Genomic DNA, 41636 nt, shown 5'->3' with positions numbered 1-41636 from the left:
ATTACACAACAGGAGATTGATCACGCCATGAATAGACTGAATAATCGACCAAGAAAAAGGTTAGGATACCTTACACCCAATCAGGTATTCTTCAAAAATACGCTTGCACTTCAAAATTGAACTCGCGGAACATCAAATAAGGCCCCACGTTAATAACATAACGTGGGGCTTTTGATTTTGGGATGTATTGCGGGTGTTAGACGGCAAGAAGATGATCGATTCAGCATGATATTGATTTGGATCACGCCATCAATATGTGAGGAGAATAAGATAGAGACAGCAGGAATTTTCCTCATCTATTCAGGAGTTAATATGCAAGTTGAACATCACCCATTAGCTGTCGATTTCCCAGAATTTAAAGAGCAAATCCATCTGTTAAAAGCCAATGACGCCCATTTTGCAAAATTATTTGACGAATACGGCAACACGGATAAAGCAGTGAACCGCGCGGAAAATGGAGTCGAACATTTGAGCGATGCTGCGCTTGAGGCATTGAAAAAAGTTCGGATTCACTTAAAAGATCAATTATTCCAATTATTGCAGGCAACTACCAAGGCTTAAATTCGACGATAAAACATGTCGGATAGTCTATTGCCTATTCATATAGACAAGATAGCAGTACAGTAAAAATAGCGGTTCGTGTGATCGCTATTTTTTTATTCGCGGTGGCCTGAATACCGTCTGATCTGAATAGAATGCTGCATCTTGATGTTGCCACCACCCGGGGATGCCCAGTACGGGCAAGGGTGTGTAATCGGCAGTGCTCAACTGCTGCGTCATCAACTGGCGCGACACTTGGATGTCTATTTGTTGCAGACATACTTCTTCCGGATGGGTGAAATGTTCCGGATCGACTCTCACAACCCAAGTATGGGCCGTGATTGCTTTATACGGCGACACGAGTTTTTCCATCAGCGCATGGCCAAAACTCCAGACCTGAGCTCGGATCTCAAATTGTTTGCGCTGCTGCAAAAATACAGTATCCCATTGATGCTGCCGAAGTCCTGTAATGAGTTGATCCCCGACCGGAGAGTTTTCAACCACAAGCAAAGCTGCATTTTCATCAAATATAGTCGCTGCATCACGCGCTGGGCCGCGCGACTTGCCAATGCCCAAAGTGGCAATTTGTGCGGACTGAAGAGCGTTTAACTGGCGTTTAATGCGTGGAAAACGTAACCAAACCAGTGCATTGAAAAAATCATGCAGATTCTCCCGGGTTGGCACTTTACCGGTTGCACTAATGTGCGCCTCATAGGCAACACCGTCGGGCAATTCTTCTTGTGGAATAAATTGCAATGGCATTGCCTGGTGATTTTCCAATTGCATGTCTTGCGCAATCTGGTTTAGACACCCTCGCCAATCTGGCGCAGCGACTAAGCGCTGCGCGGCAGGACGCACTGTATCAAACCAGCGGGCTGGCCAATCTATTTGGTCAAAAAAGCGTTCTGACATCGTACTCTTAAGTTCAGGCAGACTGTAGTTTCCAATGCAGTGTTTCGCCACTGTTCAGTGGCACAATGCTGGCATCTGCGAAAGGTAATTCCTCTGGCATAGTCCAGTCTTCGCGTATCAACGTTACTTTGTCGCTATTACGTGGCAAATGATAGAAATCAGGGCCATTGAAGCTGGCAAAAGCTTCTAGTTTGTTGAGCGCCCCTGCCTGATCAAACGCTTGCGCATACAATTCCATCGCATGCAGGGCGGTATAACAACCAGCACAGCCACACGCATGTTCTTTCGCGCCTTTGGCGTGTGGTGCAGAATCGGTACCGAGGAAGAAACGGGTGCTATCGGATGTTGCTGCTTTCATTAAAGCCAAACGATGTGTTTCACGTTTTAAGACAGGTAAACAATAGTAATGCGGACGAATCCCACCTTTAAAAATTTCATTCCGGTTGTACAACAAATGGTGGGCCGTAATTGTCGCGGCAATAGGTCCAGCGGCTTCGGCGACGTAAGCAGCAGCATCGCTGGTGGTGATGTGTTCAAACACGACTTTCAATTCGGGCATATCCTGGCGCAGCGGCTGCATGACGCGTTCAATGAATACGGCTTCGCGATCGAACAGATCAATCTCTGGATCAGTGACTTCGCCGTGAACTAAAAACGGTAAGCCGAGTTCTTGCATGACTTCTAATGTTTTGTAGCATTTTTTTAAATCAGTCACACCAGCATCCGAATTCGTTGTTGCCCCCGCCGGATAGAGTTTTACAGCGTGAATAAAGCCGCTATCTTTAGCGCGGCGAATTTCGTCTGGTGGAGTGTTATTAGTCAGGTATAAAGTCATTAGTGGCTCGAACTTCATCCCTACTGGTAACGCCGATAAAATCCGTTGGCGATAAGCGGCAGCTTGTTCTGTTGTCGTCACAGGTGGCTTGAGGTTTGGCATTACGATCGCGCGCGCAAATTGGGCCGCAGTGTGTGGCAATACGCTGGCAAGCGCTGCGCCATCGCGCAGGTGCAGGTGCCAGTCGTCAGGGCGGGTGATCGTCAGAGAGTGCAGGGATGATGTGGACATGATGGCTTTCGGAGTCAAATTCTCGATAGACATCATTTTACCTTTCCACATCGCAGGCTCAAAGCATAAAAAAATACTCCCCTTCAGTATTTAATTTTTATCCATATTTAATAATGATAAATAAGGTGAAAATTAAAATTGGCAGGGGAGTATATTTAAAAATTCAAAAAACTTAAAAATTACCTTCTTCAGCAATTTATAAAGTTGAGCGACAAATATGAGCTAAATGCCTGAAGCACTCAATGCGAAATGATCTTTGCCAGGAAATCACGCGCTCGGTCTGAACGGGCATTAGTAAAGAAATCGTCTTTCGCGCAATCTTCCACGATCACACCTTTATCCATGAAGACGATACGATTGGCGACCTTCTTGGCGAAGCCCATTTCATGTGTCACCACCATCATAGTCATGCCTTCCTGTGCCAGACCAACCATAACGTCCAGCACTTCATTGATCATTTCCGGATCAAGTGCGGAAGTGGGCTCATCAAATAACATAGCGATCGGATCCATCGATAACGCACGTGCGATGGCAACGCGTTGTTGCTGGCCGCCAGACAATTGGCCAGGAAACTTATCTTTTTGAGTCAACAAGCCAACCCGATCCAAGTATTTCAAGCCACGTTCGCTTGCCTCATCTTCCGAGCGACCCAATACTTTGACCTGCCCCAAAGTCAGATTTTGACGGATCGTCAAATGCGGGAAAAGCTCAAAGTTTTGGAACACCATACCAATACGGGCGCGTAGCTTGGAAAGATTCGTTTTTGGATCGCCGACAGAAATACCATCGACAATAATCTCGCCTTTCTGAATCGGTTCTAGTCCATTCACTGTTTTGATCAAGGTTGATTTGCCTGAGCCTGAGGGGCCGCAGACCACCACCACTTCGCCTTTAGCAACTTGTGTGCTGCAATCGGTCAAAACTTGAAACTGACCATACCATTTGCTGACGTTATTTAATGTAATCATGTAATCTCCAAATTCTTTCAGGGAAACGGTGGTGCTTAACGCCACCATTCCTAGCGAATAATCGCTACCTTTTGCTGTAATTTTTTAACCAGACTCGACAAGCTAAAACATAAAATGAAATAGACTACGGCGACGAACGTGTACATTTCTACCAATCGTCCATCACGGTGAGCGATCGCGTTAGCTGAACCGACAAAGTCGGGAATTCCAAGAACTGACACGAGCGACACGTCTTGAAACAGCACAATCGTCTGGGTCAGCAAAATTGGAATCATATTTCTGAATGCTTGCGGCAAGACGACATAGGCCATCGTTTGCCAGTAGTTCATACCAATTGCATAGCCAGCAGAAATCTGTCCACGTGGAATCGACTGAATACCTGAACGCATGATTTCGCAGTAGTAAGCCGCCTCAAACATGATGAACGTAATTAAGCATGAAGAAAATGCACCAACTTGCACGGGTTCATGCGCGCCGATAATCCATGCGCCAATATAAGGTGCCAAAAAATAAAACCAGAAAATCACCAGCAGCAAGGGTACTGAGCGTATCAAATTAACGTAACTCGTCGCGACAAAAGAGATGAAGCGATTGCTCGATAAACGCATCATCGCTAAAACTGTACCAAGAATGATACCGCCTATCATGGCAACCAAAGTTAATTTTACAGTGAAGAGCAAACCTTCAAAAATCAGGTGTTGCCATGTGCGCTGAATGACATCAAAGTCGAAAGAGCCTAACATATTAATTCCCCTTCACTTTCGCTGAGCCAGAAGTGATAAATCCTGGCACTGCCGTGACGCGTTCTAAGACGTTCGACAACAAAATCGCTATCACAGAGATGCACAGATAAATGATCGTCACTGCAGAAAAAGCTTCAAATACTTGTGAAGAAAATTCTTGCATAGAGCGTGCACTTTGCATCAGTTCTACGACGAAAATACTCGACGCTACAGAGCTATTTTTAATGATCGCCGCCACCTCATTGGTGAGTGACGGAATGATGATTCGGAATGCCATCGGCAGCAGCACATAGCGATAGGTTTGCGGTAAGGTTAATCCGAGTGCAGTTCCCGCCATTAGCTGACCACGTGGAAGCGCGTTGATCCCGGCTGACACCTGCACGGCAACCCTTGCAGAGGTGAAGAAACCAAGACTCATAGCGGCAGTGACGAAGGCCATGTTCGGTAATGATTTAAGCCAATCTCCAACTGGTGTCGGCACTACTTCAGGCAGAACGAAGTACCACAAAAACATTTGTACTAACAAAGGAATATTGCGGAAAAGTTCGACATAAGCATTGGCAGATTTGGCCATCCATTTATTCGGTGCAGTGCGCATGGTGCCGATAATCGCCCCCAGCACTAATGCAATAACCCAACCAACCCCAGCGGTTGCTAACGTCCATTCCATACCAGAAATCAGGGAGTCAAAGTATGTGCCGCCGCCATCAGGGGCATCCTCCCAGAAAATCTTCCAGTTCCAGTTGTAATTCATGCGATCTCCTAAACCAACATTTTTGACAAACTACCGTCCTCATAATTGCTACGGGACGTGTCCCAGGCCTGCATCCGAAGATGCGGACTGCTTGCTATTTCTATGTCAAAAAATAGTATTTTTTTCTTATACCAAATAAAAGGGGAGGTGAATTCACCCCCCGTTTCAGCAATTGATTATCGATCAATTAATATTTTAAATATTAAATATTAAATATTAAATATTAAATATCAAAAAACAGTCTGCTTGTGCCCAGAAAAAAGTTCTTATTTTTTCTTTTTTAACACCGCTTTTTGTGCTTCAGGTACGGCGGCATAGGCTGATGGTTCGCCTGAATCAGTCGGCTTTGCAATCACTGCTTTGAATTGGTCAGAAATTGGCCAGTTTAAAGTAATGTCTTTTGGTGGAATTGGTTTTAAAAACCATTTATCGTAGATGCGATTGATGTCACCGGAAGTCAGAATATTACTGATCGCCGTATCGACCGCCTTTTTAAACGCAGGATCATCTTTGCGCAACATGATGCCATATGGCTCCACCGACAAGGCTTCTTTGCTGATTTCATAATCGGCAGGTGCTTTGGAGTTTGCTGCTAACGATGCCAACAAAATATCATCCATCACAAACGCTGCGGCACGGCCTGTTTCTACCATCAAAAATGCTTCCGCATGGTCTTTGGCTGGCAAAATATTGATGCCAAGATTTTGATCCGCATTCAAGGTGGTTAATTGCTTCAGGTTAGAAGTACCTGATGTAGAAACCACAACCTTGCCACGCAAATCAGCTAAGGATTTGATGTGAGCAGATTTTTTGGACAAAATGCGATTTGCCGTTACGAACGTTGTTGGTGCAAAAGAAACTTGCTTTTGACGTTCAACATTATTGGTGGTTGAACCGCATTCCAGGTCAATTGTGCCGTTTGCCATCAAAGGAATGCGCGTCGCGGAAGTGACTGGATTAAGTTTGACATTCAGTGTGCTGAGACCAAGTTGGCGTTGTACTGAAGTTACAATCTTCATACACAGATCAACGGAATAGCCTTGATAGGATTGTTTGTCGTCAAGGTAAGAAAACGGAATTGAAGAATCACGTACACCCAGCGTAATCGTGCCGCTGTCTTTGATTTTTTTTAGAGTCCCGGTTTCTTGCGCTTGTACTGGACTAAGGATAATACCGGTTGTTGCTAAAAAAGCTAAAGTTTTCAATAATTTCATACAGTCTCCCAAATTAAACGACAAAGCTCGTATGCCACAGTGTATCAAAACATACGCACTAAACATTTATTTTTTAAAACTAAGTTACACCTGCCGTTTGTACTGTTGGAAAGGTGACAAAATTTACACGGAAAGTGTCATTTAAGAAGATGTTAAAAAGGAATTGATTGTGATATTCAGAACATCAGTCTGCTACTTTGTCACTTGGGAACCGCAGGTTGTCGCGTAATAAAAACCCCATGGGCATATTGAGATTCGCATTGTTCGGCGGAATCGATTTTTTAAACCATTTATCATACAATCTTGTCACTTCACCATCACTCATCATACGAGCCATTTCCCGATCTAAGAAGTCTTTAAACGCGGGGTCATCTTTACGCAGCATGATGGCATAGGGTTCGGTGGATAGGGCGTCGCCTAAGACTGAAAATTTTTCAGGTGTATTGCTGTTGGCGCGCAAACCAAACAGCAAAACATCATCCATCGAAAAAGCATCGGCCTGATTATTTTCTATCATAGCAAACGATTCTTTATGATCGCTGCCCTCTAGCAAGCGCAAATTGAGGCCGCGAACTTTATCCCGGTCATTTAATAATTTGACGGTGGTTGTTCCTTTGGTGGTGACGACCTTTTTGTCTTTTAAATCGGGCCAGTTTTTGATGCCTGAATCGGTGCGTACTAACATGCGCGTCGATGCAAAAAAATGGGGAATAGTAAAGCTCACTTGTTTGCGCCGTTCTGCATTGTTGGTGGTGGAACCACATTCGATGTCGGCTTTGCCATCGACAATAGACTGAATCCGGTTAGAGGACGTCACCGCCAGGTAATTGACTTTAAGTTGGGGTAACTTCAGCTCTTTTTTTAAGGCGTCGACAAATTTATGACAAATATCCATCGAGTAACCAATCGGTGTTTTGCCATCTGTAGTGTAGGAAAAAGGTACTGATGAATCTCTATGAGCGATTGTAATCGTTTGTGTTTCTTTGATGTGACTGAGGGTATCGCTGGCGTATGAAGGGGTAATTCCTGACACTAACAATAAGCAAGGAATACCTGTTTTTAACCATTTTTCTACTGCCTTCATAAAACCTCCGTTTGACTAGCTCAGGATGGTAATGACAAACAAGGGTGTTGTTCAAGAGAAATAGATAAATATTGCAAAATTTTGTGAGGCGTTTGTGGTATTTATCTTCTTGATATAAAGACAAATTTTTATTTTGATTATTTTTTTATAAGAAATAAGGCACTTAAATCACAATTCATAATTCAGATTCTGGATTGCTCTAGCAGGCAAAATTGACGTGCATTTTATTGTGCATTTTATTGTGCATTTTATTGTTCAAAAAGTACGTGAACCAGGAACGGGCTCACGCAGAAGGACCCACGACTTCTGGTGCGATAAAAAAACGCCCATCCACCCGCCACTGAGCTTCAGCTTAGGTCATGAGCGTTCTCTTTTCTACAGTGTATCGACTATTTATATGTACATTTATATCTACATTTATTTAGTTTTCGAAACAACTTCAATGCGCGTAGTCCCGTGGGGAGGAGCATCCCGCCAATTTTGCCATTGGCGGTGCAGCGCGAGTTGCATTCGCCCTACTTTGGATGTAGAGAAAGCGCGTCGTTTATGGGTACAACCCGCGCACTTCACGCGCTTGTAAGACGCGGGAACAGCCAATGATAAAGGCGGCTGTACGCAGAGAAACCTGTTTGTCCTCCGTCACTTGCCATACCGAGTTAAAGGCTTCTTTCATAATACGGGTCAGGCGTTGGTTAATTTCATCTTCTGACCAGAAGTAACTAGAGAAATCTTGCACCCATTCAAAGTACGATACCGTAACGCCGCCTGCATTGGCGATGACGTCTGGCACGACTAAAACACCTTTGTCGCGGAGAATATCATCGGCTTCTGGTGTGGTTGGGCCGTTTGCACCTTCCAGAATAATTTTTGCTTTGATTTGATCGGCATTCTTGGTTGTAATTTGCTGTTCAAGTGCAGCAGGAATCATGATGTCGCAATTGACTGCCCAGAATTCATGGTCTGGTAAAACAGCTTCAATGCCTTCAAAACCGGCGACACTACCCTTAGCCGCAACGTGTGCTAAAAGCTTGTTCACATCAAGTCCATTTGAGTGGAAAATCGTACCACCGTGGTCTTGTACCGCCACGACTTTAGCGCCTGCTTCAGCGAACAAGCGAGCAGCGATACCGCCGACGTTACCAAAGCCTTGTACCGCGATTTTTGCACCATTAATAGTCAAGCCACGTTTTGCTGCAGCTTCAGAACCAACAACAAATACACCGCGACCTGTCGCTTCACGACGGCCTAAACTACCACCGAGAGAAATCGGCTTACCAGTCACAACGCCGGTCGCAGTGCGGCCTTCATTCATGGAATAGGTATCCATCATCCATGCCATGGTTTGTTCATTGGTATTAACGTCTGGAGCAGGAATGTCTTTGTCTGGGCCAATGATGAGGCCGATTTCCGAGGTGTAACGACGTGTCATACGCATCAATTCGCCTTGTGACAGTGTTTTAGGATCAACGCGAATACCACCTTTGGCGCCACCGTATGGCACATTGACCGCGGAGTTCTTGATTGTCATCCATGCTGATAATGCCATCACTTCGGACAGTGTTACGTCTTGATGAAAGCGAACGCCACCTTTACCAGGACCGCGAGAGGTATTGTGTTGGACGCGGTAGCCCTCAAAGTGAGCAATGCTGCCGTCATCGCGCTCAATAGGCACATCCACCACCAAAATACGTTTAGGACGCTTCAGGGTTTCGACCCACCGTGACAAGTTGCCAAGATATGGGGTGACACGATCAATTTGCTCGAGGTAAACGGACCAAGGACCGGTCTCTGTCGGGGTAAGATAGGACGGGATTTGGTGTTGGCTGGACATGGTATCTCCGATGGTTTAAACAGTTTCGACAAATAAAAAACTAAAAATGATCTTTTTTGGTGCGTTTATTTTAAAAATGCACTAAAAAGGTGAGGCATAGTAGTCGTTCTGGCGATTGTTCAGCCAATGCTTTGTTTGCATTAATCTATGCAAAACTTGCATAACAATGGGGTGGACTGGTGAGGTATGGCATCATGGAGCGGGGGCAAATCGCCAAATTTGCGCACCACGTAAAACGGAAACTTGTTGAAAATACGTGTCGTATCACAACGATCAGTGAAGTTCGCCTCTACCGCAGCGGCAGAGGGTTTTTTTCGGGGGGAGGGTGGTTGCAAATGCTGATGCCTTGGACGAGAAACATCAGGGCGAGCACTCTAAACGCGCTTCGCTGCTTTTTGTGCTTTTTTATTTTCCGTCGCCTGTAGCTGCGATAGATAATCCCATAAACGGGAGACGATCATTTTGCCGGGGCGTTGCAGCGATGGACGCTCTCGATACAAGCGGATTTCCATGTTGACTTCCCATGCGCCAGTACCATCATCAGCGCGCGCCAACTGCTTTTGTTTGATCTCGCGAGTGACGGCAGACTCTGGCAAGAACGCAATGCCACGACCTTCTAATGCCATCATTTTCAACCCTTCTGCCATATCCGTTTCATAGCATTTTTCGAGGTGCAGCGGCGTATCTGCATCGTTCAAAATCAGATCAACCATGCGCCCCAGATAGGCATTATTGGCGTAGGCCAAAAATGGTAACGGTACCTCTTCGCTTCCTGGTAAGCGTAAATCAGGATGCCCATGTTTGTCGCAACGGGTGTAGGCGCGTAGCGCTTCCTTACCCATGCTGATCATGTCGTATTGACTGCTATCGAGCAGTAAGGGTTGACGCGGATGGTGATAACACAGTAATAAATCACAGCCCCCTTCAACCAAAGTCATGACGGCATCATGCACATTCAACGCTAACAGGCGGCTGTGAATTTCACCGAACGCGGATTCCAGATCTGTGAGCCAGCGTGGAACATAAGTCAGCGATAAAGTATGAGGTACCGCAAAATCGATGGTGGTCTGGGTGCTGGTGCGTTTGCCACGTAACAAAGCGCGCGCGTTATTGATTTGCCCCAACATCGCAATCGCTTGTTCATAAAATACTTCGCCGGCGTGCGTTAAGCGTGTTGGATACGATGTACGGTCAATCAAATCACTACCCAACCAAGCTTCTAAGGATTGGATGCGGCGTGAAAACGCAGGCTGTGTCACGTGTCGCAATTCAGCAGATCGGCTGAAGCTATTGGTTTCAGCTAAAGAGACAAAATCTTCTAACCACTTGGTTTCCATTTACACCTCTGCGACCTGTAATTCGCTATCGTCCGATGCCTCACCCGCCTCAGATTCAGATGCGCCTGTTTGCTGGCGTTCCCACATCTGTGCATAAGCGCCTTGCTGGTTGAGTAATTCCTGATGGGTACCGCGTTCAATAATCTGACCTTTGTCCATGACCAAAATTTGATGCGCGTCGACGATCGTTGATAAGCGATGGGCAATCACAAGACTAGTCCGACTGCGGGCAATCTCTTTCAATTGTGCTTGTATCATTTGTTCTGAACGTGAATCCAACGCAGAAGTCGCTTCATCAAAAATGAGGATCGATGGATTTTTGAGTAAAGTACGCGCAATAGCCACACGCTGTTTTTCACCACCGGATAATTTTAAGCCACGTTCGCCGACCATGGATTGATAACCGTCAGGCAGCGATTCAATAAATTCATGGATATACGCTGCCTTGGCAACGGCGATAATTTCATCCTTTGTCGCACCAGGCTTGCCATAACCGATATTGTATTCAATCGTGTCGTTAAACAGCACGGTATCTTGTGGCACGATGCCTATAGCTGCACGCACAGAGGCTTGGGTTACGTGGCGTAAATCCTGGCCATCAATGCTGATCGTTCCACCTTGAATATCATAAAAACGGAACAGTAAACGCGACAAGGTTGACTTGCCAGAACCGCTATGTCCGACCACCGCCGTCGTGGTTCCTGCGGCAATCGTAAAGTCGACATCAAACAAAATCTGTCGCTTGCTTTCGTAGCTAAAATCAACATGCTTAAAAACGATTTCGCCGCCCGCTTGATGTTTTATATTGAGTGGTTGCGCATCGCTTGGATCAGCAATCTCCTGATTCTGATCGAGTAAGGAAAAAAGTTTTTCCATATCGGCAAAACTCTGTTTAATTTCGCGATATAACACACCAAGAAAATTCAACGGTACGTACAATTGCAGCATGAAAGAATTGACCAGCACCAGATCACCAATCGTCATAGTTCCATCGATCACGCCCTGCGTTGCACGCCATAAAATCAGTGTCACCGCCGTTGCAATGATCATTGATTGCCCGGTGTTTAACATCGACAAACTGCTTTGCGATTTGACTGCTGCCGTTTCGTAATTTTTCAGACCTTGATCATAGCGTTGTGCTTCGTATTCCTCGTTGCCAAAATATTTGACGGTCTCGTAATTCAGTAAAGAGTCAATGGCTTTGGTACTGGCTTTGGAATCAAGATCATTCATGGTGCGGCGAAAATGCGTACGCCATTCCGTGACAGAAATAGTGAATGCAATATACGTCGTCAGCGCGACAAAGGTAATGATGCTGAACCATTTGTCGTAATGTGTACTCAGGTAAATTAAGACCAGCGTGATTTCTAATAAAGTCGGGACGATACTAAACAAGGCATACGATACTAACGAGGATACGGCGCGCGTTCCACGTTCGATGTCACGTGTTACGCCACCGGTTTGGCGATTCAGATGAAAACGTAAAGACAAAGCATGTAAATGGCGGAATACCTGAAGCGCGATCGTGCGCACTGCTCTTTGTGTCACTTTGGCAAAAACGAATTCACGTAATTCGGTAAATACCGTGGTCGATAAGCGTAAGGCACCATAGGCAATAATCAGACTGACCGGCAACACCACCATCACCGCAGGATGACTGGCGCTGACGGTCATGCTATCGACTAATTTTTTTAAAACCAATGGCACGCCAACCAAGGCAAGTTTTGCACCAACTAAGAGCGAAAGTGCTAATAAAACCCGTAACTTATATGCCCACAAATAGGGCAGTAGCGTTTTGATTGTTGCCCAATCACTACGTTGCGGATTTGCTGGTGAAGCGGGGGGAACAGTGCCAGCGGCAGTATCTCTGCGATTGCGCATCCTGAGAGTCTTTCGTCTAAGTAGTTTATGATGTCAGATCTGCTGGTGATCGCTGTCGTTTCATATCCAAGGTTCTACTTATACTCAAGCTGGTATCGATTGGTGTAAGGTGATGGATATCTTGGGATGCAACGATATCGAATATCGAATATCACATAACGCTAATGAGTAACGCTTAATGAGTAACGCTTAATGAGAAACGATTAATAAGTAACGAGTAGCGAGCTCAGCCATGATTTATCTGTAGATTGTAACTCTTCGCCGGAACACCTGCGCGCAGTCTGTGCACAGCATGTTTCTTTTGGTGCTCAGCGGGAACAGTTTTTGCAGTATTTACCTATTTTATGATTTTGAAAGATGACGATGTCTAACCTATCCCAATCCACTTTGCCTCCCCACATGCCAACTTTGCGCGTGATGCCGATGCCTTCAGATGCGAATGTCCATGGCGACGTGTTTGGTGGTTGGATTATGGCGCAGGTCGATATCGCGGGGGCGATTCCGGCGGCGCGGCGCGCCAATGGTCGGGTGGCAACCATTGCGGTCAATTCCTTTTTATTTAAACAACCAGTGTTTGTCGGTGATTTGTTGTCTTTTTATGCAGAAGTGGTGAAGGTCGGTAATACGTCGATCACCATCGCGGTTGAAGTCTATGCGGAGCGTAACCGTTTGCAAGCCGACACCGTCAAAGTCACCGAGGCCACATTAACCTATGTTGCAACGGGAGATGACCGCAAGCCACGTCAAATACCGCCTTTAGAGGCAATCTCGTCGGCAATTTGATATGGGGTCTCGTCGTCAATTTTTGCAGCGTACTCTGCAACTGGGTTCGTTGGCGGCACTCGCGCAGGCGTTTCCCGCTTATGCCGCGGACAAACTGCCTGCCGGCACGTCTGCGTATCCATTTACGCTGGGCGTTGCATCCGGTTCTCCACGACAAGACAGTGTGGTGCTGTGGACGCGCTTGTTACCGGGTGCGTTAAATTCTTTATTGTTGCCGCCCGTTGCCTATAAAGTCCGCTGGGAAATTGCTGAAGACGACGCGTTTAAACGCATTGTAGGAAAAGGGGACGCGTTTGCTTTGCCTGAATTGGCGCATAGCGTGCATGTCGATGTGACTGATTTGCGCCCGGATCGTTGGTATTGGTATCGCTTTATATTTGGCGATGCAGTCAGCCCACAGGGGCGCACGCGCACCGCGCCGGCGATTGATGCCCAAGGCAGTAATTTAAAACTAGCAGTCGCGTCTTGTCAGCATTGGGAGTTTGGGGAATATGCCGCGCATCATCACATTGCCCAGGCAGCCCCCGATTTGGTGGCATTTCTCGGCGATTATATTTACGAATGGGGACCGTACGATACCAAGCATCCGCTACGACCCAGGCATCGGGATATAGAAAGTTTTACGCTTGATGAGTATCGCGCCCGTTATGCGCAATACAAGACCGATCCTTTGTTGCAAGAGGCACATCACGCCGCACCATGGATCGTTACCTGGGACGATCACGAGGTAAGCAATGATTATGGAAACGACCGTGATGAGCGCTTAGATCCGAACTTCTTGCAGCGCAGGGCGGCGGCATACCAGGCTTTCTATGAACATATGCCGGTACGTTTGCAACAAGTCACTACCACACCAGAACAGTTTGCCCGCATGCGTATTTATGATCGCTACGATTGGGGACGGCTTGCACGTTTTCATGTCGTTGACGACCGTCAATACCGTTCTTACCAGCCTTGCGTCAAAGCCGGGCAGGGTGGTTCCAGCATCGTTAGTCGCGCTGAATGCAGCGATTTAAGAGATCCGACTCGAACCTTATTGGGTGTTGAGCAAGAGCAATGGTTAGCACGCGGTTTTGCCACGTCGCAAGCAAAATGGAATATTCTGACCCAACAAACCTTGATGGCGCAATGTGACCTTGGTGCAGACAGCAATTCTCCACAAGCCAAATTCTGGACAGATGGGTGGGATGGTTGCCCAGCGGGACGCCGCCGTTTATTTGATGATATCCAGAAGCATCAACCGGCAAATCCTGTCGTTATCTCAGGGGATGTACATACTTTTTATGCAACGAATCTGAAGCGCGATTTTGATGCTAAAGCTTCGCCTGGTAATCCGATATTGGCGACCGAATTCTGCGGTACGTCGCTGACTTCTGATTCACGCCCGCAAAGTAGTACGGAGCAAATCCTCGCACGAAATCACCACATTAAATATGGCCGCAGCGACAAGCGTGGCTTTATGTTGATGGAAATTTCTGAGAAAAAAATGTTGACCCATTTTGTTGCGTTGGATGACGTGTTGAAGGCCGATTCAGGTATCACAACCTTGCAAAGTTTTATCGTCGAAGATGGTAAAACAGGCGTTGTGACTGCTTGATGTTTGCAGATTAATCTTGCTGCATGTGTGATTTTTTGTAGGTATTGCTTTCCGAGTCTATCCCAGGTTATCCCAAGCTATCCCAAGCTATCCCAAGCTATCCCAAGCTATCCCAAGCTATCCCAAGCTATCCCAGGCTATCCAAATAATCTCCTTATTGGACATTGTTTTATGATCCCAACAATGAAAATGGAAGGCATATAGCCTTCCATTTTTATCACCGCTTTTAATATACTCCTGCCTGGTATATAAAATCACCACTTAATTCATGTTGATAAATAGGTGATTTTTATAAAAAAGAGGGGGAGTATATTTTTAATCGCTTAAGCTACTTTTTTCTCATCGCGCAATTCGCGGCGTAAAATTTTGCCCACATTGGTTTTTGGCAATTCCATGCGGAATTCAATGTACTTCGGTTTTTTGTAGGCAGTAAATTGCTCTTTGCAATAATCCATGAGCTGATCAACGGTCAGGTTAGGGTCTTTGCGTACCACAAACAATTTTACGGCTTCACCGGAATTGGCATCAGGTACGCCAATGCACGCACATTCCAACACGCCAGGATGCAAGGCCACCACGCCCTCGATTTCATTCGGGTAAACATTGAAACCAGAAACCAGAATCATGTCTTTTTTGCGATCTACAATCGTTGTGTAACCACGGAAATCCATAATCCCAATGTCACCTGTTTTGAAGAAGCCATCGGGTGTCATGGATTTCGCCGTTTCGTCGGGGCGATTCCAATAGCCGACCATCACTTGTGGCCCGCGAATGGCGATTTCGCCCGGATGGCCGAGTGGTACAGGATTGCCATCATCGTCCAGAATCAGAATTTCTGTGGAAGGAATTGGCATACCGATGGTGCCGGAAAATTCCTTCGTATTGGCCAGATTGGCGGTTGCCACCGGTGAAGTTTCAGACAAACCATAACCCTCTGCGATCGCACAACCCGTCACTTTAAGCCATCTGTCGGCAACCGCTTTCTGTACCGCCATACCGCCGCCACTACAAATTTGCAGCGCAGAAAAATCCAATTTAGCAAAATCAGGATTGTTTAACAGTCCGTTATATAAAGTATTAACGGCTGGAAAAACATTGATTTTGTAGTTGCTCAGCTCTTTGACAAAACCCGGGATATCGCGCGGATTCGGAATCAGCAAATTTGTCGCGCCAATACGGGTACCCAACAAGCTACAGACCGTTAAGGCAAAGATGTGATACAGCGGCAACGCACACACGATTACCTTCGATTCATCTTCATGACCCGCCATACTTGGCGACAACCACGCATCGTTTTGTAAAACGTTCGCGACGACATTACGGTGCGTCAGCGTTGCACCCTTAGACACGCCGGTTGTCCCGCCGGTGTATTGCAGAAAAGCGACATCGCTGTGCTTGGTCTCAACCGGCTTCAGGGTCAATTGACGTGCCGCAGACAACACCTGATTGAAACGTAAGGCAGTCGGCAAATGAAATGCCGGTACCATTTTTTTGATTTTACGAACGACCAGATTGACCAGCGTCCCTTTGAGCGCGCCCAGCAAATCACCCATGCTTGCCACCACCACATGTTTTACTGCAGTTTTGGCGATCACATGTTCTAAGGTGGTTGCGAAATTCTCCAGGATAAAAATCGCTTCAGCGCCAGAATCTGTTAATTGATGTTCCAACTCGCGCGGCGTGTACAAGGGATTTACGTTCACCACTGCGTAGCCAGCACGCAAAATGCCCGCCATGACGACAGGGTATTGCAGTATATTCGGTAGCATGATGGCAACACGCGCGCCTTGTTTTAAACCGCGGCTTTGTAACCAGGTCGCAATTTGCGCAGACATTGCATCTAGTTGTGCATACGTCAGCGTCTTACCCATACAAGCATAGGCATCGCGAGCGGCATATTTTTTGAATGCTTCATCTAATAACTGCACCAGCGATTGATATTGTGTCACATCAATTTCTGCAGGCATTCCTTCTGGGTAGGATTTAAGCCAAAACTTATCCATAGTTTTCCTCGTCTCTGATTGTTGTTCTGTATTTCTGTATATATGTGCTATTTTTTGCCCGAACGAATCGTAAAAAAGCATGGTCGTTCTTTTTAATGATGACAGTGTTCCAGCAGTCGATGCTATCGTCTAAATGTTTTCAAGGCAAGCTTTTTGACGCTGAGTGTCGAAAATGTATTTGTCTACAGGGAGGAATTCCTGTTGGAGCGTTGGCCAACCCCACATCCATATTATTTTGATGCAAGATCAACATTCAAGATGCTAAAGTCGTATTAGTCCTAAATTGGCCTGAAATTAGCCAGTTGAATGACAAAAGCTAGTAAAATTTCACTAGATTAGTTTGATTGCTCGTTCTTGCCTTCTTTGCTTGGCAAATAGAGGTCATTTTATATTTGTCAGGTTGAACAGGAAAAAATGACACAAATGATCTTGTCCTGAATAGTTGGTTATGGTTTTACCATGCAAAATTTGAATGGTGAGAATGGTGATTCTGACCTTGTTTATTGGTGTGCGGATCTGACCATGCACGCGTCGTTGCGGAAGTTTGAATAAGACCATCAAATCCCCCAATATGTGTCTTACTTAAGAAGACAATAAGAAGACAAATTTAGATCGGCTTCGCTAGAGCTCAAGCCGCTCATAATTTTATTTATTTTATAAAATTTTCACTATTAAAGTTGGAAAGAAACAAATGATTCATGAGACAGCCATCGTATCTCCTTTGGCGGATATTGCAGATAATGTAACGATAGGCCCGTATTCTATTGTCCATGAGAATGTCATTTTGAAGGCAGGTACATCGATCGGTTCGCACTGTGAAATCGGATTCCCATCGCGTCTTGCTGAGGGTAGGCCATTGATTATTGGGACGGATAGCTTAATCAGATCGCATAGTATTTTTTATGAAGGTTCGGAATTTGGTGATCGGTTGGTGACAGGGCACCGCGTCACCGTAAGGGAAAAAACGAAGGCAGGTGAAAATCTCCAAATTGGCACGCTCAGCGATATACAGGGACATTGCACTATTGGCGATTACGTAAGGTTTCACAGCAATGTACACATAGGTCAACACTCGACAATTGGTAACTTTGTCTGGATTTTTCCGTATGTTGTGCTGACTAACGATCCTCATCCCCCTAGTGAAACAATGCTTGGTGCGAACATCGAAGATTTTGCAGCGATCGCGACCATGTCTATTATATTGCCTGGCGTCACGGTCAAAACAGGTGCGCTGGTCGCAGCGCACAGTTCGGTATCTCGCGATGTGGATGCTGATACTGTCGTTGGCGGCTCACCGGCTAAATATATTTGTGAAACTTCAAAAGTGAAATTAAAAGATGGATCTGGTGCCAGCGCATATCCTTGGCGCAAGCATTTTCACCGCGGTTACCCTGAGGATGTTGTGACCCAATGGCTAAAGGATTTGAGCTAATCCCATAGTTGCTGTGTAAATAAACAAGCATCATTGTACATATTCGTATTTATATAAATATATTGACCGATCTGCCTTCGTGAGGCGATAACTCCAGCGCCATTTAATAGAATGTACAGATTGTAGTAAAGAACGGAAAAAAATGCCTCAAAGTAAATTCACACTCGACACTTGTAACGTCATTACATTGCCTAAAATTTCCGATCCACGTGGCAATTTGACCTTTATTGAAGGGAATAATCATATTCCTTTTGATATCAAAAGGGTCTATTACCTTTATGACGTCCCTGGTGGGGCGGAACGTGGTGGGCATGCACATAAAGATTTATATCAATTGATTATCGCTATGTCAGGCAGTTTTGATGTTTTATTAGACGATGGATATCACAAAAAGCGCGTGCATTTAAGTCGGTCTTACAATGGTTTATACGTCTGTCCTATGATTTGGCGCGAGCTAGACAATTTTTCTTCTGGCTCGGTTTGTATGGTTCTCGCTTCAAATTGCTACGATGAAAATGACTATTACAGGGATTACGATGAATATCTCGCAGCACGCGGAGTGACTAAATGAGCGTTACTTTTTTGGATTTGAAAGCAGCTTACACAGAATTAAAATCAGATATCGATCTTGCCGTTGAACGAGTACTGGCGAGTGGGTACTATATTCACGGTCCTGAGGTCGAGGCATTTGAGGAAGAGTTTGCACGCTATTGCGATGCGAAAGAATGTGTTGGTGTGGCAAATGGTTTGGATGCATTGAATTTGGCTCTCAGAGCGATGGACGTCGGTCCTGGTGATGAGGTCATTGTTCCAAGCAATACTTTTGTTGCCACCTGGCTTGCCGTGAGCCAATGTGGGGCTACCCCGGTACCGGTAGAACCAGATCCGCGAACATATAATATCGACGTATCGAAAATCGAAGCAGCGATTACCTCCCGTACCCGTGTAATTTTGCCCGTTCATTTGTATGGACAGCCAGCCGATTTAGATCCGATTCTTGCATTAGCTAAAAAGTACGGATTACGTGTTTTAGAAGATGCCGCACAAGCGCACGGAGCTCGTTATAAAGATCGTCGCATCGGCGCACACGGCGATGTAGTTACCTGGAGTTTTTACCCTGGTAAAAATCTGGGGGCAATCGGTGATGGCGGCGCAGTAACCACGAATGACCCAGAACTGGCTGACCGTATCAGAGTGTTGCGTAACTATGGTTCTCGGGTGAAATATGTCAATGAAGTCCAAGGGGTTAATAGCCGCTTAGATCCGATACAAGCAGCTATCTTGCGCGTTAAATTATTGCATTTAGATGCCTGGAATTTACGCCGTACAACAATCGCGCAGCGCTACATGGCTGAGCTGACCCCAAAAGGATTTTCACTGCCATTCGTTCCTGAATGGGCGAATCCGTCATGGCATTTATTTGTTGTTGCCTGCAAAGACCGGGACGCCATGCAGCAATGCTGGTCAAATGCTGGAGTGCCAACATTGATCCATTATCCGATACCGCCGCATTTGCAACAAGCATACGCATCGCTAAACATAGGCGCTGGTCGTTTGCCGCTTGCTGAGAAGATGGCAAAAGAAGTATTAAGTATTCCCATCGGCCCACATATGAGTACAAGTCAAATTGATTTTGTGATTACCAAGATAAATCAATGAGTCTAGTTAAAACAAGTCTGTTAAACGGTGTCGCGGTTGCTGTAAAGGTCGGCTCCGCAGTATTACTTAATAAAATATTAGCGGTGTATGTAGGACCTGCCGGTTATGCCGCCATCGGACAGTTTCAAAATGTTCTTGCCATTATTTCCAACTTGGCCGGGGGTATCGTAGCGCCAGGTGTCACCAAAGGAACTGCAGAAAATTTTGACGACACAGTTCGTCAGCATTGGATATGGCAGACAGCTTTCCAACTAACGCTGATCGTAACCGCATTTATTGCAACGGTCTTGCTTGTCGGTGGTGATTGGTTGTCTGTGCATTTATTGCAAAGACAAGAACTGGGGAACGGTTTCATTTGGGCGATCATCGCGTTGCCAGGGATTGCCGCAAACAATATTTTACTGGCTATCATCAATGGTAAGAAAGAAGTTGGTATTTATGTCGCTTCCAACATTCTTGGCAGTATTATCAGTTTGTGTTCGATTGGGTTTCTGACTTATCTGTGGGGATTAAAGGGTGCCTTAATTGCCTTAGCAATCAGCCCCGCTGTCTTGCTGATAGGGACTGCCGCCATCGTCGTTAGGCGGCCATGGTTTCGGTTGCAATACTTGTTTGGAAAAATACAAAAGCCCGTGTTAAATGAACTCATGGGATTTGGACTGATGGGGCTCACGTCAGCACTTGCGGCACCATTCACTTATATATTTGTGCGTGATTTTCTCTCGGTTTCGCTGAGTCCAGAAAACGCTGGTTATTGGCAGGCATCATGGAAAATCAGTGAAATATATTTGATGCTGGTAACCACAACCTTATCGATTTATTACCTGCCAAGGTTAGCAGAAATCGTTTCTGCAAAAGAGTTGAAAACGGAAATCTTAAAAGTATATAAATTTGCTTTGCCGGTTGTTATCTGCGGTGCTTGCACAATGTATTTTTTACGCGATTTCATTATTGATAGTCTATTTTCAAATGCATTTCGCCCTATGCGTGATTTATTTTTTTGGCAGCTCTCAGGTGATGTTATTAAAATCGGTTCATGGATTTTAAGTTATGTGATGTTGGGTCGGGCAATGGTGAAAGCGTTTGTTATTACTGAATGCGTCTTTGCATTGTCGTTTTATCTATTGACCAGAATACTTGTCGCTCAGTATGGTCTGGTTGGCGTGTCAATTGCCTACGCCGTGAACTATTGTTTTTATTGGTGTGCTATGTTTTTCCTGGTAAGAAATTTAGCCAGAAATTTTCAAGTGAGTGCGAGTCGTGTTTAATACAGAAACCAGCCCCCTGATATCGATACTTGTTCCACTTTATAATCATGAACATTATGTTGAAGAATGTTTAGACAGTATCCTTGTTCAAGGTAATCTACGACTAGAGTTACTTTTGATTGATGACGGATCGGTCGATCATGGATTTGAAATTGCTTCGGAATGGAAAAAAAAGCACGGCGATAAATTCGTCAATATTTTTTTTGAAAAACAAACAAACGCTGGAATTGTAAAGACATTTGATAAACTCATCCGTCGTAGTCAGGGCGAATTTATATTGATACTTGCCAGTGATGATGTACTTTTAGAAGGCGCCGTTTCTGCACGTTTAAAAGTATTTTCTGATCCTCAAGTGATGGCTGTTTTTGGTGATGCAATTCCTATTGATAGCGAGGGCATACCATTTGGTAAGAGTGCTATTTCCGAGCTCGGTGCACGTAGTAGTACAGCTGCATTAGCGGATCAGCGCACACTGCTTGGTGAGTTGATATTCCGTTGGAATATTTATGGTTCTGTTCTGATGAGTCGACGTCAGGCATTGCTTAATCCCGACGGTACGTCCGTCCTCAATTTGAGTATCTACTGTGAGGATATGCAACTTTACTACAAGCTTGCATCGGAGCAATCCTTAAAGTTCATCAACGTTCCTGTTGCTAAATACCGAGTGCATGAAAGCAGTGCATCCGCAGTTAATAATTTGAAAAAAATTGTGGAAAGCTCATACCGCGCCAGGTTATTAGCTATGCACGATATTCAGGGCGTTTATCATTTCATTTTGAGAATGCAGGCATTCACATTTCATCGTTGGGATAGCGGCCTAAAGCGATGGCTATTGCTACCATTGGTTGCTACTGCCTATGCCGGTGTAGGCATAACACGCTTCACCTTCGATTGTTACCGAAAATTCTTTCTAAAGCAGCGCCATTGATACGCTAGATCTACTGATCATACGATAATCAAGGGTATGTTTTTGTTGGATAAACACAAGGTCATTTTATATTTTAATCATGCCTACGATCGATATTGCACTGGCTTCATATAACGGTGAAAAATTTATTCGCGACCAAATCGGATCCATACTTTCTAATCGTATCGAGCTTGCAGGTTTTGCTCTGGGATCTATTATTGTTTCGGATAATATGTCGACTGACCAAACGGCGACGATCGTTTCTGAGATTGCATCAGAGCACCCGAATGTTAAGTTGTATTTAAATAGCCTACGCGGCGTCGTCAAAAACTTTGGTAACGCATTAGCTCACACAACGGCAGATTATGTAATGCTTTCAGACCAAGACGACATTTGGCTAGATGAGAAAATACAAATGTCGTTACAAAAGTTATTGGAATTAGAGCGTGACTCAGGATCTGATGTGCCATTGCTCGTTTTTTCAGATTTAGCAGTCACCAATAGTGAACTTGAGATTACACATCCGTCGTTTTTCAAGTCGCAAAATATTAATCCTAAGAATTTTCAATCCATACCCAATATTTTTCTTTCCAATGTTGCAGCTGGCTGCACGATGATCGTCAATCGGAAATTGTTAGAGATTGCGCTGCCGTTGCCTGCAGAAGCCATTGTTCACGATTGGTGGTTGATACTGATCGCTAGTGTAATCGGGAGGGTCGCCTATATTGAGACACCAACTATTTTGTATCGGCAGCATGAAAATAATCAAATTGGCGCGCCGACACAATATTATCGACAAATTTTTTCAAGACCTATGACGCAGTTTGCACTTGAGGCGCAACGTCTGCTCGCTGCAAGTAAACAGGCCAAAGCATTTCGTGAAAAAATCAAAAAAATTCCACTAGGTAGTGCGCTAACAATCGATTTTTTAGCCGATTTTGAGCGTCTATCACGACGAGAGCGGCTAAGGGGTTTATGTCAAAAAAAATTGATACATAAGACACTCATGCGGACGTTGAATTTATTTATCTTAGCGGTAACACTGCCACGTTCCAAATAGTGCCTAGAATCCTATCCCCATCTCTTATGCACGTAATGGGTGGCTTGTCGAGATTCATAGATAGAGGTATGGCGGATATTAATGCTAATGCGCTTGATCATTATTGAACATTCGACGATAGATTCTAAGGTGTATCAACGAAGGTGTGTCAATCCAAATGTTCTTTACTTATGTCAGTGGAATTATTTATAAAAACGAATAATGAGTCTCCAATTTTCTAAAGCTATTCACACCAAATATCGGCCAGATATTGATGGACTGCGTACTATCGCAATACTTTCGGTGGTGATTTTTCATGCATTTCCAAGCGCTCTTCCAGGGGGATTCATCGGTGTTGATATCTTCTTCGTTATTTCAGGATATTTAATATCAAGCATTATTTTTTCTAGCTTAGAGCATGACCGGTTTAGTATTCGCGAGTTTTACGTCCGGCGTATAAAACGAATTTTCCCCGCATTAATTTTTGTTTTACTCACTGTTTTAAGTCTCGGTTGGTTTTCGCTATTCAACGACGAATTTAAACAGCTATGTAAACACACTGCTTCAGGCGCATTATTTGTTCAAAATTTCACGCTATTCAATGAGGGCGGCTATTTTGATAATGACGCGACGACAAAACCCTTGCTTCATCTTTGGAGCCTTGCAATCGAGGAGCAGTTTTATATTTTTTGGCCTTTATTTCTCGCTTTTGTTTGGCGAAAAAAATGGAATTTTCTCTTAATTACTACTGTCATTGGCGTCATTTCATTCTTAGCTAATCTATATTTAGCAAAAGTAAATCCTACAGCAGATTTTTACCTCCCGATATCCCGATTTTGGGAGTTAATGGCGGGCGGAGCATTAGCCTATCTGACGTTACATGCGCCAGATAGTTTTCGACGGGATAAAAATTTATGTTCCGTGGTGGGTTTATTTCTGATTGTTGGGGGATTGTTCACCATAAATGAAGGCAGTGAGTTTCCTGGGTATTGGGCTTTGATTCCCGTAGTTGGTGCTGTTTTAACCGTTTCTGCTGGACGGGATGCATGGCTAAATACAAAAGTTTTAAGCAATAAAATAATGGTCTGGGTCGGACTAATTAGTTATCCGCTATATCTTTGGCATTGGCCAGCATTGTCGTTTTTACGAATTATCAAGACGAACGTTTCAACATTTGATATAGGCGCTACGATATTGGTTTGTGTGTTTCTTTCGTGGTTTACTTTTGCTTTGATCGAGAAGCCGTTTCGGGTCGCATACAACGTTAATAAAAAGGCGTTGTTACTGTTGGTTGGCATGGCGGCAATCGCGTTCTTTGGTATATCGGGTTGTCAACGCGAGGGATTTTTCAAAAATAATCCCATTGAGATTAGCAGGAGCGACTATTTAAATTATTTTGAAAATTCACTACCAGATTGGAAATATTTTGAACGTACTGATATGCAGCGGAAATTTCGTGCTGATTGCGATTTTTACGATATCGACCAGTACCGCAAAGGTCATGCGACACTGGTTCCGCGTAAGTCGATCGCTAGTAGCTGTTATACGCGCAATGTGAGCCAAGATCATGCGGTATTAGTTTGGGGGGACTCTCACGCGCAAATGTTAGTGGATGGCTTAGTCAATAATTTGCCTGAAAATTGGCAAATATTACTAGGTGTAAGCTCAGGTTGTGTACCTGATCCAGAGATCAAGTTTACTTCTTCCACGAATTATTGTCAGCAGTCTAATTGGTTTACGTTGCAGACTATTGCTAAGACTATGCCCGATGTCGTTATTGTTGCCCAAAACACCGATCATTCATTAGAAAAAATGAAATTGATGACAAAAAGCTTGAAAGCAATGGGAATAAAAAAAGTCATCTTTACGGGGCCGTCTCCTCATTGGAAGCAGGACTTGCCCAAATTGGTCGTTCGAAATTTTTGGCGAGATTATGGTAAGCAGCGAACCTGGTTTGGTGTTAACCAAGATTTGGCGACTCTCGACCGTGAACTTAAAGAAAGATTTCCTGCCGATTCCGAGGTTACATTTGTCAGTTTGATGGATGTTTTTTGTAATGCTGACGGTTGTTTGATTTATTTGGGATCAGATAGAAAACTTGGTATTACCAGTTGGGATTACGGTCACTTGACGCCCGTTGCTTCGGATTGGTTAGCCAAAAAAGCCTTGGTGGAAAAGGTCACATCAGCAAATCCACATAAGGTTGAATAAGGTTGAATAAAGTTAAATAGGATCAATAAAGTTCAACAAGGTTGACTATGACTATTTAGGCTTATCTGCGCTTAAATCGTCATAGTCAATCTTAGACGATGCTTATGAAAATTGATTGTCCTGTTTACCTAAACGTGTACCCGGATTACATTTTTCCAGTTCAAGTAATGCCGCTGAATGATCTGCGCTGGCGTGACTGGCCACCAGTTGTTGAAAAATAGCAGTTGCCTGGGTAGTTAAAGGTAAATTCAACTGAAAAATTTGCGCAGCATCCATAATATTATTCATATCTTTCGCCTGCGATTTGACTTGTCCACCCGGAATAAAGGTGCGATCAAGCATGCGCTGACCATGCACTTCGAGAATACGGCTTTCTGCAAAACCGCCGCGCAAGGCTTGTCGTACTGCAACCGGATCGGCGCCGCCCGCTTGTGCTAACAACAGGGCTTCGGCGACGATATTGATGGTGCCACCGACGATGAGTTGATTACATAATTTTGCTAATTGCCCTGTACCGGCAACACCCACATGGGTTGGATGCCCCAAGACTGACAATACTGCTTGTACTTCTGAAAAATTCTTTTCGCTGCCACCCGCCATAATTGCCAGCTTGCCCGTTTGTGCACCGATCACGCCGCCTGACACTGGCGCGTCGACAAAATTGATGTTGTATTTTTCCAGCAAAGCATGAAAATTTTGTGCCTCTGATTGTTTGGTGGAACTCATATCAATCACGATGCATCCCGCTTTAAGCGAAGGTAAAATTTCCATCAAGACTAACTCAACAATAGGGCCGGCATCGAGCATAGTGATGATGATATCTGCTGAACCATCAGCAAAGGTGAGGGCTGCGCTGGCCGAGTCAGCAACGTGTGCCCCCAATAGCGATAGAGGTTCAGCTTTTTCTCTGGTGCGATTCCATACGTTGACGGCATATCCGGCCTGCAACAAGCGCGTTGCCATTGGCAGTCCCATTAAGCCTGTACCCAAAAAGGCGATTTTTTCTGTATTGTTCATGATCGTTGTTGTTACCAAGATTTAATTGCAGGATATTGTTTTTCAATGAAGCTCGTCGTCATTACGTCTATCGAAATTATGGTATTCTTTAATGCTGATGTCTTGATAAATGTAGACGAAAAACATGAAAATCTTAAATAAAAAGCTTTTGTTAGCGGGTTTAGGCTTGGTGCTTGTTCATTTGAACGCAGCAGCAATTGATTCTGTGTCGGGCGAGGTCGCCACCGGTAATCGTTCTCAATTTGTCAGGGCTGGCGCCCAATGGAATTGGGATAATGAGTGGTATAAGTCCAATGGCACGTTTATTGGCGGCTACTGGGATGCAACCCTGACCCAATGGCGCAATAATGCGTATAAGGGCATTCCTAACGAGACGCAAAACATTACTGATATTGGTATTACACCGGTGTTCCGGTTCCAGAGCAACAGCCGAAAAGGCCTATACGGTGAAGCGGCGATTGGCTTTCATTTGTTTTCGCATATCTACAGCAACAATAATCGTCAATTTTCAACAGCGTTTCAGTTTGGCGATCATTTAGGTGTTGGCTACGTCTTTGATAATGGTTGGGATCTGGCACTCAAGGTGCAGCATTTTTCAAATGGTGCGATTAAACACCCAAATCCGGGCGCCAATCTGGCAGTGATTAAAGTCGGACATAGTTTTTAAGGCGATTCGTTCTTAGTATTGGCGCCGCTCCGCTTTGTGCGGTTTTGGGCTGAGGCAGGGGGCAGTTGCCCCCATTTTCATACCATTGGCGCTGGCAAGCTGATAAGCTGATAAGCGGAAGCTGCTACTCTGCTGCAAGGCTAAAATTAAAACTAAAACACCAGGAAGAAGAAAGCAGATACGGCTGTCGGTATCAATGCAGCCAAGGTCAATCCAGTCGGACTAATCGTGCCTTCATCAAAACACTCTTTCAAAATCGCATAGCCGGCGGGATTTGGTGCATTCGCAATGACCGTCAATCCGCCACCTGTTACAGCCCCGGCGACTAAAGCGTATTTCGCGCCCTCGGATAAGCCGCTGACGAGAGAACCCAGATAAGTCAGTGCAGCATTATCCGTAATCGCAGTGAGTGACATCGCCCCGAAAAATAGTACGAGATTATTTAAACCTGCCAGTATCGGTTGCAGCCACCATTGCTGCATTCCACCTAAAACGACCAACCCCGCCAGAAAAAATGCAACCAACAGGCCTTCTCTGAGCATTAGCCTATCCTGAAAGCGTTGGTAGGCTTCGGTAAATCCCAGAAAAAACAAAAACAAGCCCAAAAAAACGACCGGATAATGCGCAAAACAGACTGTTAATGCCAGAAATGAAAGATGAATTGCTATCACTGGAACTGGCATTCGCGGCGCAGTTTGTTGCTTTTCTTCTGATGGCAAGCTAAGAAGTTCGCGTTTAAACCAGACCGTCAACAACAGGCCATTAATCACTACGGCACACGCTGCTTTCCAGCCGAAGTTGCTGCTCATAAAGGCAATATCCCAACCCCATTTTTCAGCTACCATCAATACTGGTGGGGCGGCAAAAGGCGTGAGTACACCGCCAATTGACACATTCACAAATAAGGCACCCAGCGTCATGTATTTCATGCGCGTTGAAATAGATTTTTTATAAAAACGTTCGCGTAACATTAAAGCTGCTAACGTCATTGCCGCAGGTTCAGTAATAAAAGAGCCTAGGAGAGGAACCAGAGTCAGACATAGTAAATAGGCCGATAATTGATCTGAAAATGGCAAGATCCGTGCAATGCGGGCCACGATTTCTTTGACTGTCCACAGCACAGGACGTGTTCCGGCCATCACTAAAATGACAAACACAAATAGCGGTTCATTAAAATTGAGCGCATCCAGATAGTCGATGGCGTGATGATGGCTGTACAGAATGCCAATCACCGCCACCAATATGAGTGCCCAAAAACCAAACACGACCTCGACTTCTCCCAACAAATGCCACAAGCCGGCGTGATGACGACTACGATGGGCGAGATCTAAAAAGTATTTTGTAGAAAATGTATGTATGACGGCAAGGGCAAACAGCCCGGCACCAATGTATTGCAATAGTTGATCTGTTACCATCGACGATCCTTTTTTTTACGGTCAGCAAAACCGCAATGATTCGACATCGACATCGACATTTGACGATGTGATGTCAACGATTCCGATCCCAAAATAAGCTGCGAACACTTACAAAGCACAGTGATTGCCTGCGTAACGTTACACAGGCGTCAAAAGAGCCTTTTTGCGTTAAATTTTTTCCAGCTTAGCAACGCTCAAATCGAGTAATTTCATGCCGAATTGTCCAAAATTAATATGTGCTCTGGCGTTCGGTCCGCTGCCTTCAATATTTACAATCACCCCCTCACCAAACTTAGGATGCATCACACCTTGGCCGATACGCCATGTCATCGCCGAACTTTGCTTGGTGATTTGTTGTGCGATCCGATTGGATTCATCAATCGGTGCGTCATCCCATGCTGATTTTTTGCTTTGACCAAACCAGCTAGGTTGGATTTTAGGTGACAGCCATTTCAATGAGTTTTCTGGCAATTCATCAAAAAAGCGTGAACGCATGTTGTAGCGGGTTTGTCCATGCAACATTCGGGTTTGCGAGAAACTGAGGTACAAACGCTGACGTGCACGTGTGATCGCGACATACATCAATCGTCGCTCTTCTTCAACGCCAGATTCTTCTTGCGCGCTATTTTCATGGGGGAACAGGCCTTCTTCCAAGCCTGTGATAAACACCGCATCAAATTCCAGACCTTTGGCCGAATGCACGGTCATTAATTGCATCGCGTCTTGTCCAGCCTGCGCCTGATTATCGCCCGCTTCCAACGAGGCATGTGATAAAAATGCGGAGAGCGGCGACATCAACGTTGGTAGCGCTGCATCAGCATCGATGATGGTTGTGCCATCACCGTTATCTAACAAAACTGCCGCACTACTGGCGGGGCCGCTAAATGCGGGCGCTTCTTTGCCAAAGCCTTCTTCTGACACAAATAAGGTTGCTGCATTGACCAATTGTTCCAAGTTTTCTATACGGTCAGCGCCTTCTTTTTCAGTTTGATAATGTGTCATCAGCGTGCTCAGATCGAGAACGATTTTGACCATTTCTGGCAACGGCAAATTTTGTGTTTCGAAGCGTGCACCTTCAATTAATTTCACAAAATTAGCGAGCGATGCCCCAGCTTTGCCGCCGACATGACGAACCGCTGCATACAATGAGCTTCCTTGTTGCTTTGCTGCATCTTGTAGCTGTTCAATCGATCTGGCGCCGATACCACGTGTTGGAAAATTCACGACACGTAAAAAAGCCGAATCATTATGTGGATTGTCCATCAGTTGCAAATACGCAATCGCATGTTTGATTTCGGCACGTTCAAAGAAGCGTTGTCCGCCGTACACACGATATGGAATGTTTGCCGTGAACAGCGCATGTTCAATGACGCGTGATTGTGCGTTTGACCGATACAAAATCGCGATTTCACTACGCAAAGAACCTTCGCGTATCAAATTCTTTGCTTCTTCGATGATCCAGTTGGCCTCTTGAATATCGCTACTGGCTTCCATGACTCTGACTAATTCGCCATGCCCTGCATCAGTACGAAGATTCTTGCCGAGACGCTTGCTGTTATTGGCAATCAGGATGTTGGCGCTATCTAAGATATGGCCATGGGAACGATAATTTTGTTCCAGCTTAATCAGATTTTTAACTTCAAATTCACGCTCAAATGCCGACATATTGCCAACATTTGCGCCACGGAACGCGTAAATACTTTGATCGTCATCACCGACTGCAAACACTGCACCGGCGCGGCGGTTGCCAGCACCCGCCATGAGTTTTAGCCATTTGTATTGCAAATCGTTGGTATCTTGAAACTCATCAACCAATACATGGCGGAAGCGTTCCTGATAGTGCTCACGCAAGGGCTGATTACGGCTTAATAATTCATAAGTCCGCAGCAATAACTCTGCAAAATCGACTACTCCTTCGCGTTGGCATTGGGCATCGTACAGATCATATAAGCCCACCATCTTGCGATTGAAATCATCGTAGGCATCGACCTGGGCCGCGCGTAATCCCTGATCTTTGGCGCTATTAATGAAATACATCAGGGTCTTAGGTGGAAATTTCTCATCGTCAATATTGTTCGCTTTCAATAAGCGTTTAATAAACGACAGTTGATCGCCGGAATCTAAAATTTGAAACGTCTGCGGCAAACCCGCATCGCGGTGGTGGGCGCGCAGCAGGCGGTTGCATAAGCCATGAAACGTGCCTATCCACATGCCGCGTGTATTGATCGGCAACATCGCCGAGAGACGCGACATCATCTCTTTAGCGGCTTTATTGGTAAACGTCACCGCCAAAATACCGCCAGGCGATACTTGCCCCGTTTGTATGAGCCACGCAATACGGGTGGTCAGCACCCTTGTTTTGCCAGAGCCAGCACCAGCCAAAATCAGCGCTGACTGCGCTGGCAGAGTCACAGCGGCAAGCTGCTCGGGATTTAAGTTATGGAGTAAATTTTGCATACCTCGATTATACGGGAGTGCGCTGCCGCTGGGCTGTTATCGGTGCTGTGATCGATGTAGTTATCGATGTAGTATCGATGTTGTTACGAGCGACGACGTTGCGCTTGTCGTCATTGCAAAATTGCTCTGCCTGCATTACCTGATTGACATCGATTAATTGTCAATAAGATACTTTGTGATCCTATCCGGTGGTTCGCTGCTTATCTGATATCGCTGGCAAGGTTTTGTGAACTTGGACTGTCATGGCTCTAAAAACAAGGCTGAAAATTCTTGTGCGGCTCTCTGCGGATCATCTGCCATATATACGCTACTGATCACTGCGACCATTTCTGCGCCATGTTGCACCAGCGGCCGACAATTTTCTAAAGTCATTCCACCAATGACGACTTTTGGTAATTGAAATTGCGCGCCTGCATCGGACACGATTGTCGATGCCGTTGTTACCGCATATTTTTTTATTCGTGACGGATAAAATCCGCCAAACGCGATATAACTTGCACCGCAGCTGACCGCGTTGCGTGCCAGCTCGATGTCGCCATAACAGGAGGCGCCTAAGATTTTATTAGCGCCAATAGCGCTGCGTGCCTGCGCCACCGAGATATCCAGACCGCCCACATGCAAGCCATCCGCATCAAGTTCCAAAAATAAATCCAGATGATCGTTAATGATGAAAGGTTTTTGATAGTCACGGCATAGTGCTTGCAAAGACCGTGCTTGCTGTCTGCGCAGATCGTTGTTTGCCGTTTTGTGGCGATACTGAACGATGTTAGCACCACCTTTGAGTGCCTGCCCGGTCACAAGGATGAGCTTCTCTGTATCATCCCAATCAGGGGTAACAATGTACAGCCCACGTAAGTTGTTGATTGTCATAGCATTGAATTTATGGATGTATTAAATATGTCGTTGTGGAATGAGCTGACCAACAGCAATTGCGTAGGCCTGCTCCAGACATTGTTGGGTATATTTTTGCGCGTGATCCAAGGCGTTCGCCAATGATTCACCTACGGCCAGGCGGCCAGCGATGGCAGAGGCGAGGGTGCAACCGCTGCCATGAAATTCTCCCGCCAGCCTCGGCCATAACCATTCTTTTGATGCTTGCAACTGCTGGCGCTGGTACCAGATGTTCTTCACTGTATCTTCGGTGCCATGCCCCCCTTTTACCAACACATCTGAGGCAGTGGCTTGCAGTAGTTGCTGTGCTTGTGCCACGTAGCCTTGAGAAGATGGTGCCAGACGTGATAATTCTGGCAGATTAGGTGTGATGAGCGTGGCGACCGCCAGCAAAGGCTGGATCGCAGCCACCGCATCATCGAGCGACAAAGCATCACCATGACCACTGCCAAGGACAGGATCGACGATGATTTGCAGATCAGACTGTTGTTGGCGCAATTTAAGAATAAAACTGGCAATCGCCGCAGCATTTTTTTTATGCGCAACGATCCCAATCTTGACGACACTAATGGGCATTTTAGCGACCAAAGTCATCGCTTGTTGTAAGATGATTTGTGCGTCCACTGCATGTACGGCATACGCATGATCATTGTCCTGCACAGTGAGCGCGGTAATCACCGGTAAGGCATGGGCACCTTGCGCAGCGATTGCTTCAATATCAGCTTGAATGCCCGCTCCACCGCTCGGATCGTGACCAGCAAAGACTAAGACGCAAGGACGTTGTCTGGTTTTCATTAAACGATACGCCCAGCCATTGGTGACGACGGGGATGCGGCAAACTTGCGTGGCATGCGTCCTGCTAAAAATGCATCTCGTCCAGCCTCCACCGCCAAACCCATTGCCCGCGCCATGCGGATAGGATCACGCGCGCCAGCAATGGCGGTGTTCATCAATACGCCATCGCAGCCTAACTCCATGGCGATGGCGGCATCGGAAGCGGTGCCGACACCGGCATCCACTAACACCGGTACCTTGGCTTGCTCAATGATCAGCGATAAGTTCCATGGATTCAAAATTCCCATCCCAGAACCGATCAACGACGCTAATGGCATCACAGCGACGCAACCAATGTCTTCTAACATCTTCGCCTGGATAGGATCGTCACTGCAATACACCATCACATCAAAGCCATCATTGACCAAAATTTTTGCCGCCTTCAAGGTCTCAGGCATATTCGGAAATAAGGTTTTTTCATCGCCCAATACTTCAAGTTTGCAGAGCTTATGTCCACCCAATAGTTCACGACCTAATTGCAATGTATAAACCGCGTCTTCTGCGTTATAACAACCAGCAGAATTTGGCAAAATCGTATATTTTGACGGTGGAACAACATCGAGTAGACTTGGTGCATTGGGGTCTTGCCCAATATTGACACGACGAATTGCGACCGTAATAATTTCAGCACCGGACGCTTCGGTTGCCAGACGGGTTTGTTCTAAATCTTTGTACTTTCCGCTGCCAACCAATAGGCGTGAGCGATAAGTTTTTCCAGCAATGGTGAGGCCTTCTGGGGTTTGCATTTTTTATTCCTTTTCATATACATTGACTGCTATTACACAGGCTGTGATTACATAGGCTGTGATTACGTAGGCTTCAATTGCGTAGGCTTCAATTGCATAGGCTTCAATTGCATAGGTTGCGCCGTGCAATCGGAACTTTCAGTCACACGGCGACATCCAGACATTGATTTGCAGCTGGACTTAACCGCCGCCGATGGCACGCACCACGTCCACCTTGTCGTTGCTTTGTAAGGACTGACTTTCCCATTGACTACGAGGAATAATCTGTCGATTCACGGCCACCGCGATATTTTTTTCGCGTAGATCAAGTAAGCCAATCAGATCGTCAATCGTGTTCCCTGACGTGACTTGATAAACGCTACCGTTTAATTCAATGTTCGTAGCGATATGTTCAGCGATATGTTCAGCGATATGTTTTGCGATATTTGTAACCATGTTGATGGGAGCAATTACTGTTTGCGGTAAATTTCAGCACCGTTTTTCACAAACTCTATCGCCTTAATTTGCATGCCTTGCTTTAAGGCTGCGATTTCTGTAATTCCTTGATTCGCTGCATATTCACGAACTTCTTGTGTGATTTTCATGGAGCAAAAATGGGGACCGCACATCGAGCAAAAATGCGCCACTTTGGCGGAATCTTTGGGTAAAGTTTCATCGTGAAATTCGCGTGCTTTATCTGGATCAAGGCCGATGTTGAATTGGTCTTCCCAGCGGAATTCAAAACGTGCTTTGGATAAGGCATTGTCACGAATTTGTGCGCCCGGATGTCCCTTTGCTAAATCGGCAGCGTGTGCCGCGATTTTGTAGGTGATGATGCCGTCTTTAACGTCGACTTTATTTGGCAAACCCAGATGCTCTTTTGGTGTTACGTAGCACAACATCGCCGTGCCATACCAGCCGATTTGGGCGGCACCAATGCCTGACGTGATGTGGTCGTAACCTGGTGCAATATCGGTCGTCAATGGTCCCAGCGTATAAAACGGCGCTTCGTGACACTGCTCTAATTGCAGATCCATGTTTTCTTTGATCAGGTGCATCGGTACATGACCAGGGCCTTCGATCATCACTTGGACGTTGTGTTTCCAGGCGATTTGCGTCAGTTCCCCCAAGGTTTTCAGTTCACCCAATTGCGCTTCATCGTTGGCATCGTAGATTGACCCCGGGCGCAAACCGTCGCCCAGACTGAACGACACGTCATAGGCCTTCATGATCTCGCAAATGTCCTCGAAATGTTCGTATAAAAAGCTTTCCTTATGGTGCGCTAAACACCACTTCGCCATAATCGAACCTCCACGCGAAACGATGCCAGTCATGCGTTTTGCTGTCAGCGGCACGTATTGCAGACGCACGCCAGCATGGATCGTAAAATAGTCAACTCCCTGTTCCGCTTGTTCAATTAATGTGTCTCTGAATATTTCCCAGGTCAGATCTTCGGCTTTACCGTTGACCTTTTCTAGTGCTTGATAGATAGGCACAGTACCGATAGGTACGGGGGAGTTGCGAATGATCCATTCACGTGTTTCATGGATGTGTTTGCCGGTTGACAAATCCATCACGTTATCGCCACCCCATCGAATTGCCCATGTCATTTTTTCGACTTCTTCACCGATAGAAGAGGTCACTGCGGAGTTGCCGATATTGGCGTTAATTTTGACCAAAAAATTGCGGCCGATAATCATCGGTTCAACTTCTGGGTGATTGATATTGGCCGGAATAATCGCGCGACCGCGTGCCACTTCAGAGCGAACAAATTCCGGTGTAATTTCTGTCGGTATGGATGCGCCAAATGATTGCCCCGGATGTTGACGACCCATCATCTCTGCCAGCTTATGTCCCATAGGACCAGAGGCTTTTAAGTTGGCTAAATATTCTTTGCGTTGTAGGTTTTCGCGAATTGCAATGTACTCCATCTCTGGCGTGATAATGCCCTGGCGTGCATAGTGCATTTGCGAGACGTTTTTGCCTGCTTTGGCGCGCCGTGGCAAACGCTTCAGATTAAAGCGCAACTCAGCCAATTGCGGGTCGTTCAGCCTTTCTTGCCCGTATGTTGAGCTTGGGCCAGATAATTCCTCAGTATCATTACGTTCCGCAATCCAGGCACCGCGTACAGAGGTTAACCCAGAGCGAATATCAATACTGACATTGGGATCCGTATAAGGCCCTGACGTATCATAGACATAGATGGGGGGATTTTTTTCAGCACCGAAAGAGGCTGGCGTATCAGATTGACTGATTTCACGCATAGGCACACGGATGTCGGGGCGACTTCCTTGTACATAAACTTTACGAGAATTTGGCAGCGGCGCAATAGCGGCTTGGTCAACTGTCGCCGTGGCGGACAGAAATTTGGGATTGGCATTCATTAATTTTGGCTCCTTTGCTTGTTGGCATGGAGCCAGCAAAGGAGTTGTTAAAAATACGATGCGCGTATGTCAGGGAAATAAGAAATGACACAGGCACGATTTTTAGCGGCTTCCCTTCGCTGGCATTATCCAGATCAGGTTCGAGGGTATTTCTCACCCGATACCAAACTTCGATATCAGGACCCCTAGCATTGTTTACTTGGCAGTCGTGAATTTTTCACATCACTGCTGTCGTGGCGGCATTATATAACCAACTTGGTGTTCATAGAAAAAAAATGAAGAAGGGTCGCTCAAACTGACCGCGTGGATTGCACCTGTCCGACCAAAAACGGGGGCGCTGATTGCATTGTGTGGGTAGGATTAATTTGCTAAATGACGTACTGATCTTACTGACGGACTGATCGGACTGAGTGACCTGCGCTACGTTATTTTATTTGGATCGTGGCAATTCAAGTTTTGGTGGACCCTGTACTTCAATCAATTCCACGATACCCGAACTCACGGCTGCTGCCAGATCTTCTTCAAAAAATGGCAATGCGGAGGCCGCATCAACCAACACTTTGGCGACCCCGTACGCACGGTTTCGTCCATTGGCTTTACCAAGGTACAAGGCCATATCGGCAATCTGTAAGGCTTTTTCCCAATTCAGGTCTTCTTCAGGAATATCCGAAAATGGCAAAGAAATAAAACCTGCTGTCATCGTGACTTGTATGTCGTGGTCGCCAACGGAAATACTGGTTTCACCGACCGATTGCAGCACCCGTTCTACGAGACCCGCCACTTGTGATGGATTGGATTTGGGTGAATAAACTAAAAATTCTTCGCCGCCCCAACGTAACACCATATCTGTATCACGGACAGCTTTGCGTAAACGTTGTGCGACCTGCGCCAAGACTGCGTCCCCGGCAGCATGTCCCCAGGTATCATTAATCTGCTTGAAGTGATCGATGTCGAGCAGGATCAGGCAATCAGGATTTCCCTCCCTCGCTTCGCGACGGTCTGCTTCAACTTGTGCTGTCCGCGTTTTCATGAGTTCGACAAACGAACGACGGTTGTATAAACCTGTTAATGGATCATGGATTGCGTGGAACTCTAACTGCGTATTGGCTTCGCGCAACTCTTGATTTGCTCTTTGGACGCGGCGATACAACAAGAAAATGAAGATACCGACCATCACTGTCACCAAGGCGCCAAGCAGCGTGATGACTTGCTGCAGGTGATGATTGCGGATGTCAGCATCCTTTAAGGCATTTTCTTTCCCCAGTAATTCAATTTGCTTTTGCCTTTGCTTGGCATTAAATTGTTCCTGCAATTGAGCCACGGTTTTGGAGCGATCTGAACGGAATAACTCGTCACTTAATTTTTGCTGCTGACGTAACGTCGCCAAGGCTTCTTTGTACATGCCAGCCCGTTCATACATATTCGCAAGCTCACCGATAATCCCTTCGGCATCTGTCTTCTGACCCGATGCTATGTACGCATTGATTACGCCATTGACTAACTCGACGCCAGCCGCAACCCGTCCTTGTCCAGCGAATGCAAGACCCAGGTTGACCTTCGCAATGTCAATGGATGGCTTATCTCCTAAGGTCTCTGCACGCGCCAGACTCTGCCTGGCAAAATCCTCTGCTTTTTTATAGTCGTTCACGATCAGATAGTGATCGCTGATGTTGATCAGGCAAATCACTTCACTGGTGAGCATTCCTGCATCTTGCGAAATTTTCAGGGCATTTTCATAGGCGCTGACCGATTTCTCATTTTCTTTTAAATTGGCGTAGGCGATACCTTGACTGATGTTCAATGATGCATAGGTTTTTGGTGCACGTGCTAACGGTGAAATTTTGAAGGCTTCATCAATGGTTGCCAGTGCCTTCATAGGATCCTTCATGGCAATATATAACTTCGCGATGGCATCCAGTCGTTGTATGCGGCTCTGAAGCTGGCGTGTCGCCAAATCATCGGTGAGTTTTAACGCATCAAGAAAATTTTTGAGTGAGGAATCAAAGTTCCCAAGTAAAAAATAGACGCTACCAAAAGCACTATTGAGGCGCATTTTTACTTCAGCAGATGCAGTTGGCGCCAGGCTGTCGTTGATGCCATTAAGCTTATTTAAAGCTTCTTGCAGTTTTCCCGCGTCTATCAATTGGTATATGGCCATGATCTGGGCAATAGCAATACCGTTAGTATCGTTTCCTGCTGTTGCAAGTGTCAGAAATTCATTGATCGCGGCGGTGCTGGATTTGATTTTTCCAGCGTCATAGTAAAGATCGACCAGTACTTTGACCGTGTCTAGGCGAACCTGGAGTGGCGTCGCAGATGTTTGCTTTTGTTTAATACTCAGCAGACGTTTCAACGCTTCCGTGTTATCGCTGTCGCCCAATGTTTGTATGGCCGTTATTTGCTCTTTTGCGACCGCCTCATCGGCCGTTTCAGCGGCAAGCGCGACATTCCCATGCAACAGCATTCCTAGAAATGCATACATGCCAAAACGGAAGATAGACCGCAACTTTTGGTTGAGCATAGTTATCAATGTGGCATTAAATTGGGTAATTGTGGGCAATTGTTAAACAATTATCAGGCAATTATTGGACGAGGATAATTACGAGTTGCATCCTGACACTATATGCGCAAAGCGAAAAAATTGGCAGCAAATGCAAGTTTTTCCTTTAAAAAAGTAGCAAAACATACACAGCTATCGGTACTTTTTACCCTAAATGCCCGGCGATAGCGGCGTCAATACCCCCCCTGTCATTTATAATCAACGGTTTAGCACACTAACTAACAGATCATCATGGAACTAGCGAAGTCTTTCGAACCGGCAGCAATCGAGCAACAATGGCGCTCTGAATGGGAACAACGCGGCTATTTTGCTGCCAGCATGGACGATGGCAAACCGTCGTTTTCTATCTTGTTGCCACCCCCAAATGTCACTGGAACGTTGCACATGGGGCATGCATTCAATCAGACGATCATGGATGGTTTGACCCGTTACTACCGCATGCGTGGTCATAATACGGCGTGGATTCCTGGTACAGATCACGCTGGTATTGCGACGCAAATCGTGGTTGAGCGCCAGTTAGATGCGCAAAAAATATCGCGCCATGATCTTGGTCGTGAGAAATTTTTAGAAAAAGTCTGGGAATGGAAAGAAAAATCCGGCTCCACTATTACCGGTCAAATGCGCCGTATGGGCGCGTCAGCCGACTGGGATCGTGAATATTTCACGATGGATGCTGAACGCTCTACAGCGGTGACTGAGGTGTTTGTTCGCTTAGTCGAACAAGGATTGATCTACCGAGGCAAGCGTCTTGTTCACTGGGATCCGGTGCTGGGTACGGCAGTTTCTGATCTGGAAGTGGTGTCGGAAGAAGAAGACGGCTTCATGTGGAATATCCGCTATCCGTTTGCAGATGGCAGTGGTCATCTGACCGTCGCCACTACACGTCCAGAAACTTTGCTTGGTGACGTTGCGGTTGCGGTAGATCCGACGGACGAGCGTTATGTACATCTTGTTGGCAAGATGTTGAAATTGCCGCTGACCGATCGCGAAGTCCCCATCATTGCGGATAGTTATGTTGACAAAGAATTTGGAACTGGCTGCGTCAAAATTACGCCAGCCCATGACTTGAACGATTATGCCGTTGGTCAGCGCCATGCTCTGCCATTGATTTCTATCATGACTTTGGACGCCAAAATTAACGACAACGCACCAGTTGCCTATCAAGGTATGGATCGTTTTGTTGCACGTAAACAAATCATCGCCGACTTAGATGCGCAAGGTTTGCTGGCGGAAGTAAAGCCGCATAAATTAATGGTGCCACGCGGTGACCGCACAAATACGATTATCGAACCGATGCTGACCGATCAGTGGTTTATGGCGATGAGCAAACCAGCGCCTGAAGGAACACATTTCCCAGGAAAATCCATTGCTGAAGTGGCACTTGAAAAAGTCGCCAACGGTGAAATCAAATTTGTTCCAGAAAACTGGACCAATACCTATAACCAATGGCTCAACAATATCCAGGACTGGTGTATTTCACGCCAATTATGGTGGGGTCATCAAATTCCGGCATGGTATGGCGATAACGGTGAAGTTTTCGTTGCTCGTAATGAAGCAGAAGCTAAGGCCAAAGCAGCAGCGGCTGGTTACACGGGTACATTGAAACGTGATGATGACGTGCTCGATACTTGGTTTTCCTCTGCTTTAGTGCCGTTTTCGACGATGGGCTGGCCAGAAGAAACGCCAGACATGAAACACTTCCTGCCATCCTCCGTGCTGGTAACGGGCTTCGATATCATTTTCTTCTGGGTTGCGCGTATGGTCATGATGACAACGCACTTCACCGGAAAAATTCCTTTCAATACCGTGTATGTACATGGCTTAGTGCGGGATTCTACCGGACAAAAAATGTCCAAATCTAAAGGTAACACCCTTGACCCTATCGATTTGATTGATGGTATCAAAGTGGATGACTTGGTGGCAAAACGCACGTCAGGCTTGATGAATCCTAAGCAAGCTGCCGCGATCGAGAAAGCGACCCGCAAAGAGTTCGCTGACGGCATTCAGGCGTATGGCACAGATGCTATTCGTTTCACAATGGCGAGCTATGCGTCGTTAGGACGAAACATTAATTTTGATTTGGCACGTTGTGAAGGTTATCGTAATTTCTGCAATAAATTGTGGAACGCTACACGCTTCGTGTTGATGAATACCGAAGGTAAAGATTGTGGTTTTGGCGCTGATATTACTGATGCTGATCTCGACTATTCGCAAGCCGATAAATGGATCATTTCTACCTTGCAACGTACGGAAGCAGAAATAGAAAAAGGTTTTGCTGAATATCGGTTCGATAATATCGCGTCCGCTATCTACAAATTTGTGTGGGATGAGTATTGCGACTGGTATCTGGAAGTATCTAAGGTTCAGGTTCAACACGGTACACCAGCACAACAGCGTGCAACTCGTCGCACTTTATTGCGCGTGTTGGAAGTTACATTGCGCTTGGCACACCCGGTAATTCCGTTTGTGACGGAAGCTTTATGGCAAACGGTCGCTCCATTGGCAGGGAAGCAACTTAACCCAGCTGGCGACTCTATTATGGTGCAGCCATATCCAATCGCCGTCTCAGCGAATATTGATGAAGCCTCTGAAGCATGGATGCATGCTTTAAAAACCATGACCGATGCGTGCCGTAACCTGCGCGGTGAAATGCAATTGTCGCCTGCACTACGCGTACCGTTGCTATTGCAAGCGGCAAACGCAGAGGATAAAGTGCGCCTGCAATCTTTTGCACCGTACCTGCAAGCCTTAGCTAAATTGTCTGAAGTTGGTGTGGTAGACAGTTTGCCGGAATCTCCTGCTCCAGTCTCGATCATCGGTGAATCTAAGCTGATGTTAAAAGTAGAGATTGACGTCGCGGCTGAACGTGAACGTCTGACCAAAGAAATCACACGTCTCGACACCGAGATTGCCAAGGCGGAAGTGAAGTTGAATAATGAAAGTTTTGTAGCGCGTGCGCCCGCTGCAGTCGTTGCGCAAGAGAAAGAGCGAGTCACTAATTTCTCGGCAACTTTGGCTAAACTGCGTGAGCAATTTACAAAACTGCCCGTCGCCTGATTGGTATTGCGACCGTTGTTAAAGTACATGCTCTAAAATTTTGTACGTGGTGGTTCACTTCACCACGTACAATTAATTTTCATTTAGCACTTATCTGATCTGATTTCGTTGGATCTGTTTGGGCAGAAGAACAATATGACATTAACTTCGGAGACAACATGAAAAAAATCAGTCTGATCGCCATCCTCTTCTCTATCGCGCTCGCGCCACTCGCTCACGCGGAAGATTCACCAGTTGGCTTGTGGAAAAACATTGATGACAAAACAGGCAAGCCAAAAGCCTTGATCCGGATTACAGAAACCGGCGGTGAGCTACAAGGAAAAATTGAACGCTTATTTGTCGAAGCAGATGCGGATAAAAATCCGAAATGCGATAAGTGCGAAGGTGTTAATAAGGATCA

Annotated in this window: 33 protein-coding genes, 1 pseudogene and 1 riboswitch (1 of these 35 only partly in view); of the genes and pseudogenes, 14 read left to right on the top strand and 20 right to left on the bottom strand. The window is 45.8% G+C overall.

Going from position 1 to position 41636, the window contains the following annotated elements; genetic code table 11:
* Together ACO0K1_RS09765 and ACO0K1_RS09760 are read left to right on the top strand one after the other, a co-directional pair.
* A pseudogene (locus tag ACO0K1_RS09765) lies at window positions 1–120 on the top strand (IS30 family transposase); the annotation flags it as partial.
* A 42-nt stretch (window positions 121–162) separates the two neighbouring features.
* Window positions 163–561 (top strand): YdcH family protein, encoded by a 399-nt coding sequence (locus ACO0K1_RS09760; RefSeq protein WP_423025135.1) that lies wholly within the window; start codon window positions 163–165, stop codon window positions 559–561.
* An 87-nt stretch (window positions 562–648) separates the two neighbouring features.
* On the opposite strand, the gene ACO0K1_RS09755 is transcribed toward ACO0K1_RS09760, so the two are convergent.
* From ACO0K1_RS09755 to ACO0K1_RS09710, 10 genes are all read right to left on the bottom strand, one after another.
* Window positions 649–1452 carry a DUF3025 domain-containing protein gene (locus ACO0K1_RS09755; protein WP_423025133.1) on the bottom strand — a complete coding sequence of 268 codons (804 nt, stop codon included), beginning with the start codon at window positions 1450–1452 and terminating at the stop codon, window positions 649–651.
* Between the two features lie 13 nt (window positions 1453–1465).
* Window positions 1466–2518, bottom strand: coding sequence for a dihydroorotase (pyrC, locus tag ACO0K1_RS09750; protein WP_423025131.1), 1053 nt, complete (start codon window positions 2516–2518; stop codon window positions 1466–1468).
* Between the two features lie 239 nt (window positions 2519–2757).
* A complete protein-coding gene (locus ACO0K1_RS09745; RefSeq protein ID WP_423025129.1) occupies window positions 2758–3486 on the bottom strand; it encodes an amino acid ABC transporter ATP-binding protein in 729 nt (242 codons plus the stop codon).
* A 50-nt stretch (window positions 3487–3536) separates the two neighbouring features.
* Window positions 3537–4229: an amino acid ABC transporter permease gene (locus ACO0K1_RS09740; protein WP_423025127.1), complete on the bottom strand. Its 693-nt coding sequence runs from the start codon at window positions 4227–4229 to the stop codon at window positions 3537–3539.
* Window position 4230: 1 nt separating this feature from the next.
* Complete coding sequence (locus tag ACO0K1_RS09735) at window positions 4231–4983, bottom strand: amino acid ABC transporter permease (RefSeq protein ID WP_423025125.1); 753 nt, start codon at window positions 4981–4983, stop codon at window positions 4231–4233.
* A 266-nt stretch (window positions 4984–5249) separates the two neighbouring features.
* On the bottom strand, window positions 5250–6197 hold the full coding sequence (locus ACO0K1_RS09730) for an amino acid ABC transporter substrate-binding protein (RefSeq protein WP_423025123.1): 948 nt from the start codon (window positions 6195–6197) through the stop codon (window positions 5250–5252).
* A 184-nt stretch (window positions 6198–6381) separates the two neighbouring features.
* Window positions 6382–7281 (bottom strand): amino acid ABC transporter substrate-binding protein, encoded by a 900-nt coding sequence (locus ACO0K1_RS09725; RefSeq protein WP_423025121.1) that lies wholly within the window; start codon window positions 7279–7281, stop codon window positions 6382–6384.
* Window positions 7282–7825: 544 nt separating this feature from the next.
* Window positions 7826–9112, bottom strand: coding sequence for a Glu/Leu/Phe/Val family dehydrogenase (locus ACO0K1_RS09720; RefSeq protein ID WP_423025120.1), 1287 nt, complete (start codon window positions 9110–9112; stop codon window positions 7826–7828).
* Between the two features lie 374 nt (window positions 9113–9486).
* Window positions 9487–10449: a LysR family transcriptional regulator gene (locus tag ACO0K1_RS09715; RefSeq protein ID WP_423025119.1), complete on the bottom strand. Its 963-nt coding sequence runs from the start codon at window positions 10447–10449 to the stop codon at window positions 9487–9489.
* Entirely contained in the window at window positions 10450–12330 is a 1881-nt protein-coding gene (locus ACO0K1_RS09710; RefSeq protein WP_423025117.1) for an ABCB family ABC transporter ATP-binding protein/permease, read from the bottom strand.
* Window positions 12331–12693: 363 nt separating this feature from the next.
* Here ACO0K1_RS09710 and ACO0K1_RS09705 point away from each other — a divergent pair, with 363 nt between their 5' ends.
* The gene (locus ACO0K1_RS09705) at window positions 12694–13113 is read left to right on the top strand and encodes an acyl-CoA thioesterase (protein WP_423025115.1); all 420 of its coding nucleotides are present in this window, start codon (window positions 12694–12696) and stop codon (window positions 13111–13113) included.
* Window position 13114: 1 nt separating this feature from the next.
* Entirely contained in the window at window positions 13115–14710 is a 1596-nt protein-coding gene (locus ACO0K1_RS09700) for an alkaline phosphatase D family protein (RefSeq protein ID WP_423025113.1), read from the top strand.
* 323 nt (window positions 14711–15033) lie between these two features.
* Here ACO0K1_RS09700 and ACO0K1_RS09695 read toward each other — a convergent pair whose 3' ends face one another.
* Window positions 15034–16713, bottom strand: a complete 1680-nt coding sequence (locus tag ACO0K1_RS09695; RefSeq protein ID WP_423025111.1) for a long-chain-fatty-acid--CoA ligase — start codon at window positions 16711–16713, stop codon at window positions 15034–15036.
* A 691-nt stretch (window positions 16714–17404) separates the two neighbouring features.
* On the opposite strand from ACO0K1_RS09695, the gene ACO0K1_RS09690 reads away from it, so the two are divergent.
* The 7 genes from ACO0K1_RS09690 (at window position 17405) to ACO0K1_RS09660 (ending at window position 25229) form a co-directional block, all read left to right on the top strand.
* On the top strand, window positions 17405–18145 hold the full coding sequence (locus ACO0K1_RS09690) for an N-acetyltransferase (protein ID WP_423025109.1): 741 nt from the start codon (window positions 17405–17407) through the stop codon (window positions 18143–18145).
* A 142-nt stretch (window positions 18146–18287) separates the two neighbouring features.
* Window positions 18288–18716 carry a sugar 3,4-ketoisomerase gene (locus tag ACO0K1_RS09685; protein ID WP_423025107.1) on the top strand — a complete coding sequence of 143 codons (429 nt, stop codon included), beginning with the start codon at window positions 18288–18290 and terminating at the stop codon, window positions 18714–18716.
* A complete protein-coding gene (locus ACO0K1_RS09680; RefSeq protein WP_423025105.1) occupies window positions 18713–19804 on the top strand; it encodes a DegT/DnrJ/EryC1/StrS family aminotransferase in 1092 nt (363 codons plus the stop codon). Before ACO0K1_RS09685 ends, ACO0K1_RS09680 begins: the two co-directional genes overlap by 4 nt.
* Window positions 19801–21072 carry an O-antigen translocase gene (locus ACO0K1_RS09675; protein ID WP_423025103.1) on the top strand — a complete coding sequence of 424 codons (1272 nt, stop codon included), beginning with the start codon at window positions 19801–19803 and terminating at the stop codon, window positions 21070–21072. The genes ACO0K1_RS09680 and ACO0K1_RS09675 overlap by 4 nt, the downstream gene beginning before the upstream one ends.
* Window positions 21065–22000, top strand: coding sequence for a glycosyltransferase (locus tag ACO0K1_RS09670; RefSeq protein ID WP_423025101.1), 936 nt, complete (start codon window positions 21065–21067; stop codon window positions 21998–22000). Before ACO0K1_RS09675 ends, ACO0K1_RS09670 begins: the two co-directional genes overlap by 8 nt.
* A 79-nt stretch (window positions 22001–22079) precedes the next feature.
* Window positions 22080–23039: a glycosyltransferase family 2 protein gene (locus ACO0K1_RS09665; RefSeq protein ID WP_423025099.1), complete on the top strand. Its 960-nt coding sequence runs from the start codon at window positions 22080–22082 to the stop codon at window positions 23037–23039.
* Window positions 23040–23240: 201 nt separating this feature from the next.
* Complete coding sequence (locus ACO0K1_RS09660) at window positions 23241–25229, top strand: acyltransferase family protein (RefSeq protein ID WP_423025097.1); 1989 nt, start codon at window positions 23241–23243, stop codon at window positions 25227–25229.
* A gap of 102 nt (window positions 25230–25331) precedes the next feature.
* On the opposite strand, the gene ACO0K1_RS09655 is transcribed toward ACO0K1_RS09660, so the two are convergent.
* Window positions 25332–26246 carry an NAD(P)-dependent oxidoreductase gene (locus tag ACO0K1_RS09655; protein ID WP_423025095.1) on the bottom strand — a complete coding sequence of 305 codons (915 nt, stop codon included), beginning with the start codon at window positions 26244–26246 and terminating at the stop codon, window positions 25332–25334.
* A gap of 124 nt (window positions 26247–26370) precedes the next feature.
* Here ACO0K1_RS09655 and ACO0K1_RS09650 point away from each other — a divergent pair, with 124 nt between their 5' ends.
* Window positions 26371–26913, top strand: coding sequence for an acyloxyacyl hydrolase (locus ACO0K1_RS09650; RefSeq protein ID WP_423025093.1), 543 nt, complete (start codon window positions 26371–26373; stop codon window positions 26911–26913).
* A 152-nt stretch (window positions 26914–27065) separates the two neighbouring features.
* Here ACO0K1_RS09650 and ACO0K1_RS09645 read toward each other — a convergent pair whose 3' ends face one another.
* The 8 genes from ACO0K1_RS09645 to ACO0K1_RS09610 all read right to left on the bottom strand — a co-directional run bounded on the left by ACO0K1_RS09645 (window position 27066) and on the right by ACO0K1_RS09610 (window position 38140).
* Window positions 27066–28328, bottom strand: coding sequence for a putative Na+/H+ antiporter (locus ACO0K1_RS09645; RefSeq protein WP_423025091.1), 1263 nt, complete (start codon window positions 28326–28328; stop codon window positions 27066–27068).
* A 168-nt stretch (window positions 28329–28496) separates the two neighbouring features.
* Window positions 28497–30785, bottom strand: a complete 2289-nt coding sequence (locus tag ACO0K1_RS09640) for a UvrD-helicase domain-containing protein (protein WP_423025089.1) — start codon at window positions 30783–30785, stop codon at window positions 28497–28499.
* A gap of 240 nt (window positions 30786–31025) precedes the next feature.
* Window positions 31026–31655 (bottom strand): thiamine phosphate synthase, encoded by a 630-nt coding sequence (gene thiE, locus ACO0K1_RS09635; RefSeq protein ID WP_423025087.1) that lies wholly within the window; start codon window positions 31653–31655, stop codon window positions 31026–31028.
* A gap of 21 nt (window positions 31656–31676) precedes the next feature.
* Window positions 31677–32471, bottom strand: coding sequence for a bifunctional hydroxymethylpyrimidine kinase/phosphomethylpyrimidine kinase (thiD, locus tag ACO0K1_RS09630; RefSeq protein WP_423025085.1), 795 nt, complete (start codon window positions 32469–32471; stop codon window positions 31677–31679).
* A complete protein-coding gene (locus ACO0K1_RS09625) occupies window positions 32471–33256 on the bottom strand; it encodes a thiazole synthase (protein WP_423025083.1) in 786 nt (261 codons plus the stop codon). The genes thiD and ACO0K1_RS09625 overlap by 1 nt, the downstream gene beginning before the upstream one ends.
* Before the next feature lie 180 nt (window positions 33257–33436).
* Window positions 33437–33691, bottom strand: a complete 255-nt coding sequence (thiS, locus tag ACO0K1_RS09620) for a sulfur carrier protein ThiS (RefSeq protein WP_423025081.1) — start codon at window positions 33689–33691, stop codon at window positions 33437–33439.
* 14 nt (window positions 33692–33705) lie between these two features.
* Complete coding sequence (gene thiC, locus ACO0K1_RS09615) at window positions 33706–35619, bottom strand: phosphomethylpyrimidine synthase ThiC (protein ID WP_423025079.1); 1914 nt, start codon at window positions 35617–35619, stop codon at window positions 33706–33708.
* A 94-nt stretch (window positions 35620–35713) separates the two neighbouring features.
* Window positions 35714–35816, bottom strand: a riboswitch (TPP riboswitch).
* 233 nt (window positions 35817–36049) lie between these two features.
* The gene (locus ACO0K1_RS09610) at window positions 36050–38140 is read right to left on the bottom strand and encodes a tetratricopeptide repeat-containing diguanylate cyclase (RefSeq protein WP_423025077.1); all 2091 of its coding nucleotides are present in this window, start codon (window positions 38138–38140) and stop codon (window positions 36050–36052) included.
* 270 nt (window positions 38141–38410) lie between these two features.
* Here ACO0K1_RS09610 and ACO0K1_RS09605 point away from each other — a divergent pair, with 270 nt between their 5' ends.
* Window positions 38411–41236 (top strand): valine--tRNA ligase, encoded by a 2826-nt coding sequence (locus ACO0K1_RS09605; RefSeq protein WP_423025075.1) that lies wholly within the window; start codon window positions 38411–38413, stop codon window positions 41234–41236.
* A 158-nt stretch (window positions 41237–41394) separates the two neighbouring features.
* Window positions 41395–41636, top strand: partial view of a DUF2147 domain-containing protein gene (locus ACO0K1_RS09600; RefSeq protein ID WP_423025073.1) — the 5' portion only. Its footprint extends 202 nt past the window's final position; only the first 242 of its 444 coding nucleotides appear in the window; its start codon is at window positions 41395–41397; its stop codon lies off the right edge, out of view.

This window comes from Undibacterium sp. SXout20W (assembly GCF_049340285.1).
GTDB lineage: Bacteria > Pseudomonadota > Gammaproteobacteria > Burkholderiales > Burkholderiaceae_D > Undibacterium.
This window is presented reverse-complemented; position numbering and strand designations above follow the sequence as displayed.

Bases quoted from the DNA above. Each gene is read 5' to 3' on its own strand.
- ACO0K1_RS09755 (WP_423025133.1), bottom strand. From the start codon at position 1,452: ATGTCAGAACGCTTTTTTGACCAAATAGATTGGCCAGCCCGCTGGTTT.
- pyrC (WP_423025131.1), bottom strand. From the start codon at position 2,518: ATGTCCACATCATCCCTGCACTCTCTGACGATCACCCGCCCTGACGAC.
- ACO0K1_RS09745 (WP_423025129.1), bottom strand. From the start codon at position 3,486: ATGATTACATTAAATAACGTCAGCAAATGGTATGGTCAGTTTCAAGTT.
- ACO0K1_RS09740 (WP_423025127.1), bottom strand. From the start codon at position 4,229: ATGTTAGGCTCTTTCGACTTTGATGTCATTCAGCGCACATGGCAACAC.
- ACO0K1_RS09735 (WP_423025125.1), bottom strand. From the start codon at position 4,983: ATGAATTACAACTGGAACTGGAAGATTTTCTGGGAGGATGCCCCTGAT.
- ACO0K1_RS09730 (WP_423025123.1), bottom strand. From the start codon at position 6,197: ATGAAATTATTGAAAACTTTAGCTTTTTTAGCAACAACCGGTATTATC.
- ACO0K1_RS09725 (WP_423025121.1), bottom strand. From the start codon at position 7,281: ATGAAGGCAGTAGAAAAATGGTTAAAAACAGGTATTCCTTGCTTATTG.
- ACO0K1_RS09720 (WP_423025120.1), bottom strand. From the start codon at position 9,112: ATGTCCAGCCAACACCAAATCCCGTCCTATCTTACCCCGACAGAGACC.
- ACO0K1_RS09715 (WP_423025119.1), bottom strand. From the start codon at position 10,449: ATGGAAACCAAGTGGTTAGAAGATTTTGTCTCTTTAGCTGAAACCAAT.
- ACO0K1_RS09710 (WP_423025117.1), bottom strand. From the start codon at position 12,330: ATGCGCAATCGCAGAGATACTGCCGCTGGCACTGTTCCCCCCGCTTCA.
- ACO0K1_RS09705 (WP_423025115.1), top strand. From the start codon at position 12,694: ATGTCTAACCTATCCCAATCCACTTTGCCTCCCCACATGCCAACTTTG.
- ACO0K1_RS09700 (WP_423025113.1), top strand. From the start codon at position 13,115: ATGGGGTCTCGTCGTCAATTTTTGCAGCGTACTCTGCAACTGGGTTCG.
- ACO0K1_RS09695 (WP_423025111.1), bottom strand. From the start codon at position 16,713: ATGGATAAGTTTTGGCTTAAATCCTACCCAGAAGGAATGCCTGCAGAA.
- ACO0K1_RS09690 (WP_423025109.1), top strand. From the start codon at position 17,405: ATGATTCATGAGACAGCCATCGTATCTCCTTTGGCGGATATTGCAGAT.
- ACO0K1_RS09685 (WP_423025107.1), top strand. From the start codon at position 18,288: ATGCCTCAAAGTAAATTCACACTCGACACTTGTAACGTCATTACATTG.
- ACO0K1_RS09680 (WP_423025105.1), top strand. From the start codon at position 18,713: ATGAGCGTTACTTTTTTGGATTTGAAAGCAGCTTACACAGAATTAAAA.
- ACO0K1_RS09675 (WP_423025103.1), top strand. From the start codon at position 19,801: ATGAGTCTAGTTAAAACAAGTCTGTTAAACGGTGTCGCGGTTGCTGTA.
- ACO0K1_RS09665 (WP_423025099.1), top strand. From the start codon at position 22,080: ATGCCTACGATCGATATTGCACTGGCTTCATATAACGGTGAAAAATTT.
- ACO0K1_RS09660 (WP_423025097.1), top strand. From the start codon at position 23,241: ATGAGTCTCCAATTTTCTAAAGCTATTCACACCAAATATCGGCCAGAT.
- ACO0K1_RS09655 (WP_423025095.1), bottom strand. From the start codon at position 26,246: ATGAACAATACAGAAAAAATCGCCTTTTTGGGTACAGGCTTAATGGGA.
- ACO0K1_RS09650 (WP_423025093.1), top strand. From the start codon at position 26,371: ATGAAAATCTTAAATAAAAAGCTTTTGTTAGCGGGTTTAGGCTTGGTG.
- ACO0K1_RS09645 (WP_423025091.1), bottom strand. From the start codon at position 28,328: ATGGTAACAGATCAACTATTGCAATACATTGGTGCCGGGCTGTTTGCC.
- ACO0K1_RS09640 (WP_423025089.1), bottom strand. From the start codon at position 30,785: ATGCAAAATTTACTCCATAACTTAAATCCCGAGCAGCTTGCCGCTGTG.
- thiE (WP_423025087.1), bottom strand. From the start codon at position 31,655: ATGACAATCAACAACTTACGTGGGCTGTACATTGTTACCCCTGATTGG.
- thiD (WP_423025085.1), bottom strand. From the start codon at position 32,471: ATGAAAACCAGACAACGTCCTTGCGTCTTAGTCTTTGCTGGTCACGAT.
- ACO0K1_RS09625 (WP_423025083.1), bottom strand. From the start codon at position 33,256: ATGCAAACCCCAGAAGGCCTCACCATTGCTGGAAAAACTTATCGCTCA.
- thiS (WP_423025081.1), bottom strand. From the start codon at position 33,691: ATGGTTACAAATATCGCAAAACATATCGCTGAACATATCGCTGAACAT.
- thiC (WP_423025079.1), bottom strand. From the start codon at position 35,619: ATGAATGCCAATCCCAAATTTCTGTCCGCCACGGCGACAGTTGACCAA.
- ACO0K1_RS09610 (WP_423025077.1), bottom strand. From the start codon at position 38,140: ATGCTCAACCAAAAGTTGCGGTCTATCTTCCGTTTTGGCATGTATGCA.
- ACO0K1_RS09605 (WP_423025075.1), top strand. From the start codon at position 38,411: ATGGAACTAGCGAAGTCTTTCGAACCGGCAGCAATCGAGCAACAATGG.